This is a genomic window from Bowmanella yangjiangensis (assembly GCF_018531185.1).
Lineage (GTDB): Bacteria > Pseudomonadota > Gammaproteobacteria > Enterobacterales > Alteromonadaceae > Bowmanella > Bowmanella yangjiangensis.
On record NZ_JAHDJU010000006.1, the window covers coordinates 1 to 57,671 of the forward strand.

Here is a 57,671-nt window from a genome sequence, read left to right on the forward strand (position 1 = left end):
CCGTGTCAAGCAACTTTTTAACTCTTTCGTTGCTTGCCGTTCCTTGAATCCTTCTGCCTTCCTGGCTTGCCGGGCTACCCCGTCGAAGTGGTGCGCATTCTAGAGATTTCAGCGAAGCCGTCAACTGCTTTTTGCAAAAAACTTTTCGTTCGCGCAGATATTGAACAAAACTTAAGGAAAGCCCTGGTTTTGACTAGGTTCTATGGTTGTGAATCGTTTAGTTGGCGTTATGTAAATTAATCGGTAACATAGCGTTGCTACATCATTTTTCTAATTACATTTTAGGTAGTTACATGAAATCACCGGTTCTTCTTTATATAGTGATTGCAGGATTGCTGGCCGTGCTGGGCTATTTTCTCCTGCCTGCACAAACAATGAATGCAAACCAAGCATTAGCACTAGGCCTTGTTATCGGCGGCATATTAACGCCTTTATTAGCTGGTCAATTCTTACGCCAAAGGTCTTCCTCAACATCTACAGACAGCAATGAGCACTCCGATAGTAAAACCTTATATGTAGGTAATTTACCCTATCGGGTCAACGAACAAGATGTGAAAGCACATTTTGCTCCGCACGGTACCGTTATCTCAGTGAGACTAATGAAGGACCGACGCACCGGCAAAAGAAAAGGCTACGGATTTGTCGAAATGGTTGGTGACACTGAACTCATCGTCCGCACCTTGAATGATACAGAATTCCAGGATAGGACATTGAAGGTTCGCATGGCCAAAGACAAACAAGAAGAGTAGTCAGCACGACAATTAATAAAAAGGTTCGCATTGCGAACCTTTTTATTATGCATCCTGTGCCTTATCTTTCGGCTCTAAAGGTTGTGTCAGCGGCAGATTATCCTGCAAGCGCTGATTGAAGTTATGGAATCTAGTGATGGCATCAAGTAGATCAGGCGTATCCACCTTCAGCATCTTATTAACTAATCCAGTTATAATATTGTCATAGGTAGAATTGTCATAAAGCTCCTGCTTAGATTGCTCGACAACTTCTAGCATTCTGTCCAGATAATGAGAGACAGGTTTTACATACCCCTCCATCTCCTTGAACTTTTCGTCGCCAAGTAATACTGACTCATAGGTCTGCGTGACTTTGAATTGTTCCTGTCGACTCATCTGTAGCGCGTAACTGGTAATCTCAGTTTCATCAAATCCCAGCTTCAACGCTTGCTCAAATGCTGACTCTACATCTCCGTTAAAGAACTCATCTGCCAAATCAGCCGTTTTATCGACAAGATCCCCAATAGCTCTTAGCTCGTCTTCGTCCAACTCACCTTCAACAGAGAACCCAAACCCATTTTTTTCATAGAAAAGTACTTGCTGCTCAGCCTTCAGCAGCAGCTTGTCTTCCGACTTTTCCTGCCTTGCCCGCTCTTCATCTATATCCGAATTCTTAGACTGAGTATCTTTGCGCTCTTCTTTTGCGGCTTGCTCAGACTGACGTGCCAGGGTCAAACTGCGATTTAACTCGAATTGACGGAGAGAATCGAAACTAATCCGAACTTCATCACCATCCTGAGTCCGTATTGTGAGCTCACTTGAATCCTGACGGCTGTAACTGACCGAATCTGAATAACGAAGTGCTACTTGCTGTTCATCGCTATCCTTATCTTCAGTACCAAAAATCTCTTTCTCGAGATTATTGATTCCTTCTTCTATTAGCTCCCTACTCTTTTTAATGCCAGAGGAAAGCTCTTCATTCATAAAACCGGCCAGATCTTTCTCAGCCATCTGCACGCCTTTGAGTACACCACTGCGCGCCTGCTCAAACATTTCAGCCAGCTTTTCATCTTCCATACCTTTAGCCTGAGCGTGCTTAATAGCCCCTCCAACAAAGCGTAAGACGTTTTTAGCAACTTCTTCAAAATCGAATAAGCTCTTATTATCCTGCTCAGGCTTACGCACTGGCAGACTCGGACGGCGCTCATCCAGTACCAACGACTGGCTTAACGCGCTGGAAAAAATCTTCAGCCCAATAAACCGCCTGGATTGCTCCGAGTTTGATAATGTCACTTCATTCTGATGTTGATCCGTTGATTGCCTAACCCCATCATCCCTGGATGGTCCATTTGGCTCAGAACGGCCAACATGAGGCGCGTTCTGATCAAGCCGCGCCTTGAGTTCGCCTAAATTCATAACAATGTCCTCAATACCTCTCGTCTTATTATCGGCCAACTTTGTACAACTTTTAGTCTAATGCTTAAAATTTTATCAATACAGATCCTACTTTGAGCATGGTGCGGTTTGCGTGCTGGACTAAAGGCATTACAATCTGCGGCCTTTAAGCGGAGGTATCATGCGACCAACTGAGATAGATAGCCGTCAATATGACGCCCAATTGGCGGACAAAGCCAACCAACTACGTGGCCTGTTTGAGCATCACAACATGCCCCCGCTGGAGTTGTATCCATCTGCATCTTTACACTACAGAATGCGAGCTGAATTCAGAGTGTGGCATGATGGGGAAGATCTTTATCACATCATGTTTGACAGCCAAACCAAAGAAAAATATCGCGTCAATCACTTTCCTCCAGCCAGCCAACTGATCAACGATGTAATGGGCGATTTGCTTGAACTGTTAAAGCCCAACGACACACTAAGACGTAAGCTTTACCAAATTGACTACCTCAGTACGTTAAGTGGCGAAATACTGGTTACTTTGGTCTACCACAAGCCGCTGGATGAAGAATGGCAGCAAGAAGCGCAAAAACTTCGCGACATTCTGCGCAACAAATACTGTTTAGATCTGGTGGGACGGTCACGCAAGCAGATGGTTCTTCTGGAACGAGACCATGTCATTGAGGCGCTGAATATTAATGGCCGAACCTATCAATTCAAGCAAATCGAAAACAGCTTCACTCAACCTAATGCCCAAGTGAACTGCAAGATGATTGAATGGGCACTTGATGCCACCCGAAATCTCAATGGCGACCTACTCGAGCTTTATTGTGGGCTGGGTAACTTTACGCTGCCACTGGCACAAAACTTTGAAAGGGTATTAGCCACAGAGATCTCAAAGGCGTCGGTTGAAGCAGCAAATTACAACGCGAAGCTGAACCACATCGATAATGTCACCGTGATTCGTATCTCAAGTGAAGAATTTACCGAGGCACTGCAAGGGAAACGCCAGTTCAGACGCCTTGAAGGGATACAACTTGAGGACTTTGACTGCCAAACCGTATTAGTCGATCCCCCAAGAGCCGGACTGGATCCTGATACCTGCGAATTGGTTAGCCACTACCCAAATATCTTGTACATCTCATGCAACCCGCAAACCCTGTTGGACAATCTGGACACACTGGGACAAACCCATGAAGTGACACGCTTTGCCCTCTTTGATCAGTTTCCTTACACCCATCATGCGGAGTGTGGTGTTGTTTTGAGAAAAAGAGCTTAATTCAGCCCTCTACTTGCTAGCATAAAATGCCGCCCCTCTAGCAATAAAGCGCAATTGCTGATTTAGCCTTTGCGCATGCTCTTTTCGCTGGGCGTCGGTGGCGTCGATAGCTTCAGCACCGGCACTAAAAACTAACTTCACCATGGCCTCGGCCTGCAAGCTTGCAAGTTGACGGCTTAACCCAGTATGGCTGGCAGTATAGTCAGTCAGCTCTTCAATAAAGTGTTGGATCTCTCGCAACACGGCAGCCCTGAACGCAGGCGAAGTCCCTGAATGTTCCCGCAATAAAAGCCTGAACTCATTACTATTGGAGACGACAAACTCCATGAAAGTGTTTACAGAGGTGCTGATGACACCACCCCCTGCATCTATTCTTGATCTTGCCTGACGCATCAGCTGCCTTAGCGCTAAACCGGCTTCATCCACCAGCGTTAGCCCCAACTCATCAATATCTTTAAAATGGCGGTAAAAGGACGTCGGTGCAATGCCAGCCACCCTGGCAACTTCTCGTAAGCTAATGCTCGACAAACTTCGCTGTTCATCCAACAAGTTAAACGCAGCATCTATAATCGCGCGCCGAGTTTTTTGTTTCTGCTGCTGACGAGTCATCATATTCGGGACAGGTGTAAAAGCTAACGAGTGTAACATCAATTTTGCTTCTTCAAAGTAGCAGATTTAACGCATTGGCTTGCCAAGACAAGTCGAACTGGCTAAATTAGCGCACAACTGTACGCTGAAATTTTTAACTGATGCAAAAACCTGCTCTGATTCTTACCAATGTTCTGTTGTTTATTATTACCAGCCTGATTAGTTTGATTCTGGTACCGCTGGAGGCCTACCTTCATGGTTTTGACGCCATAGAAGTTGGCGCTTGTATATTTCTTATCTGGTTTTCAGGGCTTTCCATCACGGCTGGTTATCATAGGCTGTGGTCACACAAAGCCTATGATGCACACCCTATTGTCAGAGTTGTGCTGGCGTTGGGAGGGGCTTTAGCCCTGCAAAACAGCATTTTACACTGGGCTTCGGATCATCGAATTCACCACAAACACGTAGATGACAATGACAAGGATCCCTATTCAGCCGGTCGCGGCTTCTGGTACTCACATATCGGCTGGATGCTACGAGAGTACCAGGCCAGTCGCTATCATGATTACAATAACTGTCGAGATCTGCAGAAAGACAAAGTAGTGATGTGGCAGCATAAACACTATCTCGCCATTACCTTGTCCACTAACTTCGGCATCCCGTTGTTACTTGGTTGGTTGAACGGCGATATCTGGGGCATGCTATTGATCGCTGGGGTGCTGCGTCTGGTGATAGTGCATCATGTCACTTTCTTCATTAACTCTCTGGCACACATATGGGGCAGACAAACCTATACTGACAAAAACAGCGCCCGGGATAATGGCATCTTGGCCTTTTTTACCTTCGGAGAGGGCTACCATAACTTTCATCATATCTTTGAAAATGACTACAGAAATGGCGTTAGATGGTGGCATTTCGACCCCACCAAATGGCTAATCCGCTTACTTTCCTGGTGCGGGCTAACTTATGGTTTGCGCCGCTGTCCGGAGGAACGCATTGAGAAAGCCAGAATTGAAATGCAACTTAAAAACGCGCAACGAAAGATTGCCAGCAGACCAGATGCACAACTGCTGACGGAGCGCGTACAAATTGAATATGAGCAGCTAATTCAGAAAATGTCCGATTATTACGCCATCAAGAAACAACGCCTTGACGCCAAGAAGCGCGAATTGCTGGCAAACTACGAAAAGTTGGAACTGGATTTCAGATACCGAGAGCTAAAAAAAACATTGGAGTTAGCAAAACGTCGTTGGTTGGAAGTACACACGTTGCGCTTTGCATGAGACTAAAGTCGGCTTCCCTGCCAAAGGGAAGCCTTGCTTTCCAACGCAATCTCGGTAACGCTATGAATCTACATATGTTTGTCGGAGCTTAGCGTTGCCAGCCAGCAAAATCCCTAACCAAAACATCCATCCCTCTTTTCAATTCGACGCCGTCGTTATTGGCACCGGCCCCGGCGGTGAAGGGGCAGCCATGCAATTGGCAAAAGCGGGCAAACAGGTTGCTGTCATCGAGCGTCACGAGTCAGTGGGCGGTGGCTGCACACATTGGGGAACGATTCCCTCCAAAGCATTAAGGCATTCGGTAAGCCGACTAATTGAGTACAATGCTAACCCCTTATTTAACGATGCCGATCGCAGCCGCCATCTGACCTTCAGCGAAATCCTTAAACATGCTGGTTCTGTCATTCGCGAGCAAAGTCGGTTGCGCGGCAGTTTCTACGACAGGAATGCCGTAAAAATCATCCACGGTGAAGCGGCATTTGTTGACGCCCATACGCTGAAAATCACCCGGGAAGATGGCTCCATCGATCAAATCACGGCCAAACAGATGGTGATAGCCACAGGCTCTCGCCCCTACACGCCTAAAGACATAGATTTCAACCACCCTCGTATTTACAACAGTGATTCTATCTTGTCACTCAAGCATGACCCCAAGTCCATCATCATTTATGGTGCAGGGGTAATAGGTTCAGAATATGCCAGTATTTTCCGAGGACTCGGTGTCAAAGTTGATCTAGTCAACATGCGCGACCGCCTCCTGTCATTCCTGGATGCCGAAATATCAGATTCCCTTAGCTATCACCTATGGAATAACGGGGTAGTGATACGTCACAACGAGACCTATGAGACAGTCGAAGGACGCGACGACTCCGTTATCTTGCATTTAGCCTCAGGGAAGAAAATGCGAGCTGATTGTTTGTTGTTTGCTAATGGTCGCACCGGTAACACAGACATGCTGAATCTATCTGCGCTGGGTATTAAAGCCGATTCTCGCGGGCAGATCCGAGTTGATGAAAACTATAAGACCGAGGTCGACAACATTTATGCGGTAGGAGATGTAATCGGCTATCCGAGCCTTGCCTCTGCGGCATACAACCAGGGCCGTTTTGCCGCACAAGCCATGCTAAGCGGCGGATGCCCATCAAGTTTGGTTGAAGATATTCCTACCGGTATCTATACCATTCCAGAAATTAGCTCAGTGGGCAAAACCGAACAAGAGCTGACGGCAATGAAGGTGCCCTATGAAGTGGGGAGAGCCCAATTTAAACACTTGGCTCGTGCACAGATTGCCAACACTCAGGTGGGCAGCCTGAAAATACTTTTCCACCGGGAAAGCAAAGAGATACTCGGTATCCATTGTTTTGGAGAGCGCGCCTCAGAAATTGTGCACATCGGCCAAGCCATTATGCAGCAAAAAGGCCCAGCTAACAGTATCGAGTACTTTATCAATACGACATTTAACTACCCGACCATGGCCGAAGCATACAGAGTAGCGGCAATAAATGGCTTAAACAGAATCTTCTAGTTGATTGGTCAGGAACATAAGCAAAAAAACCGGGATTAACCCGGTTTTTTAATGTGTCATCAATGATTACTTGCGGTTTGCGGCGAGCAGCGCTGCACCCTCTAGTGCATCACGATGCGCTACCACCTCTATCAGGTATTTCTCTGGATAGAATTTGATGGTGGCCATCACATTATCGCTTTGCGACTCTGAGCGCTGATAAATAGTCTGCTGTACATCACGGTACTGCATATTCTGGTTGATTTTACTTTCAACACAGTCGCTATTTATCGCCAGAGTATCTGAGGCAACACAATCAAATAGCTTGTTTGACTGTTCGGCTGCTTGCACCATACTGCTTGCCGCCAACAATGAAACCAGTATTGTAAATTTACGCATAACAGACTCCTGCAACAACTCATCGTAGAGTGTATATACATATTTGCAGTTTTCTGACTTGAATGCAATTTATCCAAAGCACATTTTTATGACAGAAATATGACAATCATTCAAAAAGGTGGCTGCTTGAAAGATAAAACCATCACTGTATTACAAGAAATTCGTCAATGTCGCTTGTGTGAACCTGAATTACCTTTGGGCGCTAACCCTGTCGTTAGAGGGGCTGAACACGCAAGATTAGTTATCATTGGGCAGGCACCAGGAACTAAAGTACACCAAAGTTCTATTCCCTGGAACGATGCATCAGGGGAACGTTTGCGAGAATGGCTGCAACTTCCTAGTGAAAAATTTTATGATCAGCACCAGGTAGCTATCATGCCAATGGGCTTTTGTTATCCAGGGAAAGGGAAAAGTGGCGACCTACCACCCCGCAAAGAATGCGCGCCAACCTGGCATCAACGCTTACTCGACACATTGCCTGAGCGCAGACTGACCTTGCTAATTGGCCAATATGCCCAGCAATACTATCTGCAAGACAAACTTACACTGACTGAGCGATTGAAAAACTACCGGCAGTATCTGCCGGAGTATTTTGTGCTGCCGCATCCTTCACCAAGAAATAACATCTGGCTGAAACGTAATCCTTGGTTTGCCGATACCTTACTCGAAGATTTACAGCAAAGAGTGAAAGCTGTACTAGCTAAGGATCACACGTCGTATTAGTTTCTTACCTGATAGTTATCAAGAAACACGGTCAATTCGTCGAAAGGCATCGGCTTGGCGTACAAGAAACCTTGGGCTTCATCACAGCCCAAACGAAGCATGTAACTGGCCTGTTCGCGTTTCTCCACCCCTTCGGCAATAGTCTGCAAGCCTAACTTATTACCTAAGGTCACAATGGTTTCCGCAATAAATGCGCTCTTGCCAGCATTGACCTCACTTACAAATGAACGGTCAACTTTCAACCTATCCAATGGCAGTTTTTGCAAATAGCTCATAGACGAAAAGCCAGTACCAAAGTCATCGATAGCGATAGTGACGCCAAACTCTTTCAAAGCTTTCAGAGAATCCACCACAATTTGTGGTTCATCCATCACCACGCTCTCGGTAATTTCCAGTTCCAGAGATTTGGGATCAATCTTGGTTTGAATCAGGCATTGTTTAACCAGAGAAATAAACTCGGGATCGCGAAATTGAGGCATGGAAATATTCACGGCGACCCGCAAATGAGGAAATCCTCTTTCCTGCAACAAACGTAATTTGTTACAGGCTTCTTCCAGTACCCAAGCGCCAATATCAATGATAAGCCCGCTATACTCAGCCAAAGGAACAAACACAGCTGGGGAAACGTACCCCCCTTCCTTCGCGGGCCAACGCAACAAGGCTTCCATCCCGACCACAGACTCACTAACCAAGTCCACCTGAGGCTGATACCATAACTCCAACTTACGCTCAGCAAAATCCGAACGCAGTTGTCGAATCATGCCTAGACGCCAAGTGGTCTTCTCCTCCATCTCGGGAGCATAATATTCGTAATTAGCAGTCAGGCTTTTCTTAGCCCTATTCAATGCAATATTGGACTGTTTTAGAATATTCAGGCCATTGTTTTCTTCATCCAGCAAACGACACAGACCAACTGTAACGTTGACTGGTAAGGTATGATCCCCTGCTTTGAAAGGGGAATTGAAAACTTTGGAGATTTGCTCTGGGTTGACCTTAGAATCAGAGCCAATCAAACCAAATACGTCAGCGCCGATACGCCCCATTTTGACGTCTTGGCCCATGGCACTTTGCAGGCGTTCCGCAATGGCAATCAGTAATAAGTTGCCTGCATCTTGACCCAAACCGTCGTTGATATCAGAAAAGTGATTGACGTCCACCAATGCAGCAACCTGGTTATCCAGGTCAAAACTGCTTTTCTGCATCTGGTCGAGCATATTGATAAATTCATTACGATTAGGCAGCTTAGTCAGCATGTCCCTGAACGCTGCATTTCTGAGCTGGTGAAATAAATTCACATTCTCATAGCCCACAGAAATACTGGACATAAACACTTCAAGTAACTGGCGATGCAGCACATTGATGGCAAAGCCAACCTGTACATATACCGCCGCTTCATAGCCACTGCTATTCATGTACAGTACGGAAAAATCTTTTTCGTAGATGTGATCCCGTTGTTTCAAACACTTCGCTACCTGCTCGACAATTTTTTCGTCGTGAATGCTGTCCAGGCGCTCATTAATATACGATGCAAATGGACCGGCTGCGCCGAGAACATAAACGCTATCATCGTCCTTATCTAACACCGAACCAGCCCTGGCACACACCACGCCGCCAGCATCTAGCCCAATCAACGAGCTGATCTGGGTGACAACACCTTCGCAAAATCCTTTGATAGAATGCTCTTCGAGCAGATTGGCAGCCGATGCAATAATCTTTTCCAGCCCGACCCGGCTTTGATTAATAGTTAATATTTGTTGGTAAGAACGAAGGGAAGCGATGATGGTGGTGACGAGTTTACTGCGGGTCAATTCGGTCTTGGTTTTGTAATCGTTGATGTCATACTCTTTGATGACACTTTCTTCAGGCGCGTACCCTGGCTGACCGGTTCGCAGGATAATTCGGGGTTCGTTGAGTTGCAGTTCTTCGCGCATACGTCTGGCGACCTGCAAGCCCGCATCATCGGTTTCCATCACGACATCGAGCAACACAATGGCAATGTCACTACCATGCTCGCTGAGCACACTTAAGGCCTGCTCGCCTGAATAAGCATGCATGAAATTCAAACGCCGCCCATTTAAGGCTAGATCGGCTAATGCTAATCTCGTAACTGAGTGAATTTCTTCATCGTCATCGACAATAAGGACATTCCAAGCATCGCTTGATTCTTGCTCTTCTGCAGAAACCTCATCTTCTTCCAGAAAAATCAGTTCATCGTTCTCGTAATTTATTTGACTCATCTGCCTTTCCGCGACCCGAACCAAGAGACCAAATCATCCTCTTTTAACTAACAATATCCTAATATTCAGGAAAGAGAAACTCTAAGAAAGCACACAGCAGCTATCAGCTAATTCTTGCGGCCAGAAAAACAAAAGCCAAGTAACATCCGATACTAGTCATCCTCACCACAAGACCCTAAGATGAAAAGGAAGTTTGTAGCTAGACGGCCAAAGTTTCATGAGCAAAATTGATCCTACATCTCAAGCTCCCCTGGTTGCGAATATACCAAGTACTGCACCTAAAAGAGCAACCGCACAAACATCCACGCATTCGCAATCAGGGCCATCCAGCAAGGCGTTAAAAAGCAGGATGCTGCATTGGTTTGCGCAAACAGGTATTAGCCTTGCCGGTAACTCCGGGCTAGAGCTTGATATGAGTCGTAAAGCCATCAGACGCAGAGCCATCCAGCAACAGAGAAGGGTGCAGAACCTTGAGCGAATACTTAATCTGGCAATAGAGTATGCACCCACTCAGGGCCAAGAAGACAATCTTGACCCTGACTGGTTCTTTAGTTTTATCAATATGGCGGAAAATATTCACTCACCCGCAATGCAGGAATTGTGGGCCAAAATATTTGCCACAGAAATTGGCCAACCGGGTTCTTTCTCTCTGCGCAGTTTAACCATATTGCAGCAGTTGACCCAACGAGACGCCCGCATATTCTCCCTTGCAGTGAGTCTTTCCTGTCGCAGAACAGGCGACTACAGCCCTAAATTACTCTTTGGCTACTATCAAAAACCAAGCTTATTGTCGTTACTGCAATTTAAACGTGGGGCGCAATTAAATCTGGCGCAATTCGGCCTGACCTATCCAGATTTATTGGCTTTAATGGACTTGGGTTTAATTTATAGCAGTGAAATTGAATCGGGTGAGCTTAGCACAGTCAGTCGCAATGAATGGCGGATCGGTAGTGAAACCTTACATATGAACCCTCGCAGCCGCGGAATTTTGCTGAATTACTATAAATTCACCGCCGCCGGCGCTGAGTTATCCAGGCTGGTGCCAACCAAGGCCCAGCCCGAATACATCTTGGCACTGAAGCGGATACTAGGCAACGCGTTCAATATCCAATGAACGCCACGTTGCCTTCCAGCTTAAATACCATCACCAAATTCGTGTAAGCCACATTCCCGCTTTAAACCGAAGAAGCGCGTTTCTTCTTCAGTCATACCAGCCTCTAACGGCCTTGAGGTATGCCAGTCGCCAACAGACACATAGCCTTGCTCCCACAAAGGATGATAAGGCAAACCGTTGTCCTGCAGATAGTAATGCACATCCTTATTGCTCCAATCCAGAATCGGGAACACCTTGAAGCGTCCACCAGTCAATTGCAGATATGGCAATTTTTCCCGGCTGCTGGACTGACTGCGACGCAATCCTGAAAACCAGGTGTTTACCTGCAATTCCTTGAGGGCGCGTTGCATGGGTTCTACTTTGTTCAACTTGTTGTAGGCTTCAATACCAGGCAAGCCCTGCTCCCATAGCTGACCAAACTTACGTTCCTGCCACGCTGGCGACAAATCGGCACTGTAGACTTTCAGATTCAGATTCAGGGTTTGTGTCAACTCATCAATAAAGTCATAGGTTTCCGGGAACAGATAACCGGTGTCAGTCAGCACCACTGGAATATCTGGCTGCGCCTGGGTTACCAAGTGCAACATCACAGCGGCCTGAATGCCGAAACTGGACGACAGCACCGCCTGCCCTGGTAGCTGAGTCAACGCCCATTGCACCCGTTGCTGCGCAGTCATGGCTTCCAATTGCAGATTTATTTCAGCCAACTCTTCGCGGCTGATATCTGTGCTCAAGCCTGCCTGGGTTTTAAGTGCGGCATTAGTCATAAAAATCCTTAGCGGAATTCACCACGGCTTTCACTACGCCAGCGCGGATCACAAAGTCACCAAAACTTTCCTGTGCCTGGCGCTTTGCAGCCCACTGACCAATCAGGTTGTCCAGCTCCTGCATAATTTCCTGTTCGCTGATGTTCTCCCGGTACATTTTGGGGATACGTGTTCCATAGCGATCCCCGCCCAGATGCAGGTTGTACTTGCCAGGACCTTTACCCACCAGGCCAATTTCAGCCAGCATTGCACGGCCACAACCGTTAGGGCAGCCAGTCACACGAAAGACAATATGCTCTTCAGCCATACCGTGTTTTGACAGGATCTGTTCCAGTTCAGTCACCGCGCCGGGTAAGTAGCGCTCAGCCTCAGCCATCGCCAAAGGACAGGTGGGCAAAGCCACGCAGGCCATTGAGTTTTGACGCTGTACGGTAACATCCGGCTCAATCAAGCCGTGCTCCTGGGCAATCTTTTCAATCTCAGCCTTTTGCTCTGGTGCAACACCGGCCACAATCAGGTTCTGATTCGCTGTTAAACGAAAATCGCCCTGATGAATTTTGGCAATTTCAGCACAACCTGTTTTCAGGGGCTTACCCGGAAAATCTAGAATACGGCCGTTTTCAATAAATAACGTCAGGTGATGTTTGCCATCCACACCTTCCACCCAGCCAAAGCGGTCACCACGGCCGGTAAACTCATAAGCACGACTTGGGGCAAAAGTGACACCCGCGCGTTTTTCAACCTCAGCTTTGAACGTTTCCACGCCTACTCGCTCTAGGGTGTACTTGGTTTTGGCGTTCTTACGATCGCTTCTGTTACCCCAATCGCGTTGCGTACTCACTACCGCTTCAGCCACAGCCAGCGTCTTATCCAGCGGGATAAAACCAAAGTCGTCAGCTTTGCGCGGGAAAGTCGCCTTGTCACCATGGGTCATGGCCAGACCGCCACCCACCAGCACATTGAAGCCAACAAGTTGACCATTCTCGGCAATGGCCACAAAGTTCAGATCATTAGCATGTACGTCAACGTCATTTTGTGGCGGGATCACCACGGTAGTCTTAAACTTACGCGGCAAATAAGTGCTGCCCAGAATGGGTTCCTCATCTGTCGTCTCCAGCTTCTCTTCATTCAGCCAGATCTCAGCATAGGCACGCGTCTTGGGTAGCAAGTGCTCACTGATTTTCACCGCCCACTCGTAGGCTTGCTGATGAACCTCGGACTCCACAGGATTCGACGTACACAGCACGTTACGGTTCACGTCTCCAGCGGTGGCAATAGAGTCAAGACCAACGCGATTGAGCATTTGGTGCATAGGCTTAATATTTGGCTTTAGCACACCATGAAATTGGAACGTCTGCCTTGTTGTCAAACGAATACTGCCGTACAAGGTGTGCTGCTCGGCAAACTCATCAATGGCCAGCCATTGCTGAGGAGAAATAATGCCTCCCGGCAGACGACAACGCAGCATCACATTATGCAAGGGCTCCAGCTTTTGTTTGGCACGTTCAGCACGAATATCTCGGTCATCTTGCTGATACATGCCATGGAAGCGAATCAACTGGAAATTGTCGCCGTTGAAGCCTCCGGTCAAATCATCTTTAAGATCCTGCGCGATGGTACCGCGCAAGAAATTACTCTCCCGCTTGAGTCGCTCGTTGTCGGAAAGCTTTTGTTCCTGATTGTCACTCATTAGTACACATCTCTCTGATAGCGCTTCGCTTTGCGCAGGTCATTCAAATAAGCTTCGGCTTGCTCTGCGGTTAATCCGCCTTCTGCCGAGATAATCTTTAGCAAGGCATCATGCACGTCTTTGGCCATGTGGTTAGCATCACCGCACACATACAAATGTGCGCCCTGCTGCAGCCAGGCAAAGACTTCTTTGCCTTGTTCAAGCAAACGATGCTGAACATAAATTTTCTCTGCCTGATCACGAGAAAACGCCAGACTCACTTTGTTTAACAGACCTTCTTTTACCCAACGCTGCCATTCCACCTGATACAGGAAGTCCTGAGTAAAATTCGGGTTACCAAAGAATAGCCAGTTTTTGCCTTCGGCTTCCTGTGCTTCACGCTCTTGCATAAAGGCGCGGAAAGGCGCAATGCCGGTGCCGGGACCAACCATGATCACTGGGGTATTCGGGTCAGCAGGCAACTTGAAGTTATCATTGGCCTCGACAAATACTTTTACCGTTTGGCCCTCTTCCAGCCTGGAGGCCAGGAAACCAGACGCGCCGCCTTGCCGGATTTGCCCATCTTTTTCATATTCCACCAAACCAACGGTCAGATGTACTTCATCTTCAACTTCAGACTGACTGGATGCGATGGAATACAATCTGGGCGTAATGGGTCTTAACAAAGACGCGAATTGCTGTTCATCTATCTTGCCTGGATAGGCTTTGACGATATCTACAATCTGATGCTTCGCCAGGTAGTCACGCAGCGCCCCTTTGTCTTCGGTCAAGCTTAGCAAAGACGCATTTTTCACCAGTTCCGCATAGCCTTTGACAAAAGTGGGATAGCTTTGGGTCAGCTCAAACTTATCAACCAATGCCTCTCTGAGCGCTAGCAGCTCATCCCCTACTTGCACCGGAACATCACCGTTCAGGTTCAAGCTGCTAAGGAGTTCTTCCACCAGCTTCGGATCATTGCTGAACCAAACGCCCAACGCATCACCGGCCTGATAATGCAAACCCGAACCATCCAGAGATATTTCTATGTGGCGAATGTCTTTCACCGAATCCCGGCCAGTTATTTTTTGAGATGCCAGAAGCTCAGCCGTGAAAGGGTTCTTTTTGTTGAACTGACTGACTTGCTGACTTGCCAGGCTTAAGCCCGGCATAGGCACGACCTGCCCTTGACTGGCAGACTTCAACTCCTCTTTCAGAAGCTCGGTTAGGCCTTCACGCCAGGTGGCTACATGGCCGTCATAATCAACATCACAATCGACACGGTCAGCCAAACGCACGGCACCTAAGGCAGCCAAACGCTCGTCAAAGTCTTTAGCGGTCTGGCAGAAAAACTCGTAGCTGCTGTCACCCAGCCCCAGTACCGCGTACTTGAGCTGAGAAAGCTTGGGTGCTTTCTTGCTAGCCAAAAACTCATGTAACTCGGCTGCATCATCAGGCGCTTCACCTTCACCATGAGTGCTAACCACGATCACCAGATGTGTTTCTTCCTTTAAGCGTTTGCTCTTAAAGTCGGCCATATTGAGCAATTCAACGCTCAGGCCAGCCGCTTCCGCAAAAGCTTTGTATTCGGTTGCCACCCCTTTGGCGTTACCCGTCTGTGAGCCATACAAAATGGTCAGCCGTCCTGCTGGTGCAGTTCCTGCAACTTGTGCCACTTGTGGTTGATGACCATGCGCCAGTCCCGCCAGATAGCCGCTCACCCAAGTAAGCTGATTGCCATTGAGTGGTGCAATAGCCTGATGCAATGCGGACCACTGTGCATCATTCAGGACTGAAACAGGCACTGATGCCTGGGATGTAGATGAAGACATAATTATGCTAACCCTATTCTCGATGAGCGTAGGGTAGCGAGGAGGCTTAAGAACAGGAAAGAATTAAATCAAATTCGTTATTACAGAAAGTGATAAAATCAGATTTTTATATAAAATTTTATTGAGCCTTCCCTGGCTCGGCCCTAATTAGATTTAGAAGTGCAGTTCAACACCGGCAAAAACGCCCTTGAATTCCATATCGGTGTATATGTCATCCATATCATCCAATTCCAGCATGTAAACGCGATAACCAAGCTGCAACGTCATATCTACCGCCAGATTATCCATCAGGCTATAAGTTATGGCTGCCTGATAGTCATATAGCTTATTGTCATCCAGGGCCAGAAAGTTTCCTTGCGCTTGAACTCCAAGCCCGGTTAACGGCAGCCCAACTTCGACCTTGCCATACAGCAACGGCACAATACCGGAAAAGCTCTGTTGCGCTGTGATTGAATTACCCGTTGTCAGTAACACACCATCGACATCCCGAGCCGTTATCCCAAGATCAAAACTAACAATGTCATTATCAAAGATTTCGTAGTAGAGCGTGTAATCGGTACTGTCCATATCAAGGTCGGCGCCGATTTGGCTACCCGCTGCAAAAGTTTCACCAGCAAAAGTAAAAGAAGACGCCAGTATGGTATCTCCTTGGGTTTCCAATTTCTGGCGGCTGATACGAATATTAGGAATCAACGGGATTGGATGTTCGAGGGCCACATAATAAGAGGCTAAGGTTTTATCCTTAAAGGAAAAATCTGTGACCAATTCGGTATTGGCAAAGCCACCCTCAGCCTCTGCACGCCACCCCTGCGCCCCAACATACAAACCTAACAAGGTGTCGGCCTGTGCGGGTAACACAAAAGAACAAAGGGCGAGCGGCAATAACTTTTTAAACATGTTTTATCCTTGGCTAAGTAATTCGTTTAGATCGATAAGGGCAGCATCGGCACGGGAAATATAATTGGCCATCACCAACGAATGGTTGGCCACCAGACCAAAACCACTGCCGTTTAAAATCAATGGACTCCAAACTGTCTGCTGTGTGGCTTCTAACTCTCGAATAATTTGCTGCAGACTGACCCGGGCATTTTTCTTTTCCAGCACGTCGGCAAAATCGACCTCCACTGCTTTGAGGAAATGCAGCAGCGCCCAGCTAGCACCCCGCGCTTCATAGAATACGTCATCCAGCTTCCACCAACTGGTTTTCAGGTATTGGGAGCTACGGGATGGTGTAGACTGACGAGCATTAGGGTCTCCCGCCAGATCGGTATTCAGACGCTCCTGACCAACACTTGCGCTTAGCTTTTGTGACAAGCTGCCCAGGCGCTTCTCAGCCTGCTTCAACCAATCTCTCAGATTATCAGCACGGGCATAAAACTGTGCACTATCATCCAGAGGACTGGCCAACTTGCTCAGATAACGCTCCAGTGCTTCGATACCTTCGCCGTACTCGGACTCTGCCGGCGGCAATAACCAGTTGCGGCTGTCGGTATTAAATTTTGGTTGAGCTACCAGTAGATCAGGATTTTCCATTGATTGGGATTGCGAACGGCTCAGGTCTTTACGCATGGCCAGACTAAGGTCCCGCACCATCTCTAGTGCGCCATATTCCCAGGCTGGCATATTGTCCATCATTACAGATGGCGGCATCACATCGTTGGAAAGGTAGCCACCTGGTTTATCCAACAAAGTGCGGCTTACGCGGATCAACGTGGCGGTAGTGACATAGCCAGGAGCCAGTTGCACTCCTTTTGACTGGGCGTCACTCTCCGCATGCACTTTTACATCAAAGGTATCAGGCTCACTGCTCCAATAAACAGCCAGCAAATAAAAAAATACCAGCAACAAGGTCAATGCCAGCAATAGGGTTCTTGTACTCAGATACTGTCTCATGGGCACTCCCAAAAGTTTCATTAGTGATGGTGAGAGTGGTCAACCTCAGCCACAGCTGATTTAACCACGGCGCTGACTTCAACTTGCTCACCATTGGCAAACATCAGGGTGAAAGGAATCTGCTGCCCTTCTTTAAGCGGTGCTTGCAAACCAAATAACATCAAGTGTAAACCACCGGGCTGAAAGGTCAGGGTCTGCCCTGCAGGCACAACTACTTGTTGTTGATGAACCATCTTCATCATACCGTCTACCATTTGATGATCATGCAATTCTGCTTTTTTCACCGCAGCGCAGCTGGCGCCAACCAACACCCGGTCTTCGCTGCCTGTATTGGTTAGTGAAAAATAACCCGCTGTATTAGGGACACCGGGGGGAAGCAAACGGATTAGGGCGTTATCAACTTTGACTTCAGCAAATGCAAGGGCGGAAAAACCAAACAGCAATACGGTTAACATGAAACGCATTCTGCAACTCCTGTTGTTTATACAAGGGAAATCCATCGATGCAGGGAATTATTCAGGAATTCTGTATGAATGCCAATGACCCAGCGCATGAATCGCCGGGTCAACAGGTTAAACTTGATCGGTAGTTTTCGCGTCACGTACCAGCCAGACAATAATCAAAACCCCTAGCAAGGCTGGCCAAAGTGCCCCAATTCCTGCGATGAGTAAGGCGCCCAATACGCAAATAAACACAAAGGCTAATGCACCAATAAGGCTGACAGCTAACATCAGACCTAACACGATAAAAGTAATCGCCAGTAGCACGCCACCAACTAGTGTCACTGCCGGGGACATTAGATCATCATCCAGATAGAGATGAACATGTCCCCAAGAGTCCGCCACCATGCCTAAGCAATAGACCAGCAAGGTGGCAATTAAAATTGCGACAATAAAGTTCTTAAACATGGGTTACCCCTTTATCGAGCCGGCAATACCATGGCAGCAATAATGTAGGCCACTAGCACCACCAAAGGCAGGTGGAAGAAAAGCACCAGTGCTGCCAAACGGATCAACCAGGGCTCTGTTCCCCAGTGTCTGGCCAAACCTGCACATACACCTGACACTTTGGCTCGAATCTTATCTTTACGAATGCGTTGGTCGTCGTACAACGTTGTCATGTTCTTCTCCTGTCAATATCCGGGGATAAGGGGGCGAAGCCCCCTTAAGCAACCTTCTTCTGAATTTTCTGCTTAAGCGCATCCAGCTCGGCTTGCATCTTTTCGTCAGCTTCCAGTTGCGCAAACTCTGCGTGCAATCCTGGCTGCCCGGCTGTCAAATCGTAGGCCTCAAGCTGAGCTTCTAACTGCTCAACACGATGCTCATAGTGGTCAAAGCGTTGCATCACTTGCTCAACTTTTTGCGTGTCATTGCTGACCCTCACTTTCAAACGGGCAGCCACTGACTCCTCTCGCATTAGCAGTGTTTTCTGCTTAGTGCGTGCTTCACTCAGCTTCTCTTGCAGACGCACACTGTCCTGCTGAAGCTGCTGCAATGCCTCCTCCGCTTGCTGTAACTCGCCACTCAGTTGTTGGGCTTGCACCTCAAACTTGTGCTTTTCCGTCAACGCCAGTTTGGCTAGATCTTCCCGATCTTTACCTAAGGCCATTTCCGCTTTGTCTTGCCATTGCAGGACCTGTTCGTTAAGACGGTCCAGCTTGCGCTGCAAATCTTTCTTCGCAGCCAGGTTACGTGCAGCTATGGCACGCAGTTCAACCAGGGTTTCCTCCATCTCCTGTACGATAAGACGGATCACCTTTTTAGGATCTTCAGCTTTATCTAACAGGGCATTCAGGTTGGCTTGTACAATGTCATTCATTCTTGAAAAGACACCCATTTCACTTCCTCCACGCTTGTTGCCCTTAGTTTTGGGCTTATGACTAAATCACTCCCAATCACTATTACAAGCCTTATGCCAACTCAACAAAACCGAGTAATGCATTGTTTTTAAATGATTTTACTCAAATCATCTAACTAAGGTTATTCACACGCAAAATCGCCAAACTTAAAATTTGGTCAAATCAACCACATCACTGGTTAATTCCACCAAGTAAAACAAGCACAATTTGAAAAGCGCCTTAAAGCAAGCACGAGCAGGGGCCGATTGGGTTTGCCAAAGTCTTTCGCTGGGAAGAAAATGTGATGCCACTTTTACGGGAACAGGGAACAGGGAACAGGGAACAGGGAACAGGGAACAGGGAACAGGGAACAGGGAACAGGGAACAGGGAACAGGGAACAGGGAACAGGGAACAGGGAACAGGGAACAGGGAACAGGGAACAGAATAGTAAAGAGACAGAGAGAGTAAAGTAGAAAAGACGGTCCTACAGCTTAAAGACCGTCTTGGGGAGAAAAAGTTGGCGGCTTAACTAGCAAACGTTCTACGTAGCTAAATACCAGCGCACCAACCAAAAATGCCATCAGGGGTATCAGCAGCAAGCTGAGCAAATGCATCTGATCCAACATAAGCTTATTCTGCCTGCTTAGCTGGTTCTGGTTGCGCTTTCTCATTGCGCTCAACCAACTGCATTTCCTGGGTATCTTCTTGCAGTGTAAGTACATCGGCAGCTTTGCTCACCGCCTCTTTCACACTGTTGCTCATTTCCTGAGTTGTGGCACTCACGGCGGAACTGAGCACATGAGCGACAAGCTCCTGCAATGATACTTCGGTTGACTGAGCGCTGGCGCTCATTGAAGATACCAACAACACAGTGGCAGCGGTAAGTTTCATTTTGCTAAACATAAGGTTCTCCAAATCGGTTCATGTGTTAAGTCGCAATAACTGACGAAATAGTTGTTGCGAGACACATGCCAACTCGAAGAAAAATCACAAGACACTGAAATTAATAGATATTTTATCAATAAAACAGAAAGCGCATGAATTCTCAAAACACCACGCGCTCAAATAATGGTCATATTAACAATTTGGTAGTCAAATTAACCAACTAAGACTATTCGCTGTATTTGATGCCTGCCTGACGAGCCTCTAATGCATCGAGTAATAGCTGTCCATCTGTTGCGCGTGTGCCATTCTCACTCAAGTAGCGCCGCCAGATTCTTCCGCCAGGTTGCCCTTGGAAAATACCCAGCATGTGCCTGGCGACGTGCCAAACTCTGGCTCCCGATGCAACCTGTTCGTTGACATAGGGCACCATAGATTCAATTACGGCTTCGCGGCTAGGAATAGCATGTGCGTCGGCATAAAACTCCCGGTCCACTTCGGCGAACATGTAAGGGTTAGCGTAAGCTTCCCTGCCAATCATGACACCATCTTGATACTGTAGATGTTGCTTAGCCTCTTCCAGCGTTTTCACTCCCCCATTTATCGACAAATGCAGCTGGGGGAAATGCTCTTTGAGCAGGTACACCCTATCGTACATTAACGGCGGAATCTCCCGATTTTCTTTAGGGCTCAAACCTTGCAACCAAGCCTTTCTGGCATGAATGATAAAAGTATCGCAGCCAGCGTCCGCTACCCGGCGAATAAAATCATCCAAATGGGCATATTCATCCATATCATCAATACCAATGCGGCATTTCACCGTAACAGGTATTGCAACCGCCTTTTGCATTGCCGTGATACAGGCTGCAACGGTATCAGGCTCAGCCATCAAGCAGGCGCCAAAGCGACCATTTTGTACCCGATCTGACGGACAACCTACATTGATATTAACTTCATCATAACCGCGTGCCTCGGCGCGCCTGGCGCACTCTGCCATATCAGCGGGATCGGAACCGCCCAGTTGCAGAGCAACCGGATGCTCGTCACTGTTGAAGCCCAAATAATCACCTTTGCCAAACAAAATGGCCCCGGTGGTGACCATTTCGGTATACAAAAGTGTATGCCGGGTGATGCGGCGCATAAAATAGCGATAGTGGCGATCTGTCCAATCGAGCATGGGCGCTATGGAAATTCGACGGTTGAAAGAAACATCAGCCATGAGAGATTTTAACCCTTAAATAACAACAGCTTACCTTTTCTTTCTGGCAAAACTGGAAGAATACAAACGGCGGTTTTTGGCATCAAGTTTCCCTATTTCTCCCTCCTCGGGGGAACAAAAACCCCTTTTTGGGGGAACAAAAATCAGGGAGTGCCAATGGCCAATTATACCATTTCAAAACGTCAGAGAAAGAACGCGACGGTTTACTGCGCACGCGTGCGGGTAAAAGAAAACGGGGTAGTAACTTTTTCAAAATCCAAAACGTTTATTCATAAGACGGCGGCAATCAAATGGGCAAAAGAGACTGTCTATAAAGTCGAGCACAACACCAACAACACGCCATTTGAGTTAATTGACTGCACGCTGAAAACGCTGATTGAAAAGTATCAGGTTAAAAAGAATGCATCTGACCGGCCTTTGCGCCGTACAGCCAATTATTGTTTCAGACAAATCTGCACTTTCCCCATCGCAGATAAGCTAGTCACACATATTACCTCCGCCGACATTGTCGATTTTTGCCGACAACGCAAAGAGTCGCAGAGTGCTCCTTCTCCTCAAACGCTCTCTATTGATGTTTCCTGCCTGCGTAAAGTGCTGCGGGTGGCGAAATCAATGTTTCATGTAAATGTCGACGAGCGTCCTGTGATTGATGCATATCCGGCGCTTCATGACCTAAAGCTGATAGCGCGTTCAGCCAGACGAGAACGTCGCCTCGAACAGGGGGAGATGCAGGCTCTGCTGACAGAACTCACCAATCGCAGCAAACACCACTGCTGTATCATCCCGTATGTGGATATTTTCAGAATTTCGTTACTGACATGCTGTCGAATTAGTGAGGTCTGCAATATGCGCTGGGATGACCTGGACAGAAACAGCCGAACAATCCTGCTGCGAGACAGAAAAAACCCAAATGGTTCTCAGGGAAACAATTCCAAACTACCACTACTGGGCGAGGCGCTTGAAATCATTGATAGACAGCCCAAAATGGACGTTAAAATTTTCCCCTATAACCCGCGTTCAATCACGGCTGGCTTCAGGCGGACCAGGAAAAAACTGGGGATCAAAGACCTGCGTTACCATGATTTACGCCGAGAGGGGGCCAGTAGGCTCATCCAACTGGGTATGTCAGTAGAGGAAGCCGCGAGGATAACAGGTCATAAAGATCTCAACATTCTATGGCAGGTTTACGTTGTTATTAATCCCGACCAGTTTAATAGGTTCAGGGACGTCAACATCCTCGGCCAGTAGAGGAACAAAAACATCCAAAGTACATTTTTCAAACTGAAATTGTGTATAAATCATCCATTGGCGTAAGTTTTCGAACTATTTACGACATTGCGAGTGAAGCCTAGTGACGTAGGCCGCAATATGCAGATAATAGGTAACCTCGATGTATTTCATGAGGTTACCTAGTCGTATGGCGTTCTACACAATCACAGAAAAAACCGCCAGGGGCGAGGCCGTTTTCGCGGCCCGTGTCAGAGAAAAGTCCAAATATTATCCGCAGGACACCACAAAACGATTTCCATCGTACGAACAAGCCCTTGATTTTGCTGAACGCATGAAAAAACAGTATGAAGCCAATGTATCGGAGATAAAACAAAAAGCACGACTTCCTGGTGTCTCAACCCGAGTTTTGTTTTGCAATCAATCACTGCCTATACCGGATGTAAACTCGACGCTGCGGGCATTTATCGAACTATTTCTGCGCCAGCAATCTCAGGTTCCGACGCCAACAGGTCGCAGTAGCCAGGCGGCATTGAGAGCAATCATCGGTAAATCGGCTTATGACGGCTATGCCATCGCCAGTATGCGCCTAATTGATATTCAATACCGGGAACTGAGCAAGTTTTGCCAGGAGAGAACCGCGCTGGGCGCGAAACCGTCAACAATTGCCTCGGACCTGTCGGCAATCATGCGCGCTGTCAGAGAAGTTGGCCACGCTTGCAATATTAAAAATGTGTCGGATTCAGTTTTTGGTATCCATCTGAAACAACTGAGACGAAATGGTTTCATTGGCAACTCCACCACTCGTACACGCAGACTAAATAATGGTGAATATGAAAAAATATCCACGGCATTAAGACATGCTCAACAAAGAAGCGGCTCCAACGTTGATTATGAGGCAATCTTTATTCTGCTGATTGAGACGGCACAGCGGGTTGGAGAGCTACTGACATTAACCTGGCAGGATATAAACTGGGACACCAGTGAGGCGCTTGTCACGCCCAATAAACTACGACGTAGTAGCGGGGACTCACAGGACAATAAAAGAACAATTCCACTCTCAGAGCTAGCCAGAACAACTCTGAAAAGACTGAAGGAAGCCACTCCAAATGCAGTGGGTACAATTTTTCCCGTGAAAGCTAGTACCGTATCATCCAGATTTACACAAATGCTAAATCACATTGGGATTGAGGGATTGAGAACACATGACTTACGCAGAGAAGCCGTTTCCCGGCTGTTGGAGGATGGTTTATCAAAAGAGACCGTCATGGTAATCACTGGCCATAAAGATTCCAGAATGGTCGAGGATGTATACAACCAGATGCGGGCTTCTGAGGCAATCAGAAAACAAGAATTGAAACGTATGGATTAAAGTAAACTTTACTAGAGCTTATCTGAGCTAATATTTCACCAATCATAATTGCCCAAGACTAAGAACCAAGTTTACTCAAGCAAGGCTTCAAAATCTTCAAGAGGCAGCGGTTTACTAAATAGATAACCTTGTCCAAACTCGCATTTCAAATCTATTAGCGCTCTTTTCTGCTCCTCTTCTTCTATACCTTCACCGATAAGTGTTAGGCCTAACGAAGAAGCGAGATATGCTATGGTTTTTACGATGTCTAGGCTTTGCTTATCCAAAAGCATATCTCGCACAAAGGATTGGTCAATTTTTAGCACATCTATAGGAAATGCTTTCATGTAAGATAAACTAGAATAACCCGTCCCAAAATCGTCGATAGCTATAGATACCCCTTGTCCTGAAAGACTATTTAAAATATTTTGCGTTTCTTCAAAATTGTCCATCAACGCACTTTCTGTCACTTCCAATTCAAGCAGCTCTGGTGCCAAACCTGTTTCTTGAAGCAATTCAGCTACATCTTCACTTAGGTTAGATTCAACAAATTGCTTTGCTGCTATATTAACTGACAATCTGATACGGTGACCCCGTCGGTGCCAATTACTCGCCGCTTGACAGGCTTTTCGCATTACCTGATGTCCTACCTGATTAATCAAGCCAGTTTCTTCAGCAAGGGGAATAAAATGTATAGGGGATACAAGATTGCCTTTAGCATCACGTAGTCTAACTAGTGCTTCGGCCCCTATAATTCGTCCAGAACACAACTCAATTTGAGGCTGATAATGTACTTCAAGCCCATTATTAGTAATGGCAGCTCGAAGCATCAGTTCTACATTATGGCGCTGTAACAGTTGTGCCTCCAATTCTTCTGAAAAATAGCAATAGCGATTACGTCCCTCTTTTTTTGCTCGATACATTGCCACATCAGCATGGCGCATTAGACTTTCCTCATCATCTGCATCCGTCGGATTCAGGCTAATACCAACACTCACTGTCATTCGATATTCCTGAGCCTCAATGATAAAAGGGTCGCCCATTTCTTTAACAATTGCTGTTGCAATACTATCTACAATTCCTGAATTACGAATACCGGGAACGACCAAAACAAATTCGTCACCTCCTATCCGTGCTAACGTGGCACTAGTATCTACCAATGATTCAAGCCTTTTTGCCACTTGCTTGATGATAAGATCTCCATGATGGTGACCAAGAGAATCATTGAGGTATTTGAAGTGGTCGATGTCTATTAAAAAAACTGCAACCAGTTTGTTGGTGGAACGCACCATTTTGCAGGCCTGTCCAAGCCGATCATGCAGTAAAATTCTGTTGGGCAAATCGGTAAGCTGGTCATGATTGGCTAAATAGCTCATCTTGACGGCCATGGCAATTGACTCACTTACGTCATGAAACACGATTATTGCACCAATTATATTGCCGTCATCATCACGTATTGGGGCAGCCGAATCTTCTACTCGATATACTTCCCCATTTTTACTGGTGAGCTGGCTATTTAATGCCATTGCCACAATGCGTTTTTCTTGAAGTGCTAAACTGATTGGGTTGATACCAGGCTTTTTGGTGTCTGCATCACAAAGATTCATCACCGATTCTATATGTATCCCTTTTGCCTCCCTCGACAGCATTCCTGTCATTCTCTCGGCGATAGGATTCATAAAAGTCACCCGAGCATCAGTGTCAGTTGCGATTACAGCATCACCGATTGAATTTAACGTTACTTTCAGCCGTTCCTTTTCCAGCATTAAATCGTGCTTGGCTCGCCTAACAGTTGTTACATCAACCAATGTCAGCAAATAGCCAATCTCTTCATCTAGTACCCGCCTCTTAGTTAGGTAAACTTGAGCATACTCTATACCTCCGATGGCTTCAGGTATGTAAGCTGTAAAAGTATCTCTAGGAAGCTCCTCCATAATTTTCTTTTGAACAAGATTGAAGAGACTGGCAGGAAAAATATGTTGCATTTGTTGACCAGCCATTGCCTTGGCATTAATACCAAACCAATCACCTTCAAAATCATTACTAAACCAGTTGGCTAATTCTTTAGACCAACAAGAAATAAAGACCGGTACCTGAGTTACCAGTTCATGCAGATCGTCCTTTGCTGTCCTTAATGCCTTTGTTTGCTGCTGTAAGATCAACTGATTCTTAACCCTTAGTCGACAGAGGCCAAAATCAATGGGTTTACTTATAAAATCGATGCCACCTTGTGCCAGTGAATGATACTCATAACTTGACTCACTGTGAGATGTTACAAATATCACTGCACATTCCGCTGTATGTTGGTTGGCCTTTAATCGACGACACACTTCAAAACCATCAATACCAGGCAAATCAATGTCGAGCATCACAACATTGGGGTGATTAACATATGCTATTCGAAGTGCTTCCTCACCGCTTTCAGCATGTAGAATCTTACCTAACGTCTGTAAAGCGTCCTCCAAAATAATCCGATTAACAGCTTCATCATCAACAATCAAAATGGTCGGAAAGTCTTCACGTTGTGGGTTAAACAGCATTTTTTAGCAGTCTCCATACTGGCGATTTAAATGAGTATCGACTATTTTCAAAAAAGTTGCTGAAAAGCAACGACCATGAACAGCATAAGTCATTAATATGATGAGTGTTTAGCAAGTGTTATTTAAGGATGCTCCTCTTGCAAAGGCTAGACGACTCTCTACATCCGTTCAAAACAACTACAGTTTTAGTTGTCGAAGACGAACCCATCACTAGAACAATCATTGCTAACTACCTTGACGGCTTTTGTCATGTTGCAGTTGTCGCTAATGCTGAAGAAGCACTTCAATATTGCTCACTTACGCCTCCGGATCTCATTTTGAGTGATGTACTAATGAGAGAGATGGATGGGTTAGAACTATGCAGACAACTAAAAACTATGCCAGATGTATCCCATATTCCCTTAATTTTTATCACCTCACTTAGTGAGGACGTTGAGGAGCAAGCCTGCTGGGAAGCAGGATGTGTGGATTATGTAGTTAAACCAGTTAACGCCATTACCCTCACCAACAGAGTAAAAACCCATCTAACCCTAAAATTACAGACAGACTTTTTAAAACAACAAAGTCTTCTCGATGGTTTGACCAGGGTATACAACAGACACTGGCTGGAAGATGCAGTACAGAGGCTTATCCGTCAGTCAAGTAGAGAGTGCAGTTCCTTTTGTTTGGCTATGTTTGATGTGGACTGGTTTAAAAAATACAACGACCATTTCGGCCATTTACAAGGAGATCAATGCCTAAGGGAAGTTGCTAAGGCCTTAAAAAAAGCACTTCTTAGACCTTCAGATGCAGTTGTTCGCTATGGAGGAGAAGAATTTATATGTTTGCTACCTGATACTGATATAGAAGGTGCAGAGTGTGTAGTAAATCGTATCAAAGACGCGGTATGTAAATTAGAGTTAGCACATCCAGAGTCGCCATTTGGCATAGTGACCCTTAGTGGGGGACTCTCCCAACTTGATAATTCGGACCTCGAGAATTGGGAAGCTTGGCTAAAGCGTACAGATGAACTTCTATATAAGGCTAAAGCAACCGGACGAAACCGAGTCTGTATTGCATCGGTTCGTAATTAGTGTGATAAAGCACGGGAATAGGGATATGAATAAAAAAACTGTACCGGCATTAAAGTCTTCTGTCCTGACCAGCTACTTCTTACCTATTTCTTTAGTCATTGTGGTTAGCACCTCAATCCTCATGACAGCTTTCTTCGAATCTCGACTTGCTGATGAGATAGCGGAGGAAACAGACCAACAACTAACTCAAAGTTTGGCTTTGACGGCCAATTCTATTAACGACGCACTAGAACAATACAGGAAAGATCTGTTTTTCCTGCATGCTACTCCGCCCATTTCTGGATTGGCAAGGGCGACCGAGAATAATGGTTTAGACCCTCTGGATGGAACAAGGTTGGAACAGTGGAAGTTTAGACTAAGCACTATTTTTAAAGCATTGATGCAGAACAGGACCGAGATTGCACAATTGCGAATAATCAGTACCGAAAATTCAGGCTTGGAAATTGTTCGGGTTGACAGAATAGCTGGAACCTTAGAGGTAATACCACCGGAGCGCCTACAAAATAAATCAGATAGCGATTATTTCAAAGAAATCAAAGGTTCATCGCCAGGCCAAGTGTATATTTCGAATATTAGTCTTAATCGAGAATACGGGAAAATTGAATTCCCTTATCGCCCAATGATACGTCTTGGCTTACCGATATTCTACAATTCAGGGGCGCAGTTTGGTTTTTTGATTATAAATATAAATGCCACCTCCATAATTAGCCGCTTATCTGAGCATTCATCAAGAAATGAATTAATCATGTTATTGGATAGCAAAGGTCGTTTTGTTTATCACCCGGATGAAACTCTACAATACTCGAAAGATCTTAATCCGGAACTAACAGTCGATTCACTATATAGCATAGACGTTTCAGGAAGAGGAACAAAAGGAACGCTAGTCTCAAAAGACAATGAGAGCGCCTTTAGTTTCATGCAAAAAGATATAAGAATTGGCGCAAGTCAAGACGATGGAGTTTTACGATTAGTAATTGGACTTTCTCAGGAACGCATTCACCAATTAATGATGCAAGAGCGAATCTCATCCTATGGCTTTGTTTTTGTATTGTCCGGCATTCTCTTAACAATTCTTTTGATATTGAATGGTAAAATCCGCTCTCAGATTAGACTATCTGAGACAATGGCAGAAACCGAAGCAATAGTAAACGGTGTATCCGATGCCATATTCAGCCTGGATTTAGAAAGAAAGGTCAGAGCCTGGAACAATTCCGCAGAGCGTTTATTTGGTCTCGCAGCATTCAATATACTCGGAACTGAACTTCGGGAATTAAGTATTTTTAATAACTCTGACGTCACGGAGGCAATAAACGAAACGATGGAAAAAAAAACAATTAATATTGTCGAGTATCACCTGCAAACGACTACCGGATTAATTGACGCCAAAGTGTCAATTTATCCGATAATAACCAGTGTAGGTATATTGAGAGGTGTAGCAATTACAATAGAAGACATATCTGCACAGAAAATGATAGAAATGAAAAATGAACTGGCAAAAGCGGAGCTGGAAAAACTAGTTAATGAGAGAACAGCAGAATTGGCTATTGCGCATCAAAAAGCGGTTCAAGCCAGTGAGGTAAAGAGTGCTTTTATATCGAATGTGAGCCATGAAATGCGTACGCCGTTAAACGGCATAATAGGGACAATTCAGCTACTAAAACGTGACCCTATGACTGGCCGCCAAAAGAAATACTTGGCAATGACAGAAAGCAGCACTCTCACGCTAGCCACATTGATTAATGACATCTTAGATCTATCAAAAATTGAAGCAGGTAAGCTCGAAATTGATATTGCACCTTTTAGCTTAGTACATATGCTTGAGTCACTGGCTGACTCTATGGCGATAAAAGCACAAGAGCGAGGTTTAGAGTTCATTTTGGATTTGTCAAACTTGCATGTGGATGAAGTAAGAAGTGACATTCTCCGCCTTAAGCAGATTCTTACTAATCTTCTATCTAATGCATCCAAGTTTACAGATCATGGGTTCGTAAAACTCACAGTTTTCGACAAGTCGGATGCCGAAGAGCAAACCAGATTGTACTTTGAAGTACAAGACAGCGGCGTAGGAATTGCTGATGAAAATAAACACAAAATATTTGGGGCATTTAGCCAAGAGCACACTGGTGTCACCGAACAATATGGTGGAACCGGACTAGGCTTATCGATTTGCAAACAACTATGTCATCTGTTAAATGGTGAAATTGAGTTTGAATCAAAAAAAGGCGAAGGTAGTTGTTTTCGTTTTTATATAACTCTACCAGTGACGCCATCACAGACAGAACATTTATCGTTTGCACTCTCTGGCCAGCATATCGCAGTATTTGTTAAGCATCCCATATTGCGTGATGTTATACAACGTACCCTAACGAAACTGGGTGGCGTATGCTGTCTACCGGAAGGAATAGAAGGGATTAGGCAGACTTTAGAAGAAGCAGACATGTGTATCATTGAACCCGATTACACAGACTGGGCAAAGATAACAGACAGTTCATTTAGAGACGACTTAGAGTGTTTTTTGCTACTCGATCCCCTCAGCGTAGAAGATATAAGCTTCACTGCAAATCACAGGGTATTGAACAAACCGTTTTCGCAGACTGAACTGCTTGAGAAGCTAGCCGGTAAGAAGTCAGATCAAATCAGAGCTTCTAATACCTTATCAGCCAATGATACCACTCTCTCTTTGAAGGGCCACACCATACTCATCGTGGATGACAATCATATCAATGTTGAGGTTGCTAAAGGGCTTATCGAACCGACATTGGCCCGCACTCTTGTTGCCAACACTGGCGAAGAAGCTCTACAGGTATTAAGAGATAATCCTTTCGTTGACTGTATCCTTATGGATTGCCAGATGCCAATTTTGGATGGTTTTGAAACAACTAAAAAAATTAGAAGTGGCGAGGCCGGTGAGCAATGTATCAAAATTCCAATATTAGCCATGACAGCAAGTGCCATGTCGGGAGAGCGCGAAAAATGCATCAGCTCTGGTATGAATGATTATATTACCAAGCCAATATCTGCCAGCATTCTTGAAGCAAAACTAAGTAAATGGAGTGTAAAGATTAAAAGTTTTCAAACTCACTCGGTTGTTGAAGATCCCGAACACCCTATTTGGGATAAACAATCTGCCCTGACCAGAATGCAGAACAATCACATTTTATTTAACAAAGTAGTCAGAATGTTCATTGACTACTCAGCCGAGAAAGTAGGCGCTCTCAATATTGCAGTAGAGATGCAGGACGCCGAAGCCGTAAGAAAAGCAGCTCATGCATTTCGTGGACTAGCGGGAGATATAGGTGCATCAATGCTGGCATTTGAATTGAACAATTTAGAAAACGCTGCGAAAAAGGGTAATATTGAATTATTCACTTCAGCTTTAGCCAAGATCCAAAGTTCATATAATTCTCTCATGGAAGAACTGTCGAGGTTTGAGCTTACTGAAGCCAGTTAGACCCACTCTCGTTGTCTATCAGTAAGTAAAGAACTTTTTCCAATGTACCATTTGATTAATCACTCCACATAGAAGTTAATACAAGAATCTCGATGTTAGATTCTTGTCTGCAATGAACTGTGAGTTCAATTGGTCGATGCAATCGCAGTTCATGGAGAAAAAAGTTGTCAGAAAAGACCATGTAAGCCTGTAGAATTCTAACGCTTTCAAATATGTGAAAGAACTTTTTTAACTACACTGTCCAGCTCGAAAGGCTTGCCAATGTGATCATTCATTCCTGCATCCAAACAAACTTGAATATCATCGACAGACACATTGGCTGTCATAGCGATAATTGGCAAAGACTGAAATTCTGGCATCTTTCTTATACGAGTAGTAGCTTCAATACCGTCAACATCTGGCATTTGCATATCCATAAGCACCAGTTGAACCCTATCACTATTTTCCTTGAGAATTGATATACTTTGAGCGCCCCCTTCTGCATTGATAACTGTGGCCCCTTCAGATGAGAGCAACTCATCTGCGACAATTCGGTTAATGTCATTGTCATCAACTAATAGAATTGTCACACCACACAGACGCTGATTATTCTGTGTATCGTTAGAGACATCTGTAACAGGGTTTCGGCTATCTTGCGGATTTATTAATTCACTTAATTGACGTGGTGTCACAGGCTTAGTAATAAAATCATCAAATACTGGTGTATTCACACTTAACTCTTTTTCCAGTTCATCTCTTCCGTGCGCCGTAATCATAACAATTCGTGGTTGTTTGCGCGAAATCGAATGTTTCCGTATTACCCGAGCGGTGTCTAAGCCACTGATATCTGGCAACCTCAAATCAACGAGTATCAAGTCGAATGGGTCTGCATCAACGTTATCTGCAAAGATGTCAATGCCGTCTTCCCCTGTCTTAGCTTTTTCAACAGTAAAACCGAATCGTTGGAGATACTCCGACAGTATCTCCAACGCTAACGGGTTATCATCAATTACCAACGCACGTTTATGAAGCGAGAGTGATTGGCTTGATTCTCTATTCGTATCCTTGTTTTCACTGCCCTCCCTCAGCGGTAGGGTAAACCAGAAATAGCTGCCAACGCCTTCTTCACTTGTAAACTCCAGCTTCCCTCCCATTAGGTGAGTCAGCCGTTTTGATATCACAAGCCCCAAGCCAGAGCCGCCAAACCGTCTGGCGGTAGAGGGATCGGCCTGATTGAAGCTTTGAAATAATTTGCTTTTTTGTGCATCTGATATGCCAATGCCCGTGTCTTTTACGCCAAATAAGATTTGCTCATTTGCATCAAGCTTAACAATTACTGTGATTGTTCCCGAAATGGTGAACTTTAATGCATTGCCAACCAGATTTATTAATACCTGTTTTAACCTAAGACTATCGGCAAGGATTTTACGTGGAACGCTTAGATCAATGTCATACAGTAGTTCAACGTTACTTTTCATCTGACTACCGCTGAATACCACAGTAAGTTCTCGGATAAGGGATTCCAAATCGACCGGATGCAAGTCTATGTCAATTTTCCCTGCTTCTATCTTCGAATAATCGAGAATATCGTTGAGTAATTGTAAAAGTGACTTAGATGCTGATTGTGCCTTGCTAAGATAGTCTTTTTGCTTATCAGAAAGAGGGGTCTGGTTAATTAACTGTAACATACCAATAACGGCATTCATCGGTGTCCTAATTTCATGACTCATATTAGCAAGGAAATTTGACTTTGCAGCACTCGCGGCATCAGCTTGTTCCTTCGCGTGTCGCAAACTCTGCTCCACTTCAATCTGACTGGTGACATCGACGTTGATACCAATAACAGAAGTAACTCTATCCGCAGTGTCTTTTACACATCGAGCTTCGGCCTTAACATGTTTAATTCGACCATCAGGTGTGACTAGTCTGAAGATCGTGTTGTATTCCACTCCTCTTAAAACGACATCCATCAACGCAGATTCAGCCGATTCTTTGTCGTCTGGGTGCACTCGGTTTCGCCAGTGTTGATAAGTAACACCTTGTGATTTAATGTTCTCAGTGTACCCGTAAATCTCAAACATCCGCTCATTCCAGTTTAGCTCGTCACTTAATAAATCCCAGCGCCAAATCCCAAGCTCCGCAACGTTGGTGGCCATAAGCAAGCGATCTCTTGTTTCTACCAGTGCAGCTTTTATTTGCATTTGCTCTGAGATATCGGTGGCAATTAAGAGGTAACCTGAGACCTCACTTTTTTCACCCTTGATGACCGTTATTACCATTGATACAGGTACAACTGTTTTATCTACCCGAATGAGGTTACTTTCAAGCCTTTCAATACCTTCTGATTCTGCGACCGCAGTTATCGCAGCAATACCGACGGGGCAATATTCTGAGCCACTTGTTGAGGTCAAAGTTCTAGCATTCAGTTCACTTTCTGAGAACAATTTGAGAATACTGTGTCCAATTACATTATCGGATTTGTATCCGAGAACTTGCTCGGCACCATGATTGAATAAACTGACAATGCCATCCTTTGAAAAAACGATGATCGCCACTTGAGAAGCTGCATCCAATACGGACTGTAGTAGCCGATTAACTTTCTGCAGCTCAGCGGTTCTGGAAAGCACTTGTTTCTCCAGAACCAAATTAGCATTTTGAATGGTCTGCTCCGCTTCTTTTTGCAGAGTTTCGTTACGTATAACGACTGAGTAGCCTTTAGCAGCTTCGTCTCCATTGCCAATAACACTGATAGTTATGGATAACCATTGCAGCATTCCATCACGCTCTTGCTGCACATGAAAAGTACGCACACGCTCTCCCGATGCCAATTCGGAGAATATCTGTTTTAATTGGGGGTGGTATTTCGAATCAAGCAATCCACTAAGTTCATTACCTTTCTCCATACTTTGGTGCTCAGAAATTAGCTCCCTGGCAGCGTTATTCCAGTTCAAAAGGTGTCTATCCACTGATAGTCCTATTATTCCATCAGCCGAATGCTCAACTATCGATGCAATTCTGGCTTGCTCTTCTAAAGCAGCCTGCTTGCTTCTTCTCCCTAATGACATTACGTAGACAAGTGATGCTAATAGAAGGGTGAGGGCAATACCTCCAGTCAAATAATGAATGCTGTTCTTAGGATTTAGCCGACTGAAAAACGCAGGCTTTATGCCAAACTCAAACTTCCATTTCCTCCCAAAGACTTCTGAAACTGAGGATTCCCATTTAACAACTTCGTCAACGTTAGGCTCACTTGAATAAAAGTACCCATCAGATTCTGAATCTGTAATGTCTTGGATGCGCAGAAAGCTTGCTTTCTGATCTACCTGAATATCAGCGAGCACTTCAGACATAATTAACGGAGCATAGCTCCAACCAAATGCTAGGTTTTGCCGCTTCTCAATCGGAGGGAGGGTGGGAGTTTGATAGATTGGCATAAGAATCAGGAATGACTGTAAATGCAATCCGGATGCTTGCACGAGCGTTATTGGCCCGGTTATTTGAACTTCCCCTGTAGTCAATGCTTTAGTTGCCGCTTCCCGCCTATTTCGTTCGGAAGCTATATCTAAGCCGACAGCTTTAAAGTTGCGCTCAACAGGCTCTATGTATTGTATAACATAGCGGTCTCCCGGATTCGTGGACAATTCCAGCAGGTCAAAAGTAGGCCAGCCATCATTTCTGGCCTGTTGTAAAAATGACTCAACATCATATTGAGAGACCTTACGGATTACACCAAAGCCTCGGGCACCTGGAAAGTTTTTGTTGTAGTTGCGTGTTTCTGTGTACCTTAGAAACGATGAGCGAGAAAGGTTATCCAATCCAACCATATGGACAGCTCCACGAACACCATGTAGTCCATACTGATACAATTTCATTCTGTCTAGCACAGCAGACACGGCCTTGTCATGACTATCTAGTAGAGCTTCGTTTATTCTCGACGTAGTTGCTCTCTCAACCTCCCATGAAATAATCCCAGTGACAACCAAGCCCATAAGAAGAGTGCCTATAGTTAACCATAACGTCTTTCTGCCGGGCATATCCTTTGTCATATCTGTCACTCTGTATTCAGGGTTCGACAACGTAAACTTGTCATTCTCTACCCAAAGATTCAATGAGTATCACGTAAATTAACTGAATTTGCCTGAAATATTGAGTTGTAGAGTTGTTTCGAAGTGGAACTCTAAGCCAGAGTTTTGCAGTATGAGCTGAGATTTTGTAATACAGAGTTGCTCAGATAGATATGGTTTACTCATATAACAAAAAATCAAAAGCGTGACGAGTCACGCTTTTCATCGGAGCAAACTAACCAGTTAATACAACGCTAGAGTTGCGATGTTTCCTTGTTTTGCTTAGCACGCTTTTCTGCTTCAGTTTGCTTATTGAAGGCCTGCGTTAACTCATCGCGAAGGTAGTTCATGCTCATATCAAAGCCCATATGGGGTGCATTTAAGCTGATTTCTGTTGCGCCATCGCGATAAGTCGCGGACTTATCCCCCACAAAGGGAATGCGCTGACTGACCAGCTTGTACTTGCCGCCAATCGCCTGGTTTAAGTAATCAAACTTTGATTTGTTGAAGGTGGTGAGCACGCCGACCAGTACGCCATTTTTGTCGAAAATGGCAGTCAGCTCTTTGAGACCTTCAAAGCTAACCTCCCCTGTCGGGATATCGTACATATTGCCGAGGCTGTACTTGTTAACACCGGTCTGTTTGGCCGAGTACATGGATTTTACCTGGTCTTCAGTTGTCGTGCCCAGTTCCATTTTAAAAATGGCCGGGTCTGCATAAGACAGTGCGCTAAACAGAGAGAAAGCTAACGCGATTCCCTTTTTCATGGATGAATCCTCATTGATTGGGTTTCCAGATAACCGTTTAAGTAAGGGGTTTAAGGGGCAACAGCGGCCAGATAGCCCTGGTCGTTAAACACTTCACCACTGTCCTGCCAAGGGGTGGTTTCCAGCTTGGGATAGCCTTCCAGATATTTGACGTCACCGCCTGCGCGCTTTTTGATTTCCCGTACCACATCCAGCACGGTCTTCTCGGCCCAGGCTTCAGGTGTGCCAGAGATGGCATAAGCAGCTTTTCTGGCCAGTCCATCCAGCCCCAGGAAACCGCCGCCTTCTTGTTTGGTGTAGTTTGCGTAGACATCCAGAGCATAGCCGCCCTGGTATTCCCACAGGCACAGGTTAAATGACATAGAGAAGGCATTATCTACGTCCTTCTGGGCGGTTGCCGTCCACACCGCCCCATCACATTCTGCGGTTTTCAGCATATTGGCGAAGGAGCTGTTCATCTGCATGGCCAGTTGCATCATGCCGCCCATTTGCGACCCCATGCTTCCCGCCATATTGGCAGGCTTAAACCTGCCGGGTTTTTCTGGCTTCTCGCCCATCACGATAGGATTTTTCTCATTCGCTGACTGTACGTTGTGCCCCAGGCCATCACTGGCGGCTTCGACAACCATATGGCGGTCTGCACCGGTTTTGATGTCGAACACGCGATACAACTCAATGCTCTTTTGCTTATCTGTTGACGCATTGTTCAATGAGTTCATGGTTGACGAACAACCCGTTGCCATTGCCGCTGCAATAGCCACTGCAACCATCCCAAGTTTTCTCATAGCATTCCTCTGACTTTGGTGTTGTTGGATAAATACCAATCATTTATATCGGTTATATATCCGATTTTCGGTTATATTAATTGCTGAATTATCGTTTGCAACATGAAAACGATCTTCGATGCAAATTACCGCAAGCTAATAGGCTGGCTCACTGCTGAACGCAAGTTTCAGAAAATCAGTCAACCAGAACTCGCCACACGACTAGGATTTGCGTCAAACTCTTACATCAGCAAGCTAGAAACGTTCGAGCGCAAACTTGATGTCATGGAGTACGTCAGGATTTGCGAGGCGTTAAACCTCGACCCTCTCGAAGGCATTCAACTGTTAACAAAGAAACCTACCGGTCATTGATCGCTGATTTCTTAATTGCGCCACATCTCTACTCTCCCTCATATAGAAAAAGCCTGCTCGGTGAGCAGGTTGAAGTTTATGAGGACAGGACGTTGCGGATTGTCTCCGTCTTATTATTAATAAATGGGCACAGGGCATCAGCTGGTTAGCTAGCCTTCAAATCGCCTTGTAACGCTAACAATTAAAGCCAGTCTCCATGGCCATTATCCGAGATGCCAGCATCCCAATCACCGGCCCCGGCTGCATCATCGAAAGTAATAAACTCATCCTCAATCACCATAAAACCACTATGGTCAGCATGCGAAGCAAGGGAGCATTCCTCATCCAAAATGATGGTGGTCTGGTCGAGCAAATCTGCTCCGAATACCGAGCAGTTTTGGCTTACCTCAATAGTGTCAATGTCGTCTAAATCGCAGGTACCTGATGCAGGGATTAACTGCGACGATAACGACCCTGGTGACGGCAGTGCTAACACGACATTAGGCGACGATATGTCGCCCACATCCCCGCAGTACCCAAATAATTGCAGACTTAAAAGTGACATAAGATTTGCTTCAACCCTTTGTAGTAAAATCATTCAATGGATTGAAATTTAAGGGGATTTATGCTAATTTCAATTTCATTGACTGCGATAGCTCAGCAGCAATGAAATTGCGAAAAACATCTGCATTCCTCCCCTGCTTTTACACGCTTTTTTCACCCTGTGCGCACCGTCATCTTGGCTTTTGCCTTCGTTTTTTATATGGCAGAAACGCGCATAGCGACACACTAGTGATGCCGTCACTTTTCAGCGCACAAGCAACGCGTTAAAAACGCCGGATTTCGATAGAAAGCAGGCAAGCATGGCAGCTATGAAATAGCTCAATAAATCGCGCAAACAGACATCTGCGCAGCACGATTTCTGTTGTAGCAGCGCATGTCCGGTGTGCCGGACTAACCCAGTTTTTGTTTTTGCCTAAGCAAAAATTTCGGAGCAGGTGCGAAGTACCGGATTCGAAACCACATCGCTGAGGCACGCAGCGTGGCAGGCACAAGAATTGAGGAAATTCATTTCAGCAATACACCGCCTGACATGGCAAAAAGTGGGTTAGTACGGCGCAAGCCGGACATGCGCTCTTAGGCTTTTAATGTTAGCGACAAGGTCGCGTGATGCCAGCTCGTTGCGCATGCAACACCAGAGCTGGCAGGGCATTGAAAGCCGTTCTCGCCCATTGGACGCCAATGGGCGAGTCGCGTTATTGGTACACCCATCGGTTACCTGTGTAGTACCGCGTTGGCAATGCGTGTACCTACTGACGTACCGAACAAAAAGTGCTGAACAGACAAAATTTGTCACCTCCGTGCCTTCTTGTTTAGAGCCAGTCAACACGCAAGGAGATGACACCATGACCAGTGACCGTAATACCGATAGTAATACGTTGCGTAATCGCTATCAGCGCTACTTCGATATCAATATGTTCTACCACCCCTGTAATTCAAACCGGCTTACCGGACAACGCAGGCGTGAGTTGTGCGTCATCATTGCCGCCAGGTTTGGCATTGTCAGCCCCATTGTCATCAGTGAGGTATTTCAAATGACCCGACGTAAGGCCCTGCTGTTTTTAAACAAGCTCGTCGATGAGAAGCTTTTAGAGCTGGTTGTCACACACCGGGCCTGTGATGGGCGGGTTTATGTTCTGGCTTATGCAGGTGCCAGCTATGCCTCAGAGCTGATGAAAATTGACGTGCCATTTCGCTCCAGCAGTCACCCGTCTACCCAGGTTAATCTCAATAGCGTCGTTCATGATTCCATACTCTCGTATGTACTGCTCAGTGGCATACAAAACTGCTATGCAGACGGCACCCCAAATCCGTTGTGGTATGCATTTGTATCAGAGCTGGAATTTCGCAGACTGTACCCGGCATCGGCAGTGAAAAAAGTCGATGGCGTGGTTTTGTGCAACGACGGCTCAATCGCGGCAGTTGAGCTGGAAAACTCGTTTAAACGAAAAACCCAGCATCAGGAATCCATATACAAATTCCGGGATGCCATCCATGGCAATCCCAAACTGTATGACAAAGTGTTTTTTGTTGGCGGTTCAGACAAAGTATTCGCCGACACGAAAAGATTTCATCGCCAGTTGCTGGACGAATTACCACATAAACAAGACAGAAAAAAAGGTGGCAATGGACTTAGTAAATTAGAGGCCGACAGCCTTCGGGATACGCTGATTTTCAGGACAAAATTCACGTCGCCAATCACCTCGCTGTTTTATTCATGAGAGCAAGCGTGACGTATTAAAGAGGGCATCCAATGGATGCCCTAGAAAGTTACTGTGTATATCGACGCCGAACACCTTGTTCAATGATGTAAAACAGCGTTGCCAGCATATAGCAGGCGACTATCCCCCAATACCCCATAACGCCTGCGCATGGGTAACTGGGGTGCGGGGTGAAAATAGCTAACATCTCCGCCAGCCATATCAGCATTATCGCGTCGCCCACATATTTGAGCGTTTCCGACGTTTTCGCCAATACAAAAATGACTATTTTTTGGCCTCTTAGCATGCAGTGCTCCTCTGTGATTGTCCTGCATGCATATAAAGGTTCCGAGCGCGCGAATTCGCGCTGCATATGAAAGAAGGGACGCAAAATGCGTCCCTTCCAATACTGGCCTCCAAATTAGGCAGTTGCCCCGCTCACCAACGTCACAACAATTTCGCGCATTCGCGTATGTAGTGCTGATAATGTCCCTAGCAGTATCACTCGCTACAGTCAGGCACAACCTGGCAGTAGGCGCTCAGCCATCTGGCATCGCAGAAATTAGCCCCGGAGAGTCTAGGGAACCCCGAGTAATAGCGGTCTTCCGAGCGTTGGTTTGGCAACCAATGAATCATGTCCCTAACTGTAGATAGGGACATGGAGGGGAAAATTCTCTGAAAAACTCAGCGACGCTAAAATTTTATTAAAAGTAATAAAAAAACGGCCCCATTGGGGCCGTAGAGTTTATTCTGCATCCAGCAGAATCATGCGCCATCGCAAATAGGCTGCCTCTATCCATCCCTCTGCATCGACACCAAAAACGGTTTCAAATTCGTCAGAAAAATGAACCAGAAACATGGCAATTTCCTCGCGCAGTTTATACAGAGTTTCAACCATAGCGATGCCCCTGCGGTATTTGCCCTGCCGGTCGTTGAGTTCGTCAATCAACTGATTGCTGAGACTGATACCCAGCCACCGCCCAACTGCGTCCCTATGCAGGTAGATATAGCGATCAAATTGCAATGCCAGATTCTGATCTGTACGCACTAGATTGGCCAGCAGGAGTATGGTCGACGTGTCACCTGTAAATGGTGACCGGCTCGCCCGCTGATATAGCCTGATAATTGAAATAGCGTTACTCATAGTTTTCTCCTTTGTTGTCCTCACATACAACTAGTTCCGCGAGAAGAAAATTTTGAGTAACACTATGAATAACAAGTCCGACACATAATTTCCGTCATGGGTTTCTATGTAATTTCGTGGACAACCACTAACACGAGGAAATTGCTATGAACGAAATACCATTTGAATTCTGCATTGAACCGGCGATTCAGATATTTGAACCAATGCCACTTGATATGGATGAGGATTGCATCGCACTGTATGAGGGCGATGGGGAATATATCCATTATGTCCGGCATTACGGTGCTCAGGTCGAGTTCATTGTGGTCAGCGATGGCCTGATAGGTCAGCTACCTGAATGGCTGAGACCATCAAGCCGGGTATTTGTGCGTAAAAATTTTTATGCATTAAAGCAGTTCCGCGCAGAGATCCGTCAGTATGTGATCGAGTCAGGACAAAACCGCCATTTCAGCTATCTATTCCAGTCGTCGCTAGGGGAGTTTTTCGACGATCTATAGGTAGCACGACTAGTGGCCGACTATATGTCGGCCATTTTTTTTAGTATTGTCAGCATAATCTGGATTTTTTCATCTATCGCTAGAAATCTAAAATGCGACCGTTACTGAAACACTGACGAACTCGTATATATATAGGAGACAATGATGAATCATCCAGATGCACAATCTAATCTGTCTGTTGGTCTGTGGAAAAACCATCTAGTGGGTTGGCTGTTCACCAGCTATGGCAGCGCAACGGTGCCATACCAGCAAGTGGCGTCGGACTATTTTGGGTGGACGTCAGCAAAAACAGCTCAGGCAAAAATTGCTGAAGTTCGGAAAGCAGGTCTTGTGATTAGCGATCTAGAAATGGGCAGTAAGAGACATATAGTGCATATCTCCGATTTAGCTGATTTTTTGTTGGCAAAACGAACTGTCAGCATAAGTGACTAGACGAATTTATTAAGTTCGAAAAACCAGCTCCGGCTGGTTTTTCGCGCTTTATAGGGCACGACTCTGTGACTATCAGGGAAGAAGCTACTCTACTTGCACTTGCGTTGCTGAAACTTTTCAGGAAAATCGGTCGCTGAGCGTCCTCGGGTTGGGGGACAAAATAGGGGAACAAATTACCAAGCCTGCCCGGCAAGCCAGTTATTCTAAGGGGTTAAGCCCGTATTTCCGTCCAATCGAGCATGGGCGCTATGGACATGCGCCTCGATTCATTCAAAGAAACAACTGTCTTGGTGAGTTCGCTATTCGACGCCACGTCTTGCTTGTCATTCATAATTCAATATTTCTGGGTTCTGTAAAAGTTGTCGAACAGACTTTGCAGCCACAATATGCTTTTCGGTTACTCAGCATCATCGCCTTGGAGTATTCGCAGATGAAACAAATAACCGAGGGGGATTTTACCTAAGAACTGCTCTGTTGGGCACTCGCGGCAGGCTGCGATATTGTTTGACCTTGTTACGCCATAAGATTTTTCGTCCACATCGCCCATATTGGCCAATTGATAAACTTCTCACCTGAAGCACTCAATCACCTTCACAACATACTGATAACACGCCTTTTCACAGGGTGTTACTATGCTACACTAGCGCCAGAGTGCATAGCTGACATGACCTGATGAATCACCAAAAATTGATCGAAAAAGCCAGACGATACTGTGAAGGGAAAGGCGCCCGTTTTACGCTGTTGCGGGAGAAGGTTTATGGCCTGCTGCTGCAAAAACAGGGAGCCACTGGTGCTTATGAACTACTTGATGAGCTCAAGGAGACCGAGAGTTCAGCCAAGCCAGCGACTGTTTATCGCACCCTGGATTTTCTGCTCGAGTTTGGCCTGGTCCACAGATTAGAGTCCACCAATGCGTTTGTAGCTTGCCATCATTTTGGTTGTAACCACCCAGTGCAATTCCTGATTTGTGATACCTGTGGCGAAGTGCAGGAAATACAATCTGAAGGATTAAAAGACACCCTGGATAACCAGGCGAAGGCTTATGGATTCAAGGTGGAGTCACAGACTATTGAAGCACACGGCACTTGTGCAAGCTGTCAGAATTGAACGAAATAAATATAAATAACAAACTGTTATCTTTTTATTGAGCTAGACATCAGCGGCACTGTTGACCATAGTTAATGGGCTACTCCCCCATCGTTATAGTGGCGTGCTACAGCGGCAAAGGATGACATTGATGTATTCAGCGCCTAAGAGCGCTTCAGACAAGGTCGAAAAACAACTATGAATGTTGAATTTATTAACCCTTTTATATCCTCATTGCTCAATGTGCTGGAAACCATGGCACAAACCAAACTGCAGCCAGGAAAACCTAAAAAGAAGGGCGACGAAGTAGCTGTAGGCGATGTGTCAGGATTGATTGGCATGGTAGGCCCACAAGTGAAGGGCTCGTTCTCAATTTCTTTTGACGAATCCCTGGCACTGGAAATTATGCAGCGCATGTTGGGTGAAAAACCATCCAAGATAAATCCGGAAGTCACCGATATGGTGGGTGAGATTACCAACATGGTCACAGGCGGCGCCAAGCTTGAATTGTCCAGCAAAGGCTATGACTTTGATATGGCCACCCCTATAGTGGTATCCGGCAAGCAACACACAATTACCCACAAAGTAGACGGCCCGAAAATCATTTTGCCTTTCACCAGTGATGCCGGTAAGGCCCACCTGGAGATTTGTTTCGACAAACTATGAGTCAGTGGCAACAACAGCTCATTCGTTTGTCGGCCAGATCTCGCGGATTTTATCTGGTCACCGACGAGATTGTTGAACAGTTCAGCGCCCTGCGCAGCTGTCGCATTGGCCTGTTGCACTTACTGTTGCAACACACCAGCGCCTCTTTAACCTTAAATGAAAATGCCGATCCCACTGTCAGAGGCGATTTTGAACGCTTCTTCAACCGCCTGGTTCCCGAGCATGCCAATTATTTTCAGCATACTTACGAAGGACCAGATGATATGCCCGCCCATATTAAAGCCAGTGTACTGGGCACCAGTCTAACCCTGCCAGTCAGCAACGGTCATTTAGCACTAGGCACCTGGCAGGGCATTTACTTGGGGGAACATCGCGATCAGGGAGGCAGTCGCACAATTATTGCCACACTAACCGGCCAGCTCGACGACTAACCACCAGCATTTAAACTGGTATTTCCAGTTAGTCATTGAACTTGGTACAATCAGCACCAGCAGCCATTTAGAGCTCGCCCATCATAATATCCTCTCCTCAAATGAGGAGACGTTGCCCAAACAGCAAGGCAACCAACCTTCAGGAATAAGTAGTAACTGCTGAATTTTTGATTACGCTTGTATTGGCGTATCTATCATTAAGGGACCACCATGAAAAATAATTCCTTAGCAACTGCTCTTATTCTCAGCCTGATTCCAGCACTGGCACAGGCCAATGAGCCCACCGAGTACGAAGGCTGGGTAGCCGGCTTCGGTGAATACTATAAGGTAGACAGCGACAAGCCGTTGCCCTCAGGCGGGCTGGACGACGGCACCGGCATAGGCGCAGAACTTGGCTTCAGATTTACCCCTAATTGGGGTGCCAGAATCGAATGGTCTCATTTGAATCTTGATTCAGAGTCAGGTCTGACCGATGAGTCCGGCGACCGTGTAGGTATTGATGCTTTGTATTTCCTTGACCAGAAACAGACTTATGTTTTTGGTGGCTTCAAGCATGAAAACCTGCAGGAAAATTACCGCATGATGAACTTGGGTGTAGGTCGTCACTGGGACCTTACCGAGAAATGGAAACTGGTCACTGAGGCCGCGGCCTATTATGACTTCGGTCAGGACTTCAAGGATTACAGTGTAAAACTGGGTCTGGCGTATACCTTTGGTCATAAGTCTAAGCCAATGCCAGCGTCTGAGCCTGTAGTTACACAAACTGCAGCACCTGTAGCTGAACAGCCTAAAGATTCAGATAACGATGGTGTTAACGACGCGCAGGATCGCTGTGCCAACACGCCCAGCACCGATAAAGTGGATGCGACAGGCTGCAGCATCTTCATGGAAGAGAAAGTCGAAACCCGTCTGGATATTCTGTTTGCCAACAACAGTTACGAAATTACTGACCCGGACGATGCACAAATTCAGGTGTTCGCACAGTTTATGCGCCGCTTCCCTAATACACAGGCAGTCATCGAGGGCCACACCTCTGCACCTGGAGACAGTGCCTACAACCAGAGTCTGTCAGAAAAACGTGCTAAAGCCGTCAGACAGTTGCTGATTGACCGTTATGGTATCGATGCTGGACGTTTGGAAGCCGTTGGTTATGGCGAGAGCCGCCCACTGGATTCAAGCAATTCAGCAGAAGCCCACCAGCGTAACCGTCGTATTCACGCCACGGTTAGTGCGATGGAAAAGGTTAAGGTTACCAAATAACCAAAGACTAAAAAGGGCGCCAATTGGCGCCCTTCTTTTATGCGACCTTAATACTCGTCGGCAATTTCAGGGCCGGCATAATTGTCAAAGCGCGAGAATTGCCCCTGAAAGGTCAAACGGCAGGTACCAATAGGACCATTCCGCTGCTTACCGATGATAATCTCAGCCACACCTTTATATTCACTGTTCTCGTGATAAACCTCGTCACGATAAATAAACATAATCAGGTCAGCATCCTGCTCGATAGAGCCTGACTCACGCAAATCTGAGTTAACTGGGCGCTTGTCAGCACGTTGCTCCAGGCTTCGGTTAAGCTGGGAAAGAGCCACCACCGGAACCTGCAGCTCTTTAGCCAGGGCCTTGAGCGAGCGAGAGATTTCGGCAATTTCCAAGGTACGGTTGTCACTCAATGCCGGTACTTGCATAAGCTGCAAATAGTCCACCATGATCAGCGCTAACCCACCACGTTCTCTTGCCAATTTACGCGCACGGGTGCGCACTTCCATCGGCGTCAACCCTGAAGAGTCATCCACAAACAGGTTGTCCTTGTCCTTCAGCATGGCCATGGTATTTGAAATTCGCGCCCAGTCCTCATCGTCCAGTTGTGCGGTACGAATTCGGGTTTGATCAACCCGGCTCAGGGACGCCAACATCCTCATCATGATCTGTTCGGCCGGCATCTCCAGACTAAATACCAGTACGGGTTTTTCTTCCAGCAGCATGGCATTTTCACAGAGGTTCATGGCGAAAGTGGTTTTCCCCATAGACGGACGCGCTGCCACGATAATCAGGTCTGATGGCTGCAGGCCGCTGGTCTTCTTATCCAGATCCTTATAACCCGTGGATACCCCGGTAACTTCCTTATTGTTTTTAATCAGGGCTTCAAGGCGGTCAATAGTTGTGGTTAGAATGGTTTCAACATTCTGCGGCCCTTCGTTCTTGCCAGAGCGTTTCTCGGCAATCTCAAAGACCTTGCTTTCGGCCAAATCCAATACATCAGAACTGGTGCGTCCCTCGGGATTGTAGCCGGTGTCGGAAATTTCGTGGGCCACGCCAATCAATTCACGCAATACCGCACGTTCTTTAATGATCTGCGCGTAGGCTACAACGTTTGCGGCACTTGGGGTGTTTTTGGCCAGCTCGCCCAAATAAGCAAAGCCTCCCACGGCCTCAAGCGCCTCTTGCTGTTCAAGCTGGTCAGAGACGGTAATCAGATCCACCGGCTGACTATCCCCCAACAATTTGAGAATAGTGCGGTAAATTGTCTGGTGGGCACGGTTGTAAAAGTCTTGCTCGATCAGAATTTCGGCGACTTTATCCCAACAATCGGGTGCTATCAGCATACTGCCGATGACCGATTGCTCAGCTTCTATCGAATGGGGTGGGATCTTAAGCTTTTCGACTTTGCTGTCGCGCTCTTTGTGAGAAACAACTTTCACTTATTACCGACCAGATTAATTGCCATGATCGCTATTATGCGCGAAGAGGCTTCGGGAATGAAGCCAAAGCATAGACAAGTGTGGTTATTGACTTGACCTAGCGGAAGAAATTTATTCCTTGCTCTTAGCTTCCTTGGCTGAGAAGCCAGCCCTACCAAGGATCACTACCTCCAAAGGAGGTGGTTTAAGACTGACAACGAAAAACAGGCCCGCAGGCCTGTGTTGTTATTTGCTGTCTAGTGAGATTCTGCCACTCACTGTGGAAATCCTGACTTTGGCAGAGCTCTCGCCAGTGCGAAACTTCAACCAGCGACTCGGGCCATATTTGGCTTTTTCCATCTTGTCACTGCTAAGGTGATTAGCAAAATGGCCTCCTGCATGGCCTTCAAGGTCAAAGCGTGCGGATACCTTATCCTGAAAAACCAGCTCAAGATCGCCGCTCACGGTACTGCCACTCACTTCGCCATCTTCCAGCAAGGTTAAGCTGATGTTGGCATCGCCACTGACAGTTTGCACCGATAGGCGTTCAACCTTCCCTAAAGCCAGTTTGACTTCGGAAGTAACATTCTCAATTTTCACTCTGGGAGCAGAAGTACTGGCATCGATATCACCGTTGACAGACTCGTAGCGAATCTCTTCGCCTTGCGAGTTTTTGTCAACAATGTGCCCATTGACCGATGACAACTTGATATCGCCTTGTAAACCACTGCTTTCAATGCTGCCATTCACTGTTTCTATGCGTATCCTACCTTTGATATCCCGTACTTTAACTTTACCGTTGACCGAAGATAACTCCGCGCCTCCCAAGAGTTTTTCCGCTTCGACATTAGCGTTAACCGTGTCGTAGCTCACCAAACTGCCGGTAGGCACAAAGATCTGCAAGTCATCACCTTCGGAGTTTTTCCAATCATGCCAGTTACCGTTAGGCATCTTAACTTTAACGATAATCTCATGACCGTCTCGTTCAAAGATCAGCTTATCCGCTTGGTCACTCAGCTCACCAACAACTTTCACCTGCTTTTTGTCCCAGCCTTTGATCACCGCCTGACCAGAGAGATGCTCGATACTGACACGGCCATCAGCCTTCGCATCGAGGGTGAGATCCACTTTTTCGCCCGCCAGGCAAAGGTGACTGACTAACGACATTCCTGCTGCAATTAAAAATCTGTTCATATACGACATCCTATATTTTCTGCCATGTGGGTGCGTGTACCCGTTCAATTAAGTCAATTTGTTGCTGATAAACCTGCTGCAACATTCTCAGCAGCGCCGGATTATTGGGATCTTCCTTCAGTGCTTGTTTAATCGCCGCAGCCGCACCATCCAGCTCATCCACTTGCTGCTGCCAATTGTCAGTCAGAGCGGGCTGGCCATCAAAGGAGGCCAATAATGCCTGCTTCTGCTGCTGATGCTGCTGACTTAAAACCTGCGCCAGTTGCTCTGCATCTGAGGTAACAGGCAGTTGAGAAAGCCCCAACCATCCCACCAGACCAATGGTTGCTGTGGCGGCCGCCATTCCCCAATAGCCAGTTGCTCGCTTTTGAGTGCTATTCTCAGGCGTCTGCCCCAAAGCGTGCTCAATGCCAGGCCACAGGTCGCGTTCGGGTTGAATATCATCAGGCAATGCGCTCAAGTTGCGTTGCAACTGCTGTTCAAATTCTTTATTACTCATAACCCATCCACTCCGATAAAAGCTGCTTGGCACGATGAAACTGTGCCTTGCTGGAGCCAACTGCCATATCCAACAGTTGGGCAATCTCTTCATGGCGATACCCTTCAACTGCATGCAGTACAAACACCATTCTTGCCCTCTCTGGTAAGCGCCGGATATAGGTATCCAGGTCGACATCACCGGCAGAGCCTTCGGCGACTTCATGCACGGCATCAGTACTTTCCAGATTAAACATTCGCTGCCACCAACCCCGCTGTTTACGCATGTAAGAGACACAAACATTTGACGTTACCGAATGCAACCAGGTGCTGAATTTGGCGTCTCCCCGATAGTTGTCCAGCTTACGCCACAGTTGGATGAAGACCTCTTGGGTCGCATCTTCGGCTAACGCTCTATCAGCGGTAAGCCTGTAACACAGGGCGTAAACTTGCCCCAGATGCATCTGGTACAGTTTATGGTAAGCCTGACGGTCGCCCTGTTTGACAGCCTCCACCAGACTCAGCAATCCACGCTCAGCGAATTGCTCCTTTGCTTCGATTAGCTGTCCCTGAGTTTGCAATGTGTTTCCACCATTGTTGTTATTCTGTTGGTTGTATCTTTTCCATTAGCAATCTAATGGAGTTGATTGTATGTCGCAGGGTAAGGGAGCAAGGTTTAAAGCGGCAAAACTTTTTTTCAAAGCCAGACAAAAAGCCTCAGTATTCAGGCAATCCGACTGGTCTTACTGGAAATCCCGCGCGGGATCGGGGATGATCCGCCACATTATTCAGAGACTGGCAGCGCCAGAACGCAGGATTGGTTTGATGACATCTAAAAAACGCCCTTTATATATTCCCTATGCCGGCCCTTCCCTGCTGGAAACCCCTTTGCTTAATAAAGGCAGTGCGTTTAGCGCTGAAGAGAGAAAAGCCTTTAATCTTAATGGGTTACTGCCACCCCGCTATGAAAGTATCGAAGAACAGGTAAGCCGTGCTTACATGCAGTATTCCAGCTTTGATACCCCCCTGAATAAACATATTTACCTGCGGGCGATCCAAGATAACAACGAGACCCTGTTCTACCGCCTGCTGGCCGATCATCTGGAAGAGATGATGCCGATTATCTACACCCCCACAGTGGGGGATGCCTGTGAACAGTTTTCTGATATTTATCGTAGTTCACGCGGCCTTTTTATCTCCTATGCTGAACGCCAGCATATGGATGATATTCTGCACAATGCCACCAAGCGCAAGGTAAAAGTCATAGTCGTCACCGACGGTGAACGTATCCTGGGCTTAGGCGATCAGGGCATAGGTGGTATGGGTATTCCTATCGGTAAGCTCTCTCTGTACACCGCCTGTGGCGGTATCAGCCCCGCCTATACCTTACCTGTGATGTTGGATGTAGGTACAAATAACGAAAAACTGCTCGCCGACCCAATGTATATGGGCGCGCGTCATAAGCGTATCAGCCAGGAAGAATATGACGCCTTTATGGAAGATTTTATTCGTGCGGTGAAGCGTCGCTGGCCGGAAGCCATGATCCAGTTTGAAGATTTCGCCCAGCAAAACGCCATGCCGTTGCTGAATCGCTATCGCAATGAAGTTTGCTGCTTCAACGATGATATTCAGGGCACCGCAGCAGTGACTGTAGGTACTTTGTTGGCCGCCTGTCGAACCAAAGGCGCCAAGCTTTCCGAGCAAAAAGTGGTGTTTGTGGGGGCAGGCTCTGCGGGTTGCGGAATTGCCGAGCAAGTTATCCAGCAGATGTGCGCAGAAGGTATCTCTGATGCTCAGGCCAGAAGCCAGATCTTTATGATTGACCGTTTTGGCCTACTTACTGACGGGATGGAAGGACTGCGTGATTTCCAACAGGCGCTGTGCCAGGCCAAGGATAACATTGCCGATTGGAACTTCAGTGGCGAATATGCCTCGTTACTGGATGTGATGCATTGTGCCAAACCCGACATCCTAATTGGTGTGTCAGGCCAGGCAGGCTTATTCACCGAGCAAGTCATCCGAGCTATGAAGCAAGGTTGTGAATTGCCCATCATATTCCCACTGAGCAATCCCTCCAGACAGGTAGAAGCCCGGCCGGAACAAGTCATTGAATGGACCGAAGGTGAAGTAATTATCGCCACCGGTAGTCCGTTCGAGCCAGTTACTTATCAAGGCAAGACTTACCCTATTACCCAATGTAACAACAGTTACATCTTCCCGGGTATTGGTTTGGGCGTGCTGGCCACAAAGGCCAAGCATATCTCTGATGAAATGCTGATGGCAGCCAGCACCACACTTGCCGAAGCATCGCCTTTGGCAAACAAGGGTAAAGGCGCTCTGCTACCACCGTTGACCGAGCTAGCCCAGCTGAGTAAAGACATTGCCTTTGCGGTAGGTAAGGTGGCTCAGCAACAAGGGTTGGCGCTGGAAATGTCCGATGACATGCTGCAAGACAAAATCAACGCCAACTTTTGGACCCCAACTTATCGTCAATACCGACGCACCAGCATTTAACCTGGTTAGGGGCGCTCAGCACTGAGTTGTCTGAGCGCCGCTAAAGCTTCTTCCGCCCGCTCCGCTGGTACGAATAGGTGATCGTGGAAAAATGCCGAGACCGGATTCACTCCCATCCCCAGTGCAGCCAGATGACGAGTTATTCGCGCCAGAAAGCCCACTGCATCCAGAGATGAATGTACGTTTAGGGTGATCATCCGGCAGGCAAACTCATAGCGGAGCCCAAGCACCTTGGCTTGCTCTATTGGCAGAATTGCCGTCCAACCTTCCTGCTCTTCAAACAGCATCTTAGCGCCTTCAGGTAAGGGGGAATGATGAGGAAGAAACGCAAATACGTAGCATGGGCCTTGCAACTCTGGCTGCATGCTACTAATCAATACATCTAAATTGCTGATAGCGGACATAATTCTCTCCTTCAATGACTGAGCTTCAATAACACAATACCGCTGGCCAGCAACAGCAGAGCCAAGGCTTTCATCCACCCTAGTCCTTCACCCAACCAAAGAATACCAACCACAGCCGCCCCCAATACGCCGATACCTGTCCAAACCGCGTAACCCACGCTAAGGGGAAGTGTGCGTAACGCCATAGCCAGCAAGCCCAAACTGAACAGCATAGAGACAATAGCGATAATTAGATAACCAGGCTCGGATAAGCCCTTGGATTGCTTAAGGGCAACAGCCCAGACAACTTCGAGTAAACCTGCGACAAACAGAATCAACCAAGCCATCAGTGAATTCTCCACTATGGCAGGGTCGTCCCTGCAAAAAAGCCTTGTGCGAATAGTGCAGACAGGGTCGTCCCTGTCAGGCGGGAGGCCATTAAAGCAAAGCGGATTGCACGGGTCAATATTGTTGAGTGCCAGACTGCCTGCTATACCTGTCTGTATCATCCATTTCAATGTTAGCTTGAATGGTTACTGTCCGTCGTCATAAAGACCGCTGCCAGGTTTGCTTAAGGCCTAATTGTTCAGCCACCTGGGGACAAACAAAGTTACTGATAGTGGTTCTTGGGTCAGTGGCACTGATTGTCGCTGTTGCCTGGAGTCTGGCCGGCGCTTGGCTGATCCTACCTTTTGCCGGATTGGAAGTGAGTTTACTAGCGTACCTGGCCTATAGGGTCTGTAGAGACACTTACAATCAACAGGTGTTGCATATTGAGCCAGGCCATGTGGTGCTGGTACAAGGGCGAAATCACAATGTCAAACAGTGGCGGCTGAAACGTGCACAAAGCTGCTTTGTCATTTCTGCCCCGGTTCATTCACTGTCTCCCAGAATGGTGGAACTAAAAGACCAACACCATTCCTGCGTCATTGGGGAAAAACTCAATCAACAGGATAAAGAACAACTGATCGATATCATTACCCACTTGGAAATTCCCTACCGCATGGCAGGAAAAACAAAGATCACTGCCATACAGGATTGGCAGTAAAACGAGTCATCCTGAAGGCAAAGTTTAGACATAAAAAAACCGCCGTAAGGCGGTTTTTTAAACAGCGTGGTGCTTAAGCTTCAGCGATAATAATCACTTTAACTTGAGCAACAACTTCTGAGTGAAGTTGCAGATCCACTTCGTACTCACCGCACTCACGCAGTGTGCCGTGTGGCAGCTTAACTTCAGCTTTAGATACTTCAACGCCAGCTGCAGTCAGTGCATCAGCGATATCACGAGTACCGATAGAACCGAACAGCTTGCCTTCGTCACCAGCAGGAGAAGCGATAGTTACTTCAGCCAGCTCAGCAACTTTAGCAGCACGGGCTTCGGCAGCAGCCAATTGCTCAGCAATCTTAGCTTCCAAATCAGCGCGACGCTGCTCGAACTTCTCAACGTTGTCCTTAGTGGCAGGCACAGCCTTACCTTGAGGGAACAGGAAGTTACGGGCAAAACCTGATTTTACAGTGACTTGGTCACCCAAACCGCCCAGGTTGGCGATTTTGTCTAGTAGAATGATTTCCATCTTTGCTACCTCTTAGTTACGCCAACAATTACTTGTGAGAATCAGTGTAAGGCAACAAAGCCAGGAAGCGCGCACGCTTAATGGCAGTTGACAACTGACGCTGATACTTGGCACTGGTACCGGTGATACGGCTAGGAACGATTTTACCGCTCTCAGTGATGTAGTTTTTCAGCAGGCCAGTGTCTTTAAAATCGATCTGCTGGATGCCTTCTGCCGAGAAGCGGCAGTACTTACGACGTCTGAAAAAACGAGCCATCTTCTAGTCTCCTAATCTGTTATTCCGCGTCAGCTTCTACAGCTGCTCTGTCTTCACGCTTCTCGCGACGCTCTTCTCTGGCCATTGGTGATGGCTCAGTTACAGCGTTCTTAGTGCGCATAACCAGGTTACGCAACACGATGTCGTTGAAACGGAAAGCAGTTTCCAGTTCTTCAATCGCAGCAGCAGTAGCTTCAGCGTTGATCAGAACATAATGTGCTTTGTGCAGCTTCTCGATAGGATAAGCCAGTTGACGACGGCCCCAGTCTTCCAGACGGTGAATTTGTCCACCATCGTTCTTGATGATACCGGTATAACGCTCGATCATACCTGGAACCTGCTCACTTTGGTCTGGATGGACCATGAAAATAATTTCGTAATGACGCATGTGTGCTCCTTACGGTTGTAGCCTCTCGCAGCTCAGCCAGACTGCTTAAGACAAGGAACTAAAATAGTTAGGCTGAATAAGGGCGCGCATTGTATATAAAGCGCACTGCTGACACAAGTTAATTCTGCGTGTTAAGGGGCTAAAAGCCGCAGTATCAAGGGACTGTTGATAAAAAGGCATCAAAAGGGAGTTGCATCGGATTGTCGTGGATGGCTTGTTTGTTTGGGCTATCAGTCAGGCAATGTCATAGAGCCTTCGGTAGGCTATTTTTACATCTTGAGGATAAAAGGCGAATCAGCCACGCCGATTCGCCCATTCGCTTAGTGAAACTGGGACTTAAGTGCTAACTCAACATCCCGCCAATCCACGATTTTGAAGTTTTGCGGTGACCCTGGCATCTGGTTACGGCCATCCTGAACCACCAGCATCCCTTTAGGATATTCAGCTCCAAAACTTGCCGAGCTCACCTCAAGCCCATCGGTTTCAGACACGCCATCCAGGCCTTTTTGTAAATCAAGGCCAATGCGAAAACGTCCTAAATAGCGAAAGTCAGGCTCCAGAGCATAGGCCAGATAGCTATCATTGCCCTGACTTGATACGACCAGAATAGCCTGTTGGTCCTGACGATAGATCCCCATCCCTTCGACATCGGCATGCAAGAGTTCACCGGTTGTAGCCATTTTTTCCAGCGACGCATCCTTAGGCTCTGCTTGTGTACGCCAGATTCCAGCAGCCTCTTCCCCCAAATACAACATACCGCTCACATCATCGGCCACGCAGCCTTCTGGTTGGCTGGCAACGGCGAACTCTCTGACCAGCTTAACCTCCAACTGCCGCTGATGCTCAGTAATACGATACTGCTGAAAGCGCCCATCGGTATCGTTTATAAACACATATGTGCCGGTACCCGACTGATACATACACAAGCCATAGACTTCAGTGAGACTGGTTGGCGCTTCCAGCAAATGGCTCACATGACCAGAGAGTGGGTCAATGCCAAACAAACTAATGCTGTTTAGCGTGCGGTTACTGGCCACGGCTAAATCCAGGGTTTTACCATTGAGCGAAAAGCCATGGCGGACATCCACGTTGTTCAGTCGTCCCACAGGTAAGCTCTGCAGCAAACTGCCATCCAGTCCATAAACCATTAAGCCAACCCGCTTATCGGTGCCCAAAATCCGGCTCTGCTCAGGCGCGTTGCTATTCAGCCAGATAGCTGGGTCGTCCGCTGCATCACCGAAACGAGCAACAGGTGTGGTTTGGGCGCTGGGACTAACCACGGCAATCTCTTCGTAGCTACCCTTTGAAGCTTGTGAGTACCCACTGACTTTGGCGCTCACATAAGCATCCTGGCCTTCGTCGTAAATAGTGAGTTGTAGCCTCTGCTCCTCTACTTGCACACCTACCGCTTCGGGTTCTTTCACACCGCTGATTTGCCAATGCTTTGCCTCTGCGTCTTCAGAATAGACTGACAAACTGCGGGCTTTCGGACTGATAACCAGCAAAGCGCCGTCATCGACCAAAGCCAGATCGGTTATCTCGCCTTGCAAATCACCAAAAGGTGCAAGCATTGCCACAGGCTCACGTACAGGGTCTGCTTCCATGCTGGCCGGATAACGCCACACGCCGACATTCTCCTCCGCCACATACAAATTGGCAGAAGCCGTATCAGCCACACAGTCCTTGGCATTTAAAACGCCGGGGAAATTTCTGACCTGCACATCTACCAATTGCCGACGCTTGGCATCATAAATCAATCGTTCATGGGCCATGCCCTGCACATCAATACTAAATAATGACAGATGTCCGCTTTGTGGATGGGCGTAGACACATAAAGTCTCGAGCTGCGCATCCTGAGGGGATAAGTCAGATAACCAGCGCAGCTCTGGCTTCTGCCAATCCAACGCCAGTATCTGCGTTTTAGCCGATTCATTGTCTATGCCAATCACCAAGTCCACCAGCGTATCGCCTACCTGAATAGATGGCTGCCAGGCAAGGGTTTCAAAGTTACCTGCAAAGCTGGCTCGCACTTTTTTCTGCTCATCCAGCAACATTAACCCACGACTTTCACTGGTTATGAGCCAGAACTGACTGCTACCGTGAACCAAAGGCTGTACCTGTTGACCTTGCAGGTTCTCGGCCTGATAAAAAGGCACTGTCTGCAGTACCGCGTCCGTTGCTGATGCGCCACCAGTCACCAGGGCCAACGTCAGCGCACTTAAATACTTTTTCATAGTTTTAAATTCCAGGGCAGGAGCCAAGCACTTGCCAGCTCCTGTTTTCGATTACAGTGTCCAGTTAAAACCGAGCTCGAAGGTACGGCCGTATTCTTCGTACTGCGCGTTAACACTGCGGCGGCCAAAATAGTGGTAGTACGGCTCATCATTAAGATTGATGGCGTTGAAATAGAGGTGCATTTGCGGACTGAGGTAATACTTACCGCTGAAATCCAATTGTTGGTGAGCGTCTTCCATCCGCAGCATGTCGCCGTCGATCTCCTCCAAGTTCTCACTCTTATGGCTAAGAGTAAGACGCAAGCTCCACTGCTCATCCTCATAGCCAAAGGTAAGATTACCCACTTTGTCAGATTGATTAGGCAGGCTGGTTTCAAAGCGTTCACCGTCCAGCAAGGTTACCGCTTCAGAATCCGTCAAGGTGGCATTGGCTGCTACCAACAAGCCGTTATCAAAGCTTTTCACCCAGGACAGTTCGACACCCTGCACTTTGGCACTTTCGCCGTTGATAGGTTGGGTCACTTCCTCATAGCCCTGCCAAGCATCCAGGTGAGACACATCGGCTAAGATCACGAAGTTATCAATGTCCTTGTAAAAATATCCCGCAGACAACACGCCGATGTCTCCTGGATAGTATTCGAGGGACAGATCCAGGTTGGTGGATTCAAACGGTTTCAGTTCTGGGTTACCAACCTCCGCCTCACGCTCGGTATCGAAACCACCGTCGTCATTTTCTTCTGTTTTGGACTCAATGATTTGAAAGGCTGCCGAATCTTCAAACTTAGGTCTGGCAATGGTTTGCGTATAAGCAAATCGACCAATCAGCTGGTCACTAAACTCGTAACGCAGATTCAAACTAGGTAGCAGGTGGTGATAGTTTCGCTTGCCCTGCCAGGGGCTGTTCACCACTTTTTCTTCGTCAGTCTGCTCATCTTCGATAAGCTCAACCCGCTGGCCGTGCGTAGCGAAGTCCGTCTGCTCGTATCTTAGTCCTGCGACCACGCGTAAGTTGTCGATATCTATTTTACCCATCAGATAGGCGGCCAGGATGTCCTCATCACTCTGATAAGACGCGCCTTTTGACTCCAGTTCAGAGTCAAGTTCTGCCAGCTCCAGATTGCTTCTGTTGGCATTGAAGTAGCTACGTAACCCCTGGCGATTCAAACCCTCGCCAAAGTCGCCCAATCCCCAGTCGGGTGTGGATGCGGAAAACTGCGCTGCCTCTAAGGCATCAAAGTCGCCATCGTAGATAGAGATATTGGCATTGGTTTGTTTTTCCCTGCTTCGATACTTACCGCCAAACTTGAACTGTGCCGAGTGGCCCGCTAACTCGAAGTCATGACTGACATCCAGCTTAAAACTCAGCTCTTTATCTTCAGATAAATTATCTTCAAACGAGATTTCATCGACTTCATAGTTTGCCAGTGACTTGGCAGCATCATCCTGCTCTAAAACAGGGATTTGCCCTTGAAAGTCCGAACTAATGGCAAAACCGTCACCCTTGAATTTGTAGTACAGGGCTGCAGGTTCATCCTCTGACGATTCGGCATAACCAAGCTGGTAGCTCAGGTGCCATTGTTGCAATTGATGCTCGCCACCTGCAGTAAAAGACAGAATCTCCTGTTTCTCATACCTGTCTTTACTACTGCGTTCTATCTCTGAATCGTCACCATCGAAGGTAAAGGTATTGGCTTGACGGTATTCATCATCAGAAAAACGGCTATATAAAGAACGCAGATAATACTGATTGTCGAAGTCCGGGCGAAAATCCAAGTTCAGCGCGCCGCCTATGCGTTTGCGGTTAATCTGATAAAAGCGCTGTTCAATTTCGTCATCACCATTGCTTTCAATATTGTCTGAGCCGAAGTCTCGATCAAACCAGGATAAGGCCACTGCCACCCCTAGCGAATCCTGTAATCCGGCAAAATCCATTACCTCGGTATAGCTACCTGACACTTTGGGACTGGTTTCACTGCGCAGTTCGTTGCGACTGGCTTGCATCGTTAGACTGGCGCTACGCCCAGCTCGGTCAAAGGCACTCAGGCTTTTCACCTCCACTGAACCACCAATCGCATCGGCATCCATATCGGATGTCACGGACTTGGTCACTTCCAATCCTTCAATCAGTTCAGAAGGGATCACATCCAATGCCACCGAGCGCACACCAGCTTCCGGCGAGGGAATATTCATGCCGTTGATAGTGACATTGTTGAGGTTTGGGTCGATGCCGCGAATGCCAACAAAACGTCCTTCACCTTGGTCGCGTTCAATGGATAATCCAGGTAAACGTTGCAGCGCTTCGGCGGCATTCTGATCCGGAAATTGTCCGATTGCATCGCTGGATACAATGGATTTCAGGTTGTCGGCGCTGCGTTGCATGTTTAATGCGTTGGCCTGCCCGGCGCGCTGCCCATAAACAATCAACTCATCCAGTTTGGGCTCATTCAGCCCTAAGCTAAAGCGCTGCTGTAGGGTTTCACCATCCAGAATACGCACTTTATGTTCGCTTTTTGGGGCGCCCAGATAGCGAATTTCCAGG

Annotated in this window: 54 protein-coding genes (1 of these 54 running past the window's edge); 20 read left to right on the forward strand and 34 right to left on the reverse strand. The window is 46.8% G+C overall.

Going from position 1 to position 57,671, the window contains the following annotated elements:
• The first annotated feature begins 293 nt into the window (after positions 1–293).
• Positions 294–749: an RNA recognition motif domain-containing protein gene (locus KJY73_RS21300; protein ID WP_214345632.1), complete on the forward strand. Its 456-nt coding sequence runs from the start codon at positions 294–296 to the stop codon at positions 747–749.
• A gap of 45 nt (positions 750–794) precedes the next feature.
• Here KJY73_RS21300 and KJY73_RS21305 read toward each other — a convergent pair whose 3' ends face one another.
• Positions 795–2,183 (reverse strand): DUF5610 domain-containing protein, encoded by a 1,389-nt coding sequence (locus KJY73_RS21305; protein WP_214345633.1) that lies wholly within the window; start codon positions 2,181–2,183, stop codon positions 795–797.
• Positions 2,184–2,304: 121 nt separating this feature from the next.
• Between KJY73_RS21305 and trmA the strand changes: the two genes are divergently transcribed.
• The gene (trmA, locus tag KJY73_RS21310; protein ID WP_214345634.1) at positions 2,305–3,405 is read left to right on the forward strand and encodes a tRNA (uridine(54)-C5)-methyltransferase TrmA; all 1,101 of its coding nucleotides are present in this window, start codon (positions 2,305–2,307) and stop codon (positions 3,403–3,405) included.
• A 9-nt stretch (positions 3,406–3,414) separates the two neighbouring features.
• Here trmA and fabR read toward each other — a convergent pair whose 3' ends face one another.
• Positions 3,415–4,014: an HTH-type transcriptional repressor FabR gene (gene fabR, locus KJY73_RS21315; RefSeq protein WP_206595931.1), complete on the reverse strand. Its 600-nt coding sequence runs from the start codon at positions 4,012–4,014 to the stop codon at positions 3,415–3,417.
• A gap of 140 nt (positions 4,015–4,154) precedes the next feature.
• Here fabR and KJY73_RS21320 point away from each other — a divergent pair, with 140 nt between their 5' ends.
• Together KJY73_RS21320 and sthA are read left to right on the forward strand one after the other, a co-directional pair.
• The gene (locus KJY73_RS21320) at positions 4,155–5,276 is read left to right on the forward strand and encodes an acyl-CoA desaturase (protein ID WP_214345635.1); all 1,122 of its coding nucleotides are present in this window, start codon (positions 4,155–4,157) and stop codon (positions 5,274–5,276) included.
• Between the two features lie 94 nt (positions 5,277–5,370).
• Entirely contained in the window at positions 5,371–6,801 is a 1,431-nt protein-coding gene (gene sthA, locus KJY73_RS21325; RefSeq protein ID WP_232848816.1) for a Si-specific NAD(P)(+) transhydrogenase, read from the forward strand.
• A gap of 66 nt (positions 6,802–6,867) precedes the next feature.
• Here the strand turns inward: sthA and KJY73_RS21330 are convergent, their stop codons facing one another.
• Positions 6,868–7,179, reverse strand: a complete 312-nt coding sequence (locus tag KJY73_RS21330; protein ID WP_214345636.1) for a hypothetical protein — start codon at positions 7,177–7,179, stop codon at positions 6,868–6,870.
• Between the two features lie 99 nt (positions 7,180–7,278).
• Here KJY73_RS21330 and KJY73_RS21335 point away from each other — a divergent pair, with 99 nt between their 5' ends.
• Positions 7,279–7,902 carry a uracil-DNA glycosylase family protein gene (locus tag KJY73_RS21335; protein WP_214345637.1) on the forward strand — a complete coding sequence of 208 codons (624 nt, stop codon included), beginning with the start codon at positions 7,279–7,281 and terminating at the stop codon, positions 7,900–7,902.
• Here the strand turns inward: KJY73_RS21335 and KJY73_RS21340 are convergent.
• A complete protein-coding gene (locus tag KJY73_RS21340; RefSeq protein ID WP_214345638.1) occupies positions 7,899–10,139 on the reverse strand; it encodes a bifunctional diguanylate cyclase/phosphodiesterase in 2,241 nt (746 codons plus the stop codon). The genes KJY73_RS21335 and KJY73_RS21340 overlap by 4 nt on opposite strands.
• 349 nt (positions 10,140–10,488) lie before the next feature.
• Here KJY73_RS21340 and KJY73_RS21345 point away from each other — a divergent pair, with 349 nt between their 5' ends.
• A complete protein-coding gene (locus KJY73_RS21345; protein ID WP_214345639.1) occupies positions 10,489–11,253 on the forward strand; it encodes a TIGR03899 family protein in 765 nt (254 codons plus the stop codon).
• 20 nt (positions 11,254–11,273) lie between these two features.
• Here the strand turns inward: KJY73_RS21345 and KJY73_RS21350 are convergent, their stop codons facing one another.
• The 12 genes from KJY73_RS21350 to dusA all read right to left on the reverse strand — a co-directional run bounded on the left by KJY73_RS21350 (position 11,274) and on the right by dusA (position 21,350).
• A complete protein-coding gene (locus KJY73_RS21350; RefSeq protein WP_206595894.1) occupies positions 11,274–12,020 on the reverse strand; it encodes a phosphoadenylyl-sulfate reductase in 747 nt (248 codons plus the stop codon).
• Positions 12,013–13,710, reverse strand: coding sequence for an assimilatory sulfite reductase (NADPH) hemoprotein subunit (cysI, locus tag KJY73_RS21355; RefSeq protein ID WP_214345640.1), 1,698 nt, complete (start codon positions 13,708–13,710; stop codon positions 12,013–12,015). Before cysI ends, KJY73_RS21350 begins: the two co-directional genes overlap by 8 nt.
• Entirely contained in the window at positions 13,710–15,518 is a 1,809-nt protein-coding gene (locus tag KJY73_RS21360; RefSeq protein WP_214345641.1) for an assimilatory sulfite reductase (NADPH) flavoprotein subunit, read from the reverse strand. The genes cysI and KJY73_RS21360 overlap by 1 nt, the downstream gene beginning before the upstream one ends.
• Positions 15,519–15,671: 153 nt before the next feature.
• Positions 15,672–16,415: a TIGR04219 family outer membrane beta-barrel protein gene (locus KJY73_RS21365; protein ID WP_214345642.1), complete on the reverse strand. Its 744-nt coding sequence runs from the start codon at positions 16,413–16,415 to the stop codon at positions 15,672–15,674.
• Positions 16,416–16,418: 3 nt separating this feature from the next.
• A complete protein-coding gene (locus KJY73_RS21370) occupies positions 16,419–17,411 on the reverse strand; it encodes a DUF2333 family protein (RefSeq protein ID WP_206595898.1) in 993 nt (330 codons plus the stop codon).
• A 20-nt stretch (positions 17,412–17,431) separates the two neighbouring features.
• Positions 17,432–17,875 carry a copper chaperone PCu(A)C gene (locus KJY73_RS21375; RefSeq protein WP_214345643.1) on the reverse strand — a complete coding sequence of 148 codons (444 nt, stop codon included), beginning with the start codon at positions 17,873–17,875 and terminating at the stop codon, positions 17,432–17,434.
• A 108-nt stretch (positions 17,876–17,983) separates the two neighbouring features.
• Positions 17,984–18,319, reverse strand: a complete 336-nt coding sequence (locus KJY73_RS21380; protein WP_206595900.1) for a hypothetical protein — start codon at positions 18,317–18,319, stop codon at positions 17,984–17,986.
• 11 nt (positions 18,320–18,330) lie between these two features.
• A complete protein-coding gene (locus KJY73_RS21385; protein ID WP_214345644.1) occupies positions 18,331–18,531 on the reverse strand; it encodes a PspC domain-containing protein in 201 nt (66 codons plus the stop codon).
• A 44-nt stretch (positions 18,532–18,575) separates the two neighbouring features.
• The gene (gene pspA, locus KJY73_RS21390) at positions 18,576–19,247 is read right to left on the reverse strand and encodes a phage shock protein PspA (protein WP_214345645.1); all 672 of its coding nucleotides are present in this window, start codon (positions 19,245–19,247) and stop codon (positions 18,576–18,578) included.
• Positions 19,248–19,740: 493 nt separating this feature from the next.
• Positions 19,741–19,875 (reverse strand): hypothetical protein, encoded by a 135-nt coding sequence (locus tag KJY73_RS21990; protein WP_269813818.1) that lies wholly within the window; start codon positions 19,873–19,875, stop codon positions 19,741–19,743.
• 4 nt (positions 19,876–19,879) lie between these two features.
• Complete coding sequence (locus KJY73_RS21395) at positions 19,880–20,152, reverse strand: hypothetical protein (protein WP_214345646.1); 273 nt, start codon at positions 20,150–20,152, stop codon at positions 19,880–19,882.
• Between the two features lie 208 nt (positions 20,153–20,360).
• Entirely contained in the window at positions 20,361–21,350 is a 990-nt protein-coding gene (gene dusA / locus KJY73_RS21400; RefSeq protein ID WP_214345647.1) for a tRNA dihydrouridine(20/20a) synthase DusA, read from the reverse strand.
• A 156-nt stretch (positions 21,351–21,506) separates the two neighbouring features.
• On the opposite strand from dusA, the gene KJY73_RS21405 reads away from it, so the two are divergent.
• Positions 21,507–22,598, forward strand: a complete 1,092-nt coding sequence (locus KJY73_RS21405; RefSeq protein ID WP_214345648.1) for a site-specific integrase — start codon at positions 21,507–21,509, stop codon at positions 22,596–22,598.
• A 169-nt stretch (positions 22,599–22,767) separates the two neighbouring features.
• Positions 22,768–23,949 carry a tyrosine-type recombinase/integrase gene (locus KJY73_RS21410; RefSeq protein WP_214345649.1) on the forward strand — a complete coding sequence of 394 codons (1,182 nt, stop codon included), beginning with the start codon at positions 22,768–22,770 and terminating at the stop codon, positions 23,947–23,949.
• A 71-nt stretch (positions 23,950–24,020) separates the two neighbouring features.
• Here the strand turns inward: KJY73_RS21410 and KJY73_RS21415 are convergent, their stop codons facing one another.
• On the reverse strand, positions 24,021–26,468 hold the full coding sequence (locus KJY73_RS21415) for a two-component system response regulator (RefSeq protein WP_214345650.1): 2,448 nt from the start codon (positions 26,466–26,468) through the stop codon (positions 24,021–24,023).
• A gap of 137 nt (positions 26,469–26,605) precedes the next feature.
• Between KJY73_RS21415 and KJY73_RS21420 the strand changes: the two genes are divergently transcribed.
• Both KJY73_RS21420 and KJY73_RS21425 read left to right on the forward strand, forming a co-directional pair.
• Entirely contained in the window at positions 26,606–27,541 is a 936-nt protein-coding gene (locus tag KJY73_RS21420; RefSeq protein WP_214345651.1) for a diguanylate cyclase, read from the forward strand.
• Positions 27,542–27,566: 25 nt separating this feature from the next.
• Complete coding sequence (locus KJY73_RS21425) at positions 27,567–30,992, forward strand: ATP-binding protein (RefSeq protein WP_214345652.1); 3,426 nt, start codon at positions 27,567–27,569, stop codon at positions 30,990–30,992.
• A 206-nt stretch (positions 30,993–31,198) separates the two neighbouring features.
• Here KJY73_RS21425 and KJY73_RS21430 read toward each other — a convergent pair whose 3' ends face one another.
• The 3 genes from KJY73_RS21430 to KJY73_RS21440 form a co-directional block, all read right to left on the reverse strand.
• Positions 31,199–35,017 carry a PAS domain-containing hybrid sensor histidine kinase/response regulator gene (locus KJY73_RS21430; RefSeq protein WP_214345653.1) on the reverse strand — a complete coding sequence of 1,273 codons (3,819 nt, stop codon included), beginning with the start codon at positions 35,015–35,017 and terminating at the stop codon, positions 31,199–31,201.
• A gap of 272 nt (positions 35,018–35,289) precedes the next feature.
• The gene (locus KJY73_RS21435) at positions 35,290–35,802 is read right to left on the reverse strand and encodes a hypothetical protein (protein WP_214345654.1); all 513 of its coding nucleotides are present in this window, start codon (positions 35,800–35,802) and stop codon (positions 35,290–35,292) included.
• 50 nt (positions 35,803–35,852) lie between these two features.
• On the reverse strand, positions 35,853–36,587 hold the full coding sequence (locus KJY73_RS21440; RefSeq protein WP_214345655.1) for a hypothetical protein: 735 nt from the start codon (positions 36,585–36,587) through the stop codon (positions 35,853–35,855).
• A gap of 102 nt (positions 36,588–36,689) precedes the next feature.
• On the opposite strand from KJY73_RS21440, the gene KJY73_RS22080 reads away from it, so the two are divergent.
• Positions 36,690–36,938: a helix-turn-helix domain-containing protein gene (locus KJY73_RS22080; protein WP_214345656.1), complete on the forward strand. Its 249-nt coding sequence runs from the start codon at positions 36,690–36,692 to the stop codon at positions 36,936–36,938.
• A gap of 181 nt (positions 36,939–37,119) precedes the next feature.
• Here the strand turns inward: KJY73_RS22080 and KJY73_RS21450 are convergent, their stop codons facing one another.
• Entirely contained in the window at positions 37,120–37,482 is a 363-nt protein-coding gene (locus KJY73_RS21450) for a hypothetical protein (RefSeq protein ID WP_214345657.1), read from the reverse strand.
• A gap of 583 nt (positions 37,483–38,065) precedes the next feature.
• Between KJY73_RS21450 and KJY73_RS21455 the strand changes: the two genes are divergently transcribed.
• Positions 38,066–39,199 carry a hypothetical protein gene (locus KJY73_RS21455; RefSeq protein ID WP_232848817.1) on the forward strand — a complete coding sequence of 378 codons (1,134 nt, stop codon included), beginning with the start codon at positions 38,066–38,068 and terminating at the stop codon, positions 39,197–39,199.
• Positions 39,200–39,248: 49 nt separating this feature from the next.
• Here the strand turns inward: KJY73_RS21455 and KJY73_RS21460 are convergent, their stop codons facing one another.
• Positions 39,249–39,485: a hypothetical protein gene (locus KJY73_RS21460; protein ID WP_214345658.1), complete on the reverse strand. Its 237-nt coding sequence runs from the start codon at positions 39,483–39,485 to the stop codon at positions 39,249–39,251.
• 438 nt (positions 39,486–39,923) lie between these two features.
• On the reverse strand, positions 39,924–40,322 hold the full coding sequence (locus tag KJY73_RS21465; RefSeq protein WP_214345659.1) for a hypothetical protein: 399 nt from the start codon (positions 40,320–40,322) through the stop codon (positions 39,924–39,926).
• Positions 40,323–40,468: 146 nt separating this feature from the next.
• Here KJY73_RS21465 and KJY73_RS21470 point away from each other — a divergent pair, with 146 nt between their 5' ends.
• From KJY73_RS21470 to KJY73_RS21495, 6 genes are all read left to right on the forward strand, one after another.
• Positions 40,469–40,819 (forward strand): hypothetical protein, encoded by a 351-nt coding sequence (locus KJY73_RS21470; RefSeq protein ID WP_214345660.1) that lies wholly within the window; start codon positions 40,469–40,471, stop codon positions 40,817–40,819.
• 144 nt (positions 40,820–40,963) lie between these two features.
• Positions 40,964–41,251: a pyocin activator PrtN family protein gene (locus tag KJY73_RS21475; RefSeq protein WP_214345661.1), complete on the forward strand. Its 288-nt coding sequence runs from the start codon at positions 40,964–40,966 to the stop codon at positions 41,249–41,251.
• A 672-nt stretch (positions 41,252–41,923) separates the two neighbouring features.
• Positions 41,924–42,358, forward strand: a complete 435-nt coding sequence (locus KJY73_RS21480; RefSeq protein WP_214345662.1) for a transcriptional repressor — start codon at positions 41,924–41,926, stop codon at positions 42,356–42,358.
• Positions 42,359–42,535: 177 nt separating this feature from the next.
• Entirely contained in the window at positions 42,536–43,003 is a 468-nt protein-coding gene (locus KJY73_RS21485) for a chemotaxis protein CheX (RefSeq protein WP_206595907.1), read from the forward strand.
• On the forward strand, positions 43,000–43,434 hold the full coding sequence (locus tag KJY73_RS21490) for a secondary thiamine-phosphate synthase enzyme YjbQ (protein WP_214345663.1): 435 nt from the start codon (positions 43,000–43,002) through the stop codon (positions 43,432–43,434). The genes KJY73_RS21485 and KJY73_RS21490 overlap by 4 nt, the downstream gene beginning before the upstream one ends.
• Before the next feature lie 210 nt (positions 43,435–43,644).
• Positions 43,645–44,694, forward strand: a complete 1,050-nt coding sequence (locus tag KJY73_RS21495; RefSeq protein ID WP_214345664.1) for an OmpA family protein — start codon at positions 43,645–43,647, stop codon at positions 44,692–44,694.
• A gap of 47 nt (positions 44,695–44,741) precedes the next feature.
• Here KJY73_RS21495 and dnaB read toward each other — a convergent pair whose 3' ends face one another.
• From dnaB to KJY73_RS21515, 4 genes are all read right to left on the reverse strand, one after another.
• The gene (gene dnaB / locus KJY73_RS21500; protein ID WP_206595910.1) at positions 44,742–46,133 is read right to left on the reverse strand and encodes a replicative DNA helicase; all 1,392 of its coding nucleotides are present in this window, start codon (positions 46,131–46,133) and stop codon (positions 44,742–44,744) included.
• A 225-nt stretch (positions 46,134–46,358) separates the two neighbouring features.
• The gene (locus KJY73_RS21505; RefSeq protein ID WP_214345665.1) at positions 46,359–47,306 is read right to left on the reverse strand and encodes a DUF4097 family beta strand repeat-containing protein; all 948 of its coding nucleotides are present in this window, start codon (positions 47,304–47,306) and stop codon (positions 46,359–46,361) included.
• A 10-nt stretch (positions 47,307–47,316) separates the two neighbouring features.
• A complete protein-coding gene (locus tag KJY73_RS21510) occupies positions 47,317–47,805 on the reverse strand; it encodes a hypothetical protein (protein WP_214345666.1) in 489 nt (162 codons plus the stop codon).
• Entirely contained in the window at positions 47,798–48,364 is a 567-nt protein-coding gene (locus tag KJY73_RS21515; protein WP_206595913.1) for an RNA polymerase sigma factor, read from the reverse strand. The genes KJY73_RS21510 and KJY73_RS21515 overlap by 8 nt, the downstream gene beginning before the upstream one ends.
• A gap of 244 nt (positions 48,365–48,608) precedes the next feature.
• Between KJY73_RS21515 and KJY73_RS21520 the strand changes: the two genes are divergently transcribed.
• Positions 48,609–50,297 carry an NAD-dependent malic enzyme gene (locus KJY73_RS21520; RefSeq protein ID WP_214345684.1) on the forward strand — a complete coding sequence of 563 codons (1,689 nt, stop codon included), beginning with the start codon at positions 48,609–48,611 and terminating at the stop codon, positions 50,295–50,297.
• Between the two features lie 5 nt (positions 50,298–50,302).
• On the opposite strand, the gene KJY73_RS21525 is transcribed toward KJY73_RS21520, so the two are convergent.
• Both KJY73_RS21525 and KJY73_RS21530 read right to left on the reverse strand, forming a co-directional pair.
• Positions 50,303–50,701 (reverse strand): ACT domain-containing protein, encoded by a 399-nt coding sequence (locus tag KJY73_RS21525; RefSeq protein WP_214345667.1) that lies wholly within the window; start codon positions 50,699–50,701, stop codon positions 50,303–50,305.
• Between the two features lie 11 nt (positions 50,702–50,712).
• Positions 50,713–51,027, reverse strand: a complete 315-nt coding sequence (locus KJY73_RS21530) for a DMT family transporter (RefSeq protein ID WP_214345668.1) — start codon at positions 51,025–51,027, stop codon at positions 50,713–50,715.
• A 182-nt stretch (positions 51,028–51,209) separates the two neighbouring features.
• Between KJY73_RS21530 and KJY73_RS21535 the strand changes: the two genes are divergently transcribed.
• The gene (locus tag KJY73_RS21535; protein WP_214345669.1) at positions 51,210–51,728 is read left to right on the forward strand and encodes a DUF2244 domain-containing protein; all 519 of its coding nucleotides are present in this window, start codon (positions 51,210–51,212) and stop codon (positions 51,726–51,728) included.
• Positions 51,729–51,801: 73 nt separating this feature from the next.
• On the opposite strand, the gene rplI is transcribed toward KJY73_RS21535, so the two are convergent.
• The 5 genes from rplI to KJY73_RS21560 form a co-directional block, all read right to left on the reverse strand.
• Positions 51,802–52,254, reverse strand: coding sequence for a 50S ribosomal protein L9 (gene rplI / locus KJY73_RS21540; protein ID WP_214345670.1), 453 nt, complete (start codon positions 52,252–52,254; stop codon positions 51,802–51,804).
• 28 nt (positions 52,255–52,282) lie between these two features.
• Positions 52,283–52,510: a 30S ribosomal protein S18 gene (rpsR, locus tag KJY73_RS21545; RefSeq protein ID WP_102798780.1), complete on the reverse strand. Its 228-nt coding sequence runs from the start codon at positions 52,508–52,510 to the stop codon at positions 52,283–52,285.
• A 19-nt stretch (positions 52,511–52,529) separates the two neighbouring features.
• Positions 52,530–52,898: a 30S ribosomal protein S6 gene (gene rpsF, locus KJY73_RS21550; protein ID WP_206595919.1), complete on the reverse strand. Its 369-nt coding sequence runs from the start codon at positions 52,896–52,898 to the stop codon at positions 52,530–52,532.
• Positions 52,899–53,218: 320 nt separating this feature from the next.
• The gene (locus KJY73_RS21555) at positions 53,219–55,132 is read right to left on the reverse strand and encodes a phytase (protein WP_214345671.1); all 1,914 of its coding nucleotides are present in this window, start codon (positions 55,130–55,132) and stop codon (positions 53,219–53,221) included.
• A gap of 51 nt (positions 55,133–55,183) precedes the next feature.
• Positions 55,184–57,671 carry the 3' portion of a TonB-dependent receptor gene (locus tag KJY73_RS21560; RefSeq protein WP_214345672.1) on the reverse strand. Its footprint extends 221 nt past the window's final position, so only the last 2,488 of its 2,709 coding nucleotides appear in the window; the start codon falls outside the window, past its right edge; the stop codon is at positions 55,184–55,186.

Coding starts and splice junctions, on each gene's coding strand:
- KJY73_RS21300 (WP_214345632.1), top strand. CDS start 294: ATGAAATCACCGGTTCTTCTTTATATAGTGATTGCAGGATTGCTGGCC.
- trmA (WP_214345634.1), top strand. CDS start 2,305: ATGCGACCAACTGAGATAGATAGCCGTCAATATGACGCCCAATTGGCG.
- fabR (WP_206595931.1), bottom strand. CDS start 4,014: ATGACTCGTCAGCAGCAGAAACAAAAAACTCGGCGCGCGATTATAGAT.
- KJY73_RS21320 (WP_214345635.1), top strand. CDS start 4,155: ATGCAAAAACCTGCTCTGATTCTTACCAATGTTCTGTTGTTTATTATT.
- KJY73_RS21330 (WP_214345636.1), bottom strand. CDS start 7,179: ATGCGTAAATTTACAATACTGGTTTCATTGTTGGCGGCAAGCAGTATG.
- KJY73_RS21335 (WP_214345637.1), top strand. CDS start 7,279: ATGACAATCATTCAAAAAGGTGGCTGCTTGAAAGATAAAACCATCACT.
- KJY73_RS21340 (WP_214345638.1), bottom strand. CDS start 10,139: ATGAGTCAAATAAATTACGAGAACGATGAACTGATTTTTCTGGAAGAA.
- KJY73_RS21345 (WP_214345639.1), top strand. CDS start 10,489: ATGCTGCATTGGTTTGCGCAAACAGGTATTAGCCTTGCCGGTAACTCC.
- KJY73_RS21350 (WP_206595894.1), bottom strand. CDS start 12,020: ATGACTAATGCCGCACTTAAAACCCAGGCAGGCTTGAGCACAGATATC.
- cysI (WP_214345640.1), bottom strand. CDS start 13,710: ATGAGTGACAATCAGGAACAAAAGCTTTCCGACAACGAGCGACTCAAG.
- KJY73_RS21360 (WP_214345641.1), bottom strand. CDS start 15,518: ATGTCTTCATCTACATCCCAGGCATCAGTGCCTGTTTCAGTCCTGAAT.
- KJY73_RS21365 (WP_214345642.1), bottom strand. CDS start 16,415: ATGTTTAAAAAGTTATTGCCGCTCGCCCTTTGTTCTTTTGTGTTACCC.
- KJY73_RS21370 (WP_206595898.1), bottom strand. CDS start 17,411: ATGAGACAGTATCTGAGTACAAGAACCCTATTGCTGGCATTGACCTTG.
- KJY73_RS21375 (WP_214345643.1), bottom strand. CDS start 17,875: ATGCGTTTCATGTTAACCGTATTGCTGTTTGGTTTTTCCGCCCTTGCA.
- KJY73_RS21380 (WP_206595900.1), bottom strand. CDS start 18,319: ATGTTTAAGAACTTTATTGTCGCAATTTTAATTGCCACCTTGCTGGTC.
- KJY73_RS21385 (WP_214345644.1), bottom strand. CDS start 18,531: ATGACAACGTTGTACGACGACCAACGCATTCGTAAAGATAAGATTCGA.
- pspA (WP_214345645.1), bottom strand. CDS start 19,247: ATGGGTGTCTTTTCAAGAATGAATGACATTGTACAAGCCAACCTGAAT.
- KJY73_RS21990 (WP_269813818.1), bottom strand. CDS start 19,875: ATGTTGGATCAGATGCATTTGCTCAGCTTGCTGCTGATACCCCTGATG.
- KJY73_RS21395 (WP_214345646.1), bottom strand. CDS start 20,152: ATGTTTAGCAAAATGAAACTTACCGCTGCCACTGTGTTGTTGGTATCT.
- dusA (WP_214345647.1), bottom strand. CDS start 21,350: ATGGCTGATGTTTCTTTCAACCGTCGAATTTCCATAGCGCCCATGCTC.
- KJY73_RS21405 (WP_214345648.1), top strand. CDS start 21,507: ATGGCCAATTATACCATTTCAAAACGTCAGAGAAAGAACGCGACGGTT.
- KJY73_RS21410 (WP_214345649.1), top strand. CDS start 22,768: ATGGCGTTCTACACAATCACAGAAAAAACCGCCAGGGGCGAGGCCGTT.
- KJY73_RS21415 (WP_214345650.1), bottom strand. CDS start 26,468: ATGCTGTTTAACCCACAACGTGAAGACTTTCCGACCATTTTGATTGTT.
- KJY73_RS21425 (WP_214345652.1), top strand. CDS start 27,567: ATGAATAAAAAAACTGTACCGGCATTAAAGTCTTCTGTCCTGACCAGC.
- KJY73_RS21430 (WP_214345653.1), bottom strand. CDS start 35,017: ATGACAAAGGATATGCCCGGCAGAAAGACGTTATGGTTAACTATAGGC.
- KJY73_RS21435 (WP_214345654.1), bottom strand. CDS start 35,802: ATGAAAAAGGGAATCGCGTTAGCTTTCTCTCTGTTTAGCGCACTGTCT.
- KJY73_RS21440 (WP_214345655.1), bottom strand. CDS start 36,587: ATGAGAAAACTTGGGATGGTTGCAGTGGCTATTGCAGCGGCAATGGCA.
- KJY73_RS22080 (WP_214345656.1), top strand. CDS start 36,690: ATGAAAACGATCTTCGATGCAAATTACCGCAAGCTAATAGGCTGGCTC.
- KJY73_RS21450 (WP_214345657.1), bottom strand. CDS start 37,482: ATGTCACTTTTAAGTCTGCAATTATTTGGGTACTGCGGGGATGTGGGC.
- KJY73_RS21455 (WP_232848817.1), top strand. CDS start 38,066: ATGTTAGCGACAAGGTCGCGTGATGCCAGCTCGTTGCGCATGCAACAC.
- KJY73_RS21460 (WP_214345658.1), bottom strand. CDS start 39,485: ATGCTAAGAGGCCAAAAAATAGTCATTTTTGTATTGGCGAAAACGTCG.
- KJY73_RS21465 (WP_214345659.1), bottom strand. CDS start 40,322: ATGAGTAACGCTATTTCAATTATCAGGCTATATCAGCGGGCGAGCCGG.
- KJY73_RS21470 (WP_214345660.1), top strand. CDS start 40,469: ATGAACGAAATACCATTTGAATTCTGCATTGAACCGGCGATTCAGATA.
- KJY73_RS21475 (WP_214345661.1), top strand. CDS start 40,964: ATGAATCATCCAGATGCACAATCTAATCTGTCTGTTGGTCTGTGGAAA.
- KJY73_RS21480 (WP_214345662.1), top strand. CDS start 41,924: ATGAATCACCAAAAATTGATCGAAAAAGCCAGACGATACTGTGAAGGG.
- KJY73_RS21485 (WP_206595907.1), top strand. CDS start 42,536: ATGAATGTTGAATTTATTAACCCTTTTATATCCTCATTGCTCAATGTG.
- KJY73_RS21490 (WP_214345663.1), top strand. CDS start 43,000: ATGAGTCAGTGGCAACAACAGCTCATTCGTTTGTCGGCCAGATCTCGC.
- KJY73_RS21495 (WP_214345664.1), top strand. CDS start 43,645: ATGAAAAATAATTCCTTAGCAACTGCTCTTATTCTCAGCCTGATTCCA.
- KJY73_RS21505 (WP_214345665.1), bottom strand. CDS start 47,306: ATGAACAGATTTTTAATTGCAGCAGGAATGTCGTTAGTCAGTCACCTT.
- KJY73_RS21510 (WP_214345666.1), bottom strand. CDS start 47,805: ATGAGTAATAAAGAATTTGAACAGCAGTTGCAACGCAACTTGAGCGCA.
- KJY73_RS21520 (WP_214345684.1), top strand. CDS start 48,609: ATGACATCTAAAAAACGCCCTTTATATATTCCCTATGCCGGCCCTTCC.
- KJY73_RS21525 (WP_214345667.1), bottom strand. CDS start 50,701: ATGTCCGCTATCAGCAATTTAGATGTATTGATTAGTAGCATGCAGCCA.
- KJY73_RS21530 (WP_214345668.1), bottom strand. CDS start 51,027: ATGGCTTGGTTGATTCTGTTTGTCGCAGGTTTACTCGAAGTTGTCTGG.
- KJY73_RS21535 (WP_214345669.1), top strand. CDS start 51,210: ATGGTTACTGTCCGTCGTCATAAAGACCGCTGCCAGGTTTGCTTAAGG.
- rplI (WP_214345670.1), bottom strand. CDS start 52,254: ATGGAAATCATTCTACTAGACAAAATCGCCAACCTGGGCGGTTTGGGT.
- rpsR (WP_102798780.1), bottom strand. CDS start 52,510: ATGGCTCGTTTTTTCAGACGTCGTAAGTACTGCCGCTTCTCGGCAGAA.
- rpsF (WP_206595919.1), bottom strand. CDS start 52,898: ATGCGTCATTACGAAATTATTTTCATGGTCCATCCAGACCAAAGTGAG.
- KJY73_RS21555 (WP_214345671.1), bottom strand. CDS start 55,132: ATGAAAAAGTATTTAAGTGCGCTGACGTTGGCCCTGGTGACTGGTGGC.